General features: G+C 50.4%; 40 protein-coding genes, 3 tRNA genes and 4 pseudogenes (2 of these 47 running past the window's edge). 19 read left to right on the top strand and 28 right to left on the bottom strand.

Features of this window, described 5'->3' with window-relative positions; all coding sequences use genetic code 11:
• The 3 genes and pseudogenes from katG to fdhD form a co-directional block, all read left to right on the top strand.
• Positions 1–1,570 carry the 3' portion of a catalase/peroxidase HPI gene (gene katG, locus P4S53_RS14645; RefSeq protein ID WP_337113217.1) on the top strand. 641 nt of this gene lie to the left of the window's left edge, so the window shows 1,570 of its 2,211 coding nt (coding positions 642–2,211); the start codon falls outside the window, past its left edge; the stop codon is at positions 1,568–1,570.
• A 650-nt stretch (positions 1,571–2,220) separates the two neighbouring features.
• Positions 2,221–2,811, top strand: coding sequence for a molybdenum cofactor guanylyltransferase MobA (mobA, locus tag P4S53_RS14640; RefSeq protein ID WP_120510510.1), 591 nt, complete (start codon positions 2,221–2,223; stop codon positions 2,809–2,811).
• A gap of 172 nt (positions 2,812–2,983) precedes the next feature.
• Positions 2,984–3,831 (top strand): annotated as a pseudogene (gene fdhD, locus P4S53_RS14635) (formate dehydrogenase accessory sulfurtransferase FdhD).
• A 54-nt stretch (positions 3,832–3,885) separates the two neighbouring features.
• Here the strand turns inward: fdhD and P4S53_RS14630 are convergent.
• Positions 3,886–4,395: a hypothetical protein gene (locus P4S53_RS14630; RefSeq protein ID WP_337113216.1), complete on the bottom strand. Its 510-nt coding sequence runs from the start codon at positions 4,393–4,395 to the stop codon at positions 3,886–3,888.
• A 496-nt stretch (positions 4,396–4,891) separates the two neighbouring features.
• On the opposite strand from P4S53_RS14630, the gene P4S53_RS14625 reads away from it, so the two are divergent.
• From P4S53_RS14625 to P4S53_RS14605, 5 genes are all read left to right on the top strand, one after another.
• Entirely contained in the window at positions 4,892–5,254 is a 363-nt protein-coding gene (locus P4S53_RS14625) for an adenosine deaminase (protein ID WP_120510507.1), read from the top strand.
• 105 nt (positions 5,255–5,359) lie between these two features.
• Positions 5,360–5,629, top strand: a complete 270-nt coding sequence (locus P4S53_RS14620) for a DUF7843 domain-containing protein (RefSeq protein WP_337113215.1) — start codon at positions 5,360–5,362, stop codon at positions 5,627–5,629.
• Complete coding sequence (locus P4S53_RS14615) at positions 5,529–7,100, top strand: Lnb N-terminal periplasmic domain-containing protein (RefSeq protein ID WP_337114496.1); 1,572 nt, start codon at positions 5,529–5,531, stop codon at positions 7,098–7,100. Before P4S53_RS14620 ends, P4S53_RS14615 begins: the two co-directional genes overlap by 101 nt.
• A 645-nt stretch (positions 7,101–7,745) precedes the next feature.
• Entirely contained in the window at positions 7,746–8,735 is a 990-nt protein-coding gene (locus P4S53_RS14610) for a DUF1852 domain-containing protein (protein WP_337113214.1), read from the top strand.
• A gap of 26 nt (positions 8,736–8,761) precedes the next feature.
• A complete protein-coding gene (locus P4S53_RS14605) occupies positions 8,762–9,790 on the top strand; it encodes a methionine synthase (RefSeq protein ID WP_337113213.1) in 1,029 nt (342 codons plus the stop codon).
• 452 nt (positions 9,791–10,242) lie between these two features.
• Here the strand turns inward: P4S53_RS14605 and P4S53_RS14600 are convergent, their stop codons facing one another.
• Positions 10,243–11,925, bottom strand: a complete 1,683-nt coding sequence (locus tag P4S53_RS14600; protein WP_337113212.1) for a DUF262 domain-containing protein — start codon at positions 11,923–11,925, stop codon at positions 10,243–10,245.
• A 100-nt stretch (positions 11,926–12,025) separates the two neighbouring features.
• Positions 12,026–12,436 (bottom strand): hypothetical protein, encoded by a 411-nt coding sequence (locus P4S53_RS14595; protein WP_337113211.1) that lies wholly within the window; start codon positions 12,434–12,436, stop codon positions 12,026–12,028.
• A 1,205-nt stretch (positions 12,437–13,641) separates the two neighbouring features.
• Between P4S53_RS14595 and P4S53_RS14590 the strand changes: the two genes are divergently transcribed.
• Together P4S53_RS14590 and P4S53_RS14585 are read left to right on the top strand one after the other, a co-directional pair.
• The gene (locus P4S53_RS14590) at positions 13,642–15,552 is read left to right on the top strand and encodes a monovalent cation:proton antiporter-2 (CPA2) family protein (RefSeq protein WP_337113210.1); all 1,911 of its coding nucleotides are present in this window, start codon (positions 13,642–13,644) and stop codon (positions 15,550–15,552) included.
• A gap of 94 nt (positions 15,553–15,646) precedes the next feature.
• Positions 15,647–16,630 carry an LLM class flavin-dependent oxidoreductase gene (locus P4S53_RS14585; protein WP_337113209.1) on the top strand — a complete coding sequence of 328 codons (984 nt, stop codon included), beginning with the start codon at positions 15,647–15,649 and terminating at the stop codon, positions 16,628–16,630.
• Between the two features lie 35 nt (positions 16,631–16,665).
• Here P4S53_RS14585 and P4S53_RS14580 read toward each other — a convergent pair whose 3' ends face one another.
• Complete coding sequence (locus P4S53_RS14580) at positions 16,666–17,586, bottom strand: DMT family transporter (RefSeq protein ID WP_337113208.1); 921 nt, start codon at positions 17,584–17,586, stop codon at positions 16,666–16,668.
• A gap of 93 nt (positions 17,587–17,679) precedes the next feature.
• Between P4S53_RS14580 and P4S53_RS14575 the strand changes: the two genes are divergently transcribed.
• Positions 17,680–18,576: a LysR family transcriptional regulator gene (locus tag P4S53_RS14575; RefSeq protein WP_337113207.1), complete on the top strand. Its 897-nt coding sequence runs from the start codon at positions 17,680–17,682 to the stop codon at positions 18,574–18,576.
• Positions 18,577–18,623: 47 nt separating this feature from the next.
• On the opposite strand, the gene P4S53_RS14570 is transcribed toward P4S53_RS14575, so the two are convergent.
• Positions 18,624–19,778, bottom strand: coding sequence for a multidrug effflux MFS transporter (locus P4S53_RS14570; protein ID WP_337113206.1), 1,155 nt, complete (start codon positions 19,776–19,778; stop codon positions 18,624–18,626).
• Positions 19,779–19,877: 99 nt separating this feature from the next.
• On the opposite strand from P4S53_RS14570, the gene P4S53_RS14565 reads away from it, so the two are divergent.
• Positions 19,878–20,654 (top strand): AraC family transcriptional regulator, encoded by a 777-nt coding sequence (locus P4S53_RS14565; RefSeq protein WP_337113205.1) that lies wholly within the window; start codon positions 19,878–19,880, stop codon positions 20,652–20,654.
• Between the two features lie 16 nt (positions 20,655–20,670).
• Here P4S53_RS14565 and P4S53_RS14560 read toward each other — a convergent pair whose 3' ends face one another.
• The 3 genes from P4S53_RS14560 to P4S53_RS14550 are packed head-to-tail and all read right to left on the bottom strand — an operon-like array spanning position 20,671 to position 25,394.
• A complete protein-coding gene (locus P4S53_RS14560; RefSeq protein WP_337113204.1) occupies positions 20,671–20,949 on the bottom strand; it encodes a hypothetical protein in 279 nt (92 codons plus the stop codon).
• A complete protein-coding gene (locus P4S53_RS14555; protein WP_337113203.1) occupies positions 20,946–24,125 on the bottom strand; it encodes an efflux RND transporter permease subunit in 3,180 nt (1,059 codons plus the stop codon). Before P4S53_RS14555 ends, P4S53_RS14560 begins: the two co-directional genes overlap by 4 nt.
• A 12-nt stretch (positions 24,126–24,137) precedes the next feature.
• Positions 24,138–25,394 carry an efflux RND transporter periplasmic adaptor subunit gene (locus P4S53_RS14550; protein WP_337113202.1) on the bottom strand — a complete coding sequence of 419 codons (1,257 nt, stop codon included), beginning with the start codon at positions 25,392–25,394 and terminating at the stop codon, positions 24,138–24,140.
• A 352-nt stretch (positions 25,395–25,746) separates the two neighbouring features.
• On the opposite strand from P4S53_RS14550, the gene P4S53_RS14545 reads away from it, so the two are divergent.
• Positions 25,747–26,673 (top strand): AraC family transcriptional regulator, encoded by a 927-nt coding sequence (locus P4S53_RS14545; protein WP_337113201.1) that lies wholly within the window; start codon positions 25,747–25,749, stop codon positions 26,671–26,673.
• A 123-nt stretch (positions 26,674–26,796) separates the two neighbouring features.
• Here P4S53_RS14545 and yghU read toward each other — a convergent pair.
• Positions 26,797–27,653 (bottom strand): annotated as a pseudogene (gene yghU / locus P4S53_RS14540) (glutathione-dependent disulfide-bond oxidoreductase).
• 941 nt (positions 27,654–28,594) lie between these two features.
• Here yghU and P4S53_RS14535 point away from each other — a divergent pair.
• The 5 genes and pseudogenes from P4S53_RS14535 to P4S53_RS14515 all read left to right on the top strand — a co-directional run bounded on the left by P4S53_RS14535 (position 28,595) and on the right by P4S53_RS14515 (position 34,389).
• On the top strand, positions 28,595–29,617 hold the full coding sequence (locus P4S53_RS14535; RefSeq protein WP_337113200.1) for a TRAP transporter substrate-binding protein: 1,023 nt from the start codon (positions 28,595–28,597) through the stop codon (positions 29,615–29,617).
• Positions 29,618–29,674: 57 nt separating this feature from the next.
• Entirely contained in the window at positions 29,675–30,256 is a 582-nt protein-coding gene (locus tag P4S53_RS14530) for a TRAP transporter small permease (RefSeq protein ID WP_337113199.1), read from the top strand.
• A gap of 25 nt (positions 30,257–30,281) precedes the next feature.
• A complete protein-coding gene (locus tag P4S53_RS14525; protein ID WP_337113198.1) occupies positions 30,282–31,568 on the top strand; it encodes a TRAP transporter large permease in 1,287 nt (428 codons plus the stop codon).
• A 266-nt stretch (positions 31,569–31,834) separates the two neighbouring features.
• A pseudogene (locus P4S53_RS14520) lies at positions 31,835–33,270 on the top strand (6-phospho-beta-glucosidase).
• Between the two features lie 96 nt (positions 33,271–33,366).
• Positions 33,367–34,389, top strand: a complete 1,023-nt coding sequence (locus tag P4S53_RS14515; protein WP_337113197.1) for a LacI family DNA-binding transcriptional regulator — start codon at positions 33,367–33,369, stop codon at positions 34,387–34,389.
• Positions 34,390–34,527: 138 nt separating this feature from the next.
• Here the strand turns inward: P4S53_RS14515 and P4S53_RS14510 are convergent, their stop codons facing one another.
• The 13 genes from P4S53_RS14510 to P4S53_RS14450 all read right to left on the bottom strand — a co-directional run bounded on the left by P4S53_RS14510 (position 34,528) and on the right by P4S53_RS14450 (position 50,595).
• Positions 34,528–35,241 (bottom strand): hypothetical protein, encoded by a 714-nt coding sequence (locus P4S53_RS14510; protein WP_337113196.1) that lies wholly within the window; start codon positions 35,239–35,241, stop codon positions 34,528–34,530.
• A 444-nt stretch (positions 35,242–35,685) separates the two neighbouring features.
• The gene (locus tag P4S53_RS14505; RefSeq protein WP_442958689.1) at positions 35,686–36,960 is read right to left on the bottom strand and encodes an SGNH/GDSL hydrolase family protein; all 1,275 of its coding nucleotides are present in this window, start codon (positions 36,958–36,960) and stop codon (positions 35,686–35,688) included.
• A 271-nt stretch (positions 36,961–37,231) separates the two neighbouring features.
• The gene (locus P4S53_RS14500) at positions 37,232–38,731 is read right to left on the bottom strand and encodes an arylsulfatase (RefSeq protein WP_337114495.1); all 1,500 of its coding nucleotides are present in this window, start codon (positions 38,729–38,731) and stop codon (positions 37,232–37,234) included.
• 324 nt (positions 38,732–39,055) lie between these two features.
• On the bottom strand, positions 39,056–40,144 hold the full coding sequence (locus tag P4S53_RS14495) for a toxic anion resistance protein (RefSeq protein WP_337113194.1): 1,089 nt from the start codon (positions 40,142–40,144) through the stop codon (positions 39,056–39,058).
• Between the two features lie 11 nt (positions 40,145–40,155).
• Positions 40,156–40,860 (bottom strand): phospholipase D-like domain-containing protein, encoded by a 705-nt coding sequence (locus tag P4S53_RS14490; RefSeq protein ID WP_337113193.1) that lies wholly within the window; start codon positions 40,858–40,860, stop codon positions 40,156–40,158.
• A complete protein-coding gene (locus P4S53_RS14485; RefSeq protein WP_337113192.1) occupies positions 40,857–45,728 on the bottom strand; it encodes a DNA repair ATPase in 4,872 nt (1,623 codons plus the stop codon). Before P4S53_RS14485 ends, P4S53_RS14490 begins: the two co-directional genes overlap by 4 nt.
• 60 nt (positions 45,729–45,788) lie before the next feature.
• Positions 45,789–47,876 (bottom strand): peptidase, encoded by a 2,088-nt coding sequence (locus P4S53_RS14480; protein WP_337113191.1) that lies wholly within the window; start codon positions 47,874–47,876, stop codon positions 45,789–45,791.
• Positions 47,877–47,892: 16 nt separating this feature from the next.
• Complete coding sequence (locus P4S53_RS14475; protein WP_337113190.1) at positions 47,893–48,513, bottom strand: DUF1449 domain-containing protein; 621 nt, start codon at positions 48,511–48,513, stop codon at positions 47,893–47,895.
• Positions 48,514–49,154: 641 nt separating this feature from the next.
• Positions 49,155–49,520 (bottom strand): hypothetical protein, encoded by a 366-nt coding sequence (locus tag P4S53_RS14470; protein WP_337113189.1) that lies wholly within the window; start codon positions 49,518–49,520, stop codon positions 49,155–49,157.
• Between the two features lie 10 nt (positions 49,521–49,530).
• On the bottom strand, positions 49,531–49,926 hold the full coding sequence (locus P4S53_RS14465; RefSeq protein WP_337113188.1) for a DUF6973 domain-containing protein: 396 nt from the start codon (positions 49,924–49,926) through the stop codon (positions 49,531–49,533).
• Positions 49,927–50,285: 359 nt separating this feature from the next.
• Positions 50,286–50,372: transfer RNA gene (locus tag P4S53_RS14460), tRNA-Leu, on the bottom strand.
• A gap of 70 nt (positions 50,373–50,442) precedes the next feature.
• Positions 50,443–50,518 (bottom strand) — tRNA-Gly (locus P4S53_RS14455).
• 3 nt (positions 50,519–50,521) lie between these two features.
• Positions 50,522–50,595: transfer RNA gene (locus P4S53_RS14450), tRNA-Cys, on the bottom strand.
• Between the two features lie 377 nt (positions 50,596–50,972).
• On the opposite strand from P4S53_RS14450, the gene P4S53_RS14445 reads away from it, so the two are divergent.
• Positions 50,973–51,725: a hypothetical protein gene (locus P4S53_RS14445; RefSeq protein WP_337113187.1), complete on the top strand. Its 753-nt coding sequence runs from the start codon at positions 50,973–50,975 to the stop codon at positions 51,723–51,725.
• A gap of 60 nt (positions 51,726–51,785) precedes the next feature.
• On the opposite strand, the gene P4S53_RS14440 is transcribed toward P4S53_RS14445, so the two are convergent.
• The 6 genes and pseudogenes from P4S53_RS14440 to P4S53_RS14415 form a co-directional block, all read right to left on the bottom strand.
• Complete coding sequence (locus tag P4S53_RS14440) at positions 51,786–52,418, bottom strand: bifunctional 4-hydroxy-2-oxoglutarate aldolase/2-dehydro-3-deoxy-phosphogluconate aldolase (RefSeq protein WP_337113186.1); 633 nt, start codon at positions 52,416–52,418, stop codon at positions 51,786–51,788.
• A gap of 14 nt (positions 52,419–52,432) precedes the next feature.
• Complete coding sequence (locus P4S53_RS14435; RefSeq protein WP_337113185.1) at positions 52,433–53,353, bottom strand: sugar kinase; 921 nt, start codon at positions 53,351–53,353, stop codon at positions 52,433–52,435.
• Positions 53,354–53,519: 166 nt separating this feature from the next.
• The gene (locus P4S53_RS14430; protein WP_337113184.1) at positions 53,520–55,010 is read right to left on the bottom strand and encodes a sodium:solute symporter family protein; all 1,491 of its coding nucleotides are present in this window, start codon (positions 55,008–55,010) and stop codon (positions 53,520–53,522) included.
• A 222-nt stretch (positions 55,011–55,232) separates the two neighbouring features.
• Complete coding sequence (locus tag P4S53_RS14425) at positions 55,233–55,625, bottom strand: RidA family protein (RefSeq protein ID WP_027252576.1); 393 nt, start codon at positions 55,623–55,625, stop codon at positions 55,233–55,235.
• Positions 55,626–55,667: 42 nt separating this feature from the next.
• Entirely contained in the window at positions 55,668–57,107 is a 1,440-nt protein-coding gene (locus tag P4S53_RS14420) for an N-acyl-D-amino-acid deacylase family protein (protein WP_337113183.1), read from the bottom strand.
• A gap of 61 nt (positions 57,108–57,168) precedes the next feature.
• Positions 57,169–57,671, bottom strand: a pseudogene (locus tag P4S53_RS14415) (MurR/RpiR family transcriptional regulator) (it continues 359 nt past the right edge of the window).

Below are 57,671 nucleotides of genomic sequence, written 5' to 3'. Positions count from 1 at the left end.
GCTGGCCGCCGTGCAGATGGGCCTGATTTATGTGAACCCGGAAGGCCCGGACGGCAATCCTGATCCCCTGGGCTCAGGCCGCGATGTCCGCGAAACCTTCGCCCGTATGGCGATGAACGATTATGAAACCGTCGCGCTGACCGCCGGTGGACACACCTTTGGTAAATGCCATGGTGCCGGTGATGCGGCGCTGGTTGGCCCGGATCCGGAAGCGGCGCCCATCGAGCAAATGGGCCTTGGCTGGAAAAACGCCCACGGCAGCGGGAAAGGGCGCGACTCAATCACCAGTGGCCTGGAAGGTGCCTGGACACCGACCCCGACCCAATGGGACAACACCTATTTCGAGATGCTGCTGGGGAATGAGTGGGAACTGACCAAAAGCCCGGCGGGTGCCAACCAATGGAAAGTGAAAAACGTCACGGATAAAAACCAGGCACCGGATCCGGAAGATAGTACTAAACGTGTCAATATCATGATGACCACGGCGGATATGTCGATGCGCGAAGATCCTGAATACCGCAAGATTTCAGAACACTTCCGCGCTAATCCGGAGGAATTTGCCGATGCCTTTGCCCGGGCCTGGTTCAAACTGACGCACCGCGATATGGGCCCTAAGTCGCGCTATTTGGGCCCTGAAGTGCCTGCCGAAGATCTGATCTGGCAAGATCCGGTGCCAGCCGCCGATCACGATCTGATCAACGACAGTGATATTGCGGCGCTGAAGCAAACCATACTCAACTCTGGCTTAAGCGTGACAGAACTGGTGTACACCGCCTGGTCATCAGCCGCGACATTCCGCGGTTCTGACTGCCGTGGCGGGGCAAATGGTGCCCGTATTCGTCTGTCACCGCAAAACGGCTGGGAAGTAAACCAACCCGGACAATTGAAGAAAGTGCTGAGCACCTTTGAAGGCATTCAGAAAGACTTCAACTCCGCACAATCCGGTAACAAAGCCGTGTCACTGGCCGATTTGATTGTGCTGGGTGGTGTGGCAGCGGTTGAGAAAGCCGCCAAAGACGCAGGCATCAGCGTCAATGTGCCTTTCTCACCGGGTCGGACCGACGCCACCGATGATCAGACGGATGCAGAATCGTTCGACGTGCTTGAGCCTGTTGCCGATGGTTTCCGTAACTATATGAAAACCAAATACACAGTGTCTGCCGAAGAAATGCTGCTCGACCGTGCCCAGCTGCTCACCCTGACGGCACCGGAAATGACAGTGCTGCTCGGTGGAATGCGCGCCCTGAATGCCAATTTCGGCGGCTCGAAACACGGTGTTTTCACCGACAAACCGGGCGTACTGACCAACGACTTCTTTGTCAATCTGCTGGATATGAACACCGAGTGGCAACCAACCTCAGATGCCGCCGATGAGTTCGAAGGCCGAGACCGGAAAACAGGTCAGGTGAAATGGACCGCAACCCGTGTCGATCTGGTGTTCGGTGCCAACTCACAACTGCGCGCCATCTCGGAAGTGTATGGCGGCAGCGATGGCCAGGAGAAGTTCGTGAACGACTTTGTCAGCGCCTGGACCAAAGTCATGAACGCCGATCGTTTTGATCTGAAATAAACCTGAACCTCCCCTTCCCGAATCTGGGAGGGGGAGCTTATCGCTTCAAAGACTTAGCATCATCCTCAGGTAAACGACTTCTCATTTTCCATACATTGCCTCAGTCACTCGCCGGTAAGTGAGCACCAACAAGCAATCCCTCCCCGGCTTTCTCTGTTGAGCAGAAAGTCAGAATTCCAACCAAACCTGTCATATACTTCAGAGACTAAAACTAAAAAACCTCAAGCTGACTATAGGGTTAATGCTTTGAAGCATGCGTTTTCTGTGATTTAAACGATAGAAGAGGCTGATGATGATTGTCGGATATGCGAAATTTTCTAAACGACACCCTTACTTTCATATATTTCTCATTTCATCACTCACGCTGATCTTTTTAATCTCCGCTTTTATACTGATTGAATATGAAACGGTTGAACTGGTTGCAGTGATTCTATTCATTGGCAGCACCTTGCCCTTTTTTGCCAAAGCCTCTAAATACAAACAGCAATATTTGTCTGATTAACCCAAATGGCTTCAGCAATCATGTACCGAACTCAGGTGCTGAGCGCCAGACGAATCAACTGTCAGGCGATGCATCGGTCTCCTTTATTGGACTGACACGCAAAAACGTTATATTTTTTAGGGGTATTTTTTACCAGGCCGCTCTCACCATGACACTCACTCCCCCATCCTTTTCCGTACTCCTTCTTGCCGGCGGACAGGGTTCCCGAATGGGAGGCAAAGACAAGGGGTTGGTTTCCTTTCGCGGCAGGCCGTTAATTGCCAGCCTGTTTGACGTTGTCAGGCCGCTGACAGATGACCTGCTCATCTCCTGCAACCGCAACACCGATCAGTACGCCCGTTACTGCGACCATATACTGACAGACGATATCTCCGGCTTTCCCGGCCCGTTAACCGGCATTCTGAAAGGACTGGCTGCGGCAAAACACGACTGGCTGCTGCTGTTTCCCTGCGATGCGCCCATGATAGACCAGTCCCTTGTGCGTCAGCTTCTGGATGCCGCCTCTGCCGACATGCCGCGGCCCGCCATGATTCGACAGGGCAGCCAGTGGCAACCTATGTTCAGCCTGATCCCCAAACGTCTGCTTCCTGCATTGCAACAGGCCTGGCATTCAGGTGAGCGCAGCCTGATGGCGATTCTCACCCGCCATCAGGTGGTGGCCGTCGACTGCGCGCTGAACGATCCCCGGCTGCAAAACATCAATACTGCGCAGCAGTTACTTGATTTACATCATGATTAAGCATGGCCGCTTTTCTCTGAGATTCGAAGACTTATAGCACCACCAGAAACAGAACAGCAGCAAAGCGCAAAAGTCGCGCTTATCAGTCCATCAAAACAAGCCATTGGACTTCCGGCGGGCTGTTGAGTAGCCTGTTTAATATCAGCATTGAACACCGACTTCAGGCAGCAAGATGAACGATACTGACAACCAACAATCTGAAATCCCAGATGTGAATGCCGCACCGCCTTCGCCTGATGCATTCCGCTATGTTGAACTGCACGATGACATTACACCTGACACCCCCATTTCAGACTGTGCGGTGTTAGCCAGCGAAACCGCGCTGTCAATCAGCTATAACGGTATCAGCCAGGCGGTGATGATGGTGACGCCGGGCAATCTTGAAGATTTCGTCAAAGGCTTCAGTCTGAGCAATGACATTGTCCGTTCCGTGAGTGAAATTTACGACATCACGCTGACTGCCGGGTGTGATTCACATCATGCCGAGGTGCAGATATCTAACCGTGCTTTCTGGTCGCTGAAAAAACATCGCCGCCAATTGACAGGCACCAGCGGATGCGGCATTTGTGGTGTAGAAGCCATTGAACAGGCACTGCCGCCCTTAACGCCGCTCACGCCGGTTCCGCCCCCCAAGCCAGCCTGCTGCGCAATTTACGTGCGCGCATCAGTGATGCACAGACAGTGGCCCGCAGCAGCGGTGCGCTGCACGCCGCGCTGTATGTCGATGCCGGGGGGAATATTCAGCTGTGCCGGGAAGATATCGGCCGCCACAACGCGCTGGACAAACTGATCGGTGCCATGACGACCGCCCGCATCGATCCGCAATCCGGATTTACCGTAATGACCAGCCGCTGCAGCCTGGAGCTGATTCAGAAAGCCGTCCGCGCCAAAATCAGCACGCTGGTCACCTTATCGGCTCCCACCGCCATGACAGTGCGCTGGGCGCGGCACAATCACCTGAATTTAATCCATGTGCCGCACCGCAGTGCGCCGAGGTTGTATAGTGGTAAAGGCATTTAAGTCATCAGCGCAATTATGCTCTCTTACAGAGAAACATCAGCCATGCGGGGGAAGCTAGTCCTTTACCTCATAAGTTTTCCGCCATACTCTCACTTGTTTCACATGCGATGCGTCGCCGTAAAAAGTGAAGGCATATTTTTTCGCAGCTTCGTTGGGCACGATGAACTCAATCTGAAGCCCGTTTGACAGGGCATGAGAAAAGCCGTCTTTATCAATAGTCAGTAAAGCGCCTTCTTCACTCAGCCCTGTGATTTTCACCGGCTTGTGATGACGATTTTTGAAGCTGAGTTCAACAACCGTCTGATTCGAATCTTTCTTAGGAGACAAGCTCAACAAATCAATATCGATATACTCAAGTGTCTCTTTTTCATTCGTCACGACAATGGAGCCATCGGAACTTTCTGTCGCGCTTCTTCCCTCTTTGAAACCCTCAGTGACACCACTTGAGATTTCTTTCGTAAATTTCACAAGTCCCTTTGTCATATCACTAATAGTGTCTTTAACTTCGGCATGAGCACTCATTGCGGAAAACCCAAGAATGATCAGTAACGTTAGTTTTTTCATTTTCCTTTAATCCTTTCATGCCAACTGACAAGTATCATTGCTTTAATCCGGCCACAGACCCCAGCCGTTAACTCTCAGTACAAAATAGTACAACATGCGACCAGCAGACATGGAATATGAAGCAACACTCCTCCGATGAAACTAAACATTCCGGCTTTCCGGACAAAATTAAATGTATTTCAAACAGTACCAGCCTAGAAATCCACCTTCAATGAAACCAAAAGCCGCACTCTGACTGAATATCAAAGATATTCTTTATTCGAATAATATAATACCTTAAAGGAAGATACAGACTCTAAAGAGCAATGTGAAACTTAGGATGATATGAAGACACATTTGAATATTGTATCTTTGCAATAAACAGATTTAATTTTAATTAAAAAATCAACACAACTATTTAACAAAATAAAAAACACCCCATGTCAGAGTATTGTCAAATACAAAATTAAATGTATAATCTCCGCGCTTATTATCATTATTATCTATTGGATATCTCATGCAAGTATTGAAAAGCCTAGTTATTGCAGGTGCGGCACTGACTGCTGTTGGTTGTTCAACAATTTTAACTGACGAAAATCAGCGCATTAATGTTGTGTCTTCTTCTGGTAAGAAATTCACCGTGGAAGTTGATGGCATCGAGCAAACTGCGCCGGGCATTATCACAGTGAAGAAAGAAAATAAAAACAAAACGCTGAAAGTAACTTCAGAACAATGTGAGCAGCAAATCGCACTGAACAAAGAAGTTGAGCCTACTTTCTTTGTGAACATCCTGTCTGGTGGTGCATTCGGTTCAACAACCGACTTCGCTTCTGAAAAGATGTGGCGTTACCAGGATACCCTGCAAATTAACTGTAACTAAGTTTCAGCTAACCATGCAGTTTGATGAACAACTGATGTTGAGAAGCCTCTTCGGGGCTTCTTTTTTTGTGTCTCGGCCTTCCAGCCTGCAGTCGCGTTAAGCATTGTGCCCTCTGCCGCTGTGAGCGATGACGCCTTTGCCTTAGCCCAGTTCGCCACATTGCTTCACGTGAGTGATCAGTCACTCAATATAGACGACGCCAGTTTTTATTTCTCGTCCCAGCCAACCAATATTCAGGTAGAAATTGAAGCCAATTTAGCGCAACTGACAAACCCTGCAAAGGCTCAGGATTACACCTGTCGTTTTCCGGCCAGAGCACAGTGGTTGTCTGAATACCGTCCCCAGATCGCCCCCGGATTTTTCCCGCTGCCCTGAATTACAGGAGTTTTTAGATGCGGTGTCTGCAAAGACAATCAGTCTTGCCTATGCATCAGAAAACCTGATGAGCCCCAGCAGCTTCATGGGCCATACTTTTATCAAGCTCAGTGAGAATGAAACAGATCCAGGTCATGCTGTCTCATTTTTTACGGAAGTCGATGGATTCAATTTACCCAAAATCATGTTCGATTCTCTGGTCGTAGGGAAAGAAGGTTATTTTATTGTTTCGCCCTACCAGGAAAGTCTGAATTTTTATAAAGACATCGAAGGCAGAAATGTATTTGAATACCAGCTGGATATTTCAGAAAAAACTAAACAACTTATTCAATTACATTTGTGGGAATTAAAAGAAACCCGGATTGATTATTTTTTCCACAACCAAAATTGTGCATCCATTTCGCTGAATTTACTCGCAATTGCCAACCCGGAACTAATGAAACACCGCCGTGACTGGCTTAGCCCACTGGATGTGATACAACTGGCAAGCCAGCATCACATGATTCAGCAAACCAGTATTACGCCTTCAACCGGTTGGAAGTTGCGTGCATATGGTGCCAATCAGCAAGATTCGACCAAGCAATCGCTACTGGATCAACTCAGTAAAGGCGATTTACAAACCCGCTTCAACGGCACAGACGTTCCCGCCGAAGAGCAATTCCTGACCTGGGAATTCACCCAGGCAATGAATCAATATTTGCTGGACAATGGGAGCATCACGCCTGAGTCTTATAGTGAAAACAACAGACGACTGGCTGGCTATGAGACGTATTTTTCGTCCTACGCAGTCGATTTGAGTGAATTCAAAAATCCGATCAAACGGAATAAAGATGCCCAATGGCAGATCGGTACGCGATGGTCGACAGAAGGCGATCAAGCGCTCACAACAACCTGGTTACCGGCCTCGCATACACTGGCTGATGACAACCGCAACGCATTCAGCGAATCATCGCTGGCGTTGATGAAAATATCAGTCAGTGTCAGTGAACATACTTTCAAACTCGACAACTTTACGCTGTACGGCATACAAAGCTATCTGCCTTGTGATCCCTTTTTTGGGGGACTGTCTGGTCATTTTTCCGTTCAATGGGATCGGGGAACTGATTTTACCGAAAGGGATAATCAGCGCTTTTTTATCGCTGGCGGATTAGGGCTGAGTCATCAGGTAAACAATGCAGTTAATATCTTTGCAACTTTCGGTACTGAGTTATCAATGAATACCGAAAAGGCCTGGGGAGCATTCGCCATTGATATGGGTCTGTTCAGCTACCTCCGCCACGATATAAAAATGGCCTTTTTGGCGAACACAGTCTGGAATCAATATGCGAGCAGTGATTTCAAACATAAAGCCTCTGTCTCGATGACTTATCTTGGCCTTGAAAACAGTGCAGTTGATCTTGGCGTTCAATATGCTGACATGACGGGTCTGAGCGAAGGCCAGTTCAATGTGGTCTATCGCCACTTTTACTAGCAGTGATGCAGTCCATTACCCGCCCAACTGCCATGACAGTGCGCCAGTTACGCTTTGCTGGCACAAACAGTAACCAGAAATGCCTTTGGGTTCGCTTGTGTTGTCCGGGACGGTTGTAGGCGCTCCCTGCGCCGACAACCTAAAAATTCGTCCTGAATTTTTCCCTGTGGACGTGGGTTTCTTGGATTCGAAAATTGTTGCTGAGCATAAGCGCTGTCAGGCATATATCTATCACTCCCCTCCGTCATTACCGCGCAGGCGGTAATCCATACAGCGAGTACGGTAACGAGGTTCTTTATCTGAGTTTTTTGTATGTCGCGCGAAAGTCCTGTGTCTCTTTCCGCTTTAGGTGCAGCGCGCCAGGCTCGCTTTGCTGGCTGAAATCGCTCGACCAACACCACTCATGAACGTGACTCATGGATTGATGAAATAAAATCAATTTTATTCATGTAACGGCCCAAGTATAAAACATACTCAGTGGTTAACTTTGTGCAATGTGACAGTTGATTCTTAGTTAGGCGATAAGACGAAACTCGAAAAAGGCTGTAAAGGCTTCTGACTGAAAACATAGAAATCAAATTGTAACGTCCAGAAGCGCAAGAAATACATGCAGGCTTTCTCTCAGGAAATTGGATACCGAACACAATGAATAATAATTTTACATTTACGCTCAAGAAGATTGCTTTCGATGAGAATTATCATCCTTTAGACAATACTCGTATCACAACTAACTTTGCGAACCTGGCCAGAGGGAATAACCGCCAGGAGAACCTGCGTAACACGCTAAAGATGATTGACAATCGTTTTAATGCCCTGGCCACTTGGGATAATCCCAAAGGCGATCGTTACTCTGTCGAACTTGAAATCATTTCTGTCGACATGAATATCGATGCTGATGTCAAAGGTGATGGCCAGGCATTTCCTATGATTGAAATTTTGAAAACCAATATTGTGGATCATAAAACCAACCAACGCATTGAAGGTATTGTTGGCAATAACTTTTCTTCCTATGTCCGGGATTATGATTTCAGCGTATTACTGCTGGAACATAATAAAGACAAAGCCGGATTCAGTATTCCGGAAAACTTTGGACAGCTGCACGGCAACCTGTTTCAATGTTTCTTAAATTCAGATGCCTATAAAGCACACTTTCAAAAGCTACCGGTCATCTGCCTGAGCGTTTCGGATAACAAAACCTATCACCGGACTGAAAATCAACATCCTGTATTAGGTATTGAATACCAACCGAACGAGTCATCTCTGACTGAGCAATACTTCAAAAAAATGGGTTTGCAGGTTCGCTATTTTATGCCGCCCAATAGTGTTTCGCCTTTGGCCTTTTTCTTTTATGGTGATTTACTGAGTGATTATACGAATCTTGAACTGATCAGCACCATCAGCACGATGGAAAGCTTTCAAAAGATTTACCGGCCCGAGATTTATAATGCCAATTCTGCTGCCGGACAATGCTATCGACCAAATTTGAAGAACCAGGACCATTCATTAACGCAAATTGTTTATGACCGGGAAGAACGCAGCCGGTTGGCGATTGAGCAGGGAAAATTTGCTGAAGAGCAATTTATCAAACCCTATCAAGCAATTCTTGAACAATGGTCTGCCAGTTACGTTCTTTAATTAACCCAAATATAAGATGATTGATGATGAAAAAATTATTACCGACTTCAACGTCAGGCAGTTTACCGAAACCTTCCTGGCTCGCGCAGCCTGAGACGCTTTGGTCTCCCTGGAAACTGCAAGATCAGGCCCTCATTGAAGGCAAACAGGATGCGTTACGTTTGTCATTACATGAACAGCAACATGCCGGGATTGATATTGTCAGTGATGGCGAACAGTCGCGCCAACACTTTGTCACTACTTTTATTGAGCACCTGAGCGGTGTTGATTTTGAAAATCGGAAGACAGTCAAAATTCGTGACCGCTATGAAGCGAGTGTCCCGACAGTTGTTGGGCCGGTCAGCCGCCAAAAGCCGGTGTTTGTTGAAGATGCTAAATTTTTACGTCAGCAAACCAAGCAGCCGATCAAATGGGCTCTGCCTGGCCCCATGACAATGATCGATACCCTTTATGATGCCCATTATCAAAGTCGTGAAAAACTCGCCTGGGAGTTTGCCAAAATTCTTAATCAGGAAGCCAAAGAATTAGAAGCTGCAGGTGTTGATATTATTCAATTTGATGAACCCGCTTTTAATGTATTCTTTGATGAGGTCAACGATTGGGGGATTGCAACCTTAGAAAGAGCCATTGAAGGCCTGAAATGCGAAACCGCTGTCCATATTTGCTATGGCTATGGCATTAAAGCCAACACGGACTGGAAAAAGACCCTGGGCTCTGAATGGCGCCAATACGAAGAAATATTCCCCAAACTGCAACAATCGAATATCGATATTATTTCTCTGGAATGTCACAACTCTCGTGTGCCAATCGAGCTGCTTGAACTGATCCGGGGGAAGAAAGTGATGGTCGGCGCCATTGATGTGGCAACCCATACCATTGAGACGCCAGAGGAAGTCGCTGAGACGCTGCGAAAAGCACTCCAGTTTGTTGATGCCGACAAACTCTATCCATGTACCAACTGCGGCATGGCCCCCCTGCCTCGTGAAATCGCACAAGGCAAGCTCAATGCTTTAAGTGCAGGCGCTGAAATTGTTCGGAAAGAGCTTTCGGCGTAGTTGCAGATGTAACCGTGAGTTTGATGGTCCTGCGCTCCCAGCACCGGCCATCTGATCATTTGTTCTGAGTTTTTCTCTGGGGTGGTTTTGTTTTATCTGAGTTTGCTGGTATGTCGCGCTTCAGTGCTGTGGTTCACTTGGCATGAACTAATGCGCGCCAGACACTCTTTGCTGGCTCAAAGCGTGCCCAGAAAAGCCTTTTTTGTTCTTTGGTGTTGTCCGGGCCGGTTGTAGGCGCTCCCGGCGCCGACAACCTAAAATTCGTCCTGAATTTTTCCCTGGATAGGTGGGACATTCTATTTTCAAACTCGTTTTTGGACATAAACGTGTTAGGCTGTATCAGATGTGTTTCGGATAAAAATCTCTATGGCGTAACGCCGAAAATTACCAGCAGCAAAAAGCAGAATGGAAACGAGCGGCGCTTTTTTGCTGCTAGTGATTGTTATGCCCTTTTAGCAGTTGCTCATAATTACATTAATGATCTTATCTTTTCGCTTTTGAATTATTTCTCTGCTCCAAATTTCGTTATTAGAAACAAGTCCCTTTACTTCACGCTGCTGTTCATTGTGAGTATATGTTTCCAGTTTTTTGGTGAGGGGAATATTACCAACAGCGCAATTATGCGACTTTGACAACAACAAATAATTTCCTAGGCAGTTCAAAAATTGATTCCTGAACTCTTCGTCATAATTGTCATAGCCATGAGGCTTGCTTTCGGGCTCAGTTGTAGGTGCAATATGTTCTAGTTCTGGACTGATGATTCTATCGAACCGAGTCTGTGAATAACCGGCTTTACCTTGTTTCTCCAAATGAATTTCATATTTCCAGAGCAGGTATTTTCCAACCGAATGGTTGATACCTCCCTGCAGGGACTCGTTCAATCTTTCATCGTTCCAATAGGCCCACCACCAGTCCGTTGTGGCCTTCATCCATTTAATGCGTTCAATTATTGGCGAAATATCTTTTTTGTTTTCGGTGAATTTCTCAAACACATCATTAATTCTTGAAGTAATATCAGCCCGCGTCCCTATCAAACGATGCCTAAGTACCAAAGACTCTAAAGACGAGCAAAGTTTTCCAATTTCATCAAGAGGCAAGCCATATCTGTACGCCTTGATTACAAATGGAAGCGCAACAGCTATTCCGCCTAGTGATATGAGAGAATGAATCCCAAAACTTTCTCTCTCATGTTTTCCAAAAAACTGTGATAGATGCTCAAAGCTCGTTGAGAACGACTTGATGAAATCAAGTGGATTTTCAATAGCCAACATCTTGTTGATTTTGTCTAAAGAGTTTGTTTCCCAGAGCGAGTTAAAGTAAACCCGCAAGGTATAGAGTAAGACATCATCTTCATTAATTCTGTATTCGATCGAGGAGATTGATTTGTAGATTTTTTCAAAACGCCTTTTGATTTCCTCAATTAACGACTCCACTTCGTCTTTACAGTTCCCATGCAGATGAACTTGATGCATGAACTGAGCTTTGACTATTTCAAGATTTGACGGTCGTTTTCCACGACTGTTTTGAAAGATAAACATCTGTATCGCCTCCGATTCATTTTGAACCGGGTGCGTGGTACAGGTTGCACCACCGACAATCGACAACATTTTTGTCAAATACCCTTCTGACTTGTCAGAAAGATGTTTCATGAAAAATTCGAATGCTCTGACAATTCGGTGTGACGACTCCGTTTCAAGGCCATTATAGTCAGACTTGTTTTGATCTATTACATAGTCAATGAATACTTGATTATCGTAGTCAACAGTCGAAAAGCGTATTGTGCTTCGCCTCTTAACCATATCTTCATAACAATCTTCTTCTTCCTCAGATAAAGCCCTTATGGATTTAAGCTTCGCAAATAGAGCAGATAAGAAAATGACAATGGTTGTTAAGCGTTGCTGGCCGTCTATTAAATTGAAATATTTTGTTTTTTCCTCAAAAAGGAAGTGACCAAAGTAATAAGGACTAATTGCATTACTTCTGCTGTATTCTTCTAAATCTGACACGAATACGTCTGTTTGCGTGTTTCTGTCTGATTTCTCTATCGGAGTATCCCACGAATATGCACGCTGATATGCAGGCACGACAATTTTGTTGCCAGCCATCATCTTTCTAATTGTTGTTGAAGCTTCCATTTTTTCTCCTATGCATAACGCTTGCAACACCAGCTAACTAAGAGCCAGAACGATTAGTTAGTCTGATGCTTGCTCTTGTTATATTCATTGTGAGTTACTATCAGCTTTTTTCCACTTCATAGTAATACCGAATTGCCATACAAAATTTTCGTACGTCTAATCTAATGCTCCAGCTATGCTGATTAAACGTACCTTTTAAAACACAAAACCCATTCCAGTGTTTTTTGGTGCTTTCATTACTTACTAGTTCCAACTCAAAAGCTTCAGCATGAATAATTTTATTACAACACTCTCTTAGTGAATATCTAAATTTCCCAGAAATCGCTTCAACTATATTTGGAAAATGTTCATAAGCTTCAATGTCTGATGAGTAAAACCCTTCCCCTTCTTCAGGTTTTTCATCAGGAGAGTATGTGTCCTTATATATTCTAGTTTGAGTTGCACATTGAATTAGCAATGAGCTAACATTTTCGTGCAACCAACCTAAATATTCGTCATAGGCAAAATCCAACTCAGTAATCTCATAATCATATTTTTTATCATTAGAATATGAGCCATGTAATGCCTCGATATAACTAAAGCTTCCCGATACAATTTATTCTAATAACATTGCATCACTGAAAATTTTATAAAAAAGTATCGTATGTCCCATAATGCTCGTTAAGAATATAACAGTGTCTTTTCAACAGACATTTTAGTTATAACATTTTAAGAAAATACAAACACCATCACAGTAAAAATGCTGTTTTATTGGCTTGTTCCCCTTAGCACTCACAAACTACAAATCATGTCTGTATAGTCGTAAATGCTCAATTAGGCTTATAATCTGCTATTAGAAAAAGTAGGTCAATAGCTGACATGAGTAAGTAGTCAGGGATCTATGGCTAGCTCGTTTAGGGGCAAAAACGAGTTTCGAGCCAAACTATTTCCTCATCCCCAGGGGAAAAATTCAGGACGAATTTTTAGGTTGTCGGCGCCGGGAGCGCCTACAACCGACCCGGACCACACCAAAGAACAAAAAGGGCTTTCTGGGCACTCTTTGGCCCAGCAAAGAGTGTCTGGCGCGCTGCATACCATGCCAAAAGAAACACTAAACTCAAGCGCGACATACCTTCATATCTCACTTGAAGCACTTCCCCTCAACATCCCAAAAACGCCAAAGAAACCCACTCCCAGAGGGAAAAATTCAGGACGAATTTTTAGGTTGTCGGCGCCGGGAGCGCCTACAACCGGCCCGGACCACACCAAAGAACAAAAAGGGCTTTCTAGGCACTCTTTGGCCCGACAAAGAGTGTCTGGCGCGCTGCATACCATGCCAAAAGAAACACTAAACTCAAGCGCGACATACCTTCATATCTCACTTGAAGCACTTCCCCTCAACATCCCAAAAACGCCAAAGAAACCCACTCCCAGAGGGAAAAATACATGGATGTATTTTCAGGTTGTCGGCGCCGGGAGCGCCTACAACCGGCCCGGACCACACCAAAGAACAAAAAGGGCTTTCTGGGCACTCTTTGGCCCAACAAAGAGTGTCTGGCGCGCTGCATACCATGCCGAGAAAACCACCGAACTCAAGCGCGACATACCTTCAACTCTACTGATATCCCGGTCCCCCACCTCCAACACGAAAAGACACCTTTGAAAATACCTCTCCCTGTCATATAACTATCAGTCTGTACACAAGATTCCCCCGCTACGTCAGTCAAAGGAAGCAACATGACGGAATATCTCATCTACGCCTTTATCTATCTGATCGCAGCCGTGATTGCCGTGCCGCTGGCGCAGCGCTTTGGCCTCGGCTCTGTGCTGGGCTACCTGATTGCCGGGGTGGTCATCGGGCCGGTGATTGGGTTAGTGGGTGAAGAAACCACCTCGATTCAACATTTTGCCGAGTTTGGTGTCGTGATTATGCTGTTTCTGGTCGGCCTGGAGCTGGAGCCAAAATCACTGTGGGCCATGCGGCACCGGCTCATCGGGCTGGGCGGGTTGCAGATTGGCCTGACGGCGCTGGCTTTTACCGGCGCGGGACTGCTTTTCGAACTCCCCTGGACGCTGGCGCTGGCCATTGGTTTGATCCTGGCGATGTCCTCCACCGCCATTGTGTTACAAACCTTCAACGAAAAAAGGCTGGGCCGGACTGAAGGCGGGAAAAATGCTTTTTCAGTACTCCTGTTTCAGGACATCGCCGTGATCCCCATGCTGGCGCTGTTACCGTTGCTGGCTTTGCCCGAGTTGATTGCGCAGGCACAATCCGCAACCGCGGTGGCGGCCGAACACCATGAAGAACTGAGCCTGGTCGCCGGATTGCCCGGCTGGTCTTATGGTCTGGTGATTACCGCCTCCATCGCCTTTGTGGTGGTTGGCGGCCATTACCTCAGCCGCCCTTTATTTCGCTTTGTTGCCAGCTCCGGTCTGCGGGAAATATTTACCGCCACCGCCCTGATGCTGGTACTGGGTGTATCCATTCTGATGAGTCTGGTGGGTTTATCGCCGGCACTGGGGACTTTTCTTGCTGGCGTAGTGCTGGCCAACAGTGAATTTCGCCATGAACTGGAATCCAACATTGATCCTTTCAAAGGGCTGCTGCTGGGCCTGTTCTTTATCACCGTTGGCGCCGGGATCAATTTCAGTATTCTGTTCAGCGAGTTTTTTACTGTGATTGGTCTGACACTGGGCATCATGCTGATCAAAGCGCTGGTGCTCTTCGTGCTGGCGTTGATTTTCCGGATTCGCAACAGTAACCGCTGGCTGTTTGCCCTGAGTCTGGCGCAAGCCGGTGAGTTCGGGTTCGTTCTGATCAGTTTCACCGTCCAGAATCATGTGCTGCCCCCGGCGCTGGCGCAAACCTTGTCTCTGGTGGTTGCGCTGTCGATGATGTTCACCCCCGGCCTGTTTATTTTCTACGACAAAATCATCTTGCCGCGCTTTGAGCATTCTTCCAACGAACGCGAAGCCGATACCATTGATGAGCAAGGCACAGTGATCATTGCCGGGATCGGCCGCTTCGGGCAAATCGTCAACCGCCTGCTGATCGCCAACGGCGTGAAAACTGTGGTGCTGGATCACCAGTCGACCATCATAGATACCATGCGAAGAATCAACACCAAGGCCTATTTTGGCGATGCCACCCGCCCCGACCTGCTGCACACGGCAGGCATTGAACAGGCCGCCATGGTGGTGGTTGCCATGGACAATCAGGAAAGCAGCATCATGCTGGTCAAACATATCAAGCACAGCTATCCGCAGGTCAAAATACTGGCCCGCGCCTATGACCGGGGCCACAGTTACCGCCTCCGTCAGGCGGGCGCCGATGTGATTGAATCTGAAACCTACCATTCCGCGCTGGAAATCGGCGCCGCCGCCCTGCGGGAACTGGGGCATCCGCCTCGTCTGGCCCAGCAACAGAAATCCGCGTACAAACGGGTCGATGATGAGCTCTCTGCCGGTCTCTATCAGGCCTGGCTGGGCGAGTCCAAAGAAGGGGAGCGGTTTGATAATAACTACCTCAAACTCTTCATGCAGTTTGAAGACAGGATCCACGAAGAAATGGCGTTTGAGCGTTCGAATCATGTTCCGGATCAGGTTCCGGATCAGGTTCGGGCTGGCACCGACCCGTCAGCAAAATAATCAGCAGAAGCAAGCAGATTTCTGTCTGTTTACCAACCTGAAATAAACAGGCATAGTCAGGCAATCGTTCATTGTTGATATGAAAGAAGGGTCCATGACGCTACCGCCTCGCTCAATTCTAGATTTAGCCCCTGTCGCTGAAGGGGCTGATTTCTCATCCACTTATGCGCGCTCTGTCTCTTTAGCACAACACGCTGAAAAGTGGGGTTACAAGCGCTTCTGGCTGGCTGAACACCACAATATGCCGGATATTGCCAGTGCCGCCACTGCTGTGCTGCTCAGCCATATCGGTGCGCAGACCAGTTCCATCCGCCTGGGTTCGGGCGGGGTGATGCTGCCCAATCATGCGCCACTGGTGATTGCCGAGCAGTTCGGCACCCTGGAGGCGCTGTATCCCAACCGTATCGATCTCGGGCTGGGCCGCGCGCCGGGCACCGACTACCCGACCATGCATGCACTACGCCGCGATCCGGATCGCATGGAGCCCAACTTTGATGAACTGCTGGAAGAGTTGCAGTTTTTCATGGGCCCGGTGTCACCCAATCAGCCGGTCAGAGCCTATCCTGGCTCCAACTCTTCAGTGCCGATCTGGCTGCTGGGCTCCAGCACTTACAGTGCCCGACTGGCCGGTATCAAAGGCCTGCCGTTCGCTTTTGCCTCTCACTTCGCGCCGGATGCCATGATGAACGCGATACAGATCTACCGTGAGCATTTTCAGCCCTCAGAGCAGCTGGATAAGCCGTATGTGATGATAGGCGTGAACATTATTGTGGCTGAAACCAATGAAGAGGCGCAGTATCTGGGCACCACGGAAAAGCAGAAGTTTCTCAATATGATCCGCGGCGTTCAGGGCAAAATTCCGCCTCCGGTCTGGAGCATGGAATCGGTATGGCTGCCCCATGAAAAGTACCAGATCGAGAAACAGCTGCGGGAATCCATTCACGGTGATCAGGACACTGTCCGGTCCCGATTGGCTGAGCTGACAGAAAGGACCCAGGCCGATGAGATCATGGCGAACGCCCTGATCTTCGATCAGGAGAAAAAGCTGCGTTCCTATGAGCTGCTGGCAGAGCTGTAATCATGGCCGGGCGTGGCGACACGCCCGGCTTCTTCTTATACTACCGGCGACGATTTTCTGAATACCGGCACCCTGGGCAACAGCAGCCCCAGAATCACGATTGCAATGCCGGCCAGCTGAAGCAGGGTGACCGCTTGTCCCATCATATAGGCGGTGAGCACCGCAAACACAGGCACAAAATTAAAGAACAGCGCCGCCGTTGGCGAGCCCAGCTCCCGGACACCATTCAGCCACAACAAATAACCGGCCACCGTGCCAAAGACACCAATATAAACCACTTCCGTCATACCGATGGCAGAACTGCTGAACAGCTCTGCAAACGGGTGGACTTCCGGCGTGGCCAGACACATCAGTCCAATCACAGTCGCGCCGCTGAGCATCCCGACAAATGTGTATGGGATAACCGGCATCCAGCGGCTGATGCCCTGACTACAGTAAGTGTAAAAACTCCAGGCCAACATGCCGCAGAAAATCATTTTATCGCCCTGATTGAATTGCATGTTGAGCAACGCGTCCAAGTGCCCGTTGGTGATCACCACCAGCACGCCCGATAAACTGACCACCAAACTGAGACATTGCAGCCGGGTCGGCAAAGTGCGCATCGCAACACAGGCCATGAGTGCCGTTGTCAGCGGACTGAGCGCCATAATCAGCGAACCATTGGTTGCCGCCGTATGTTCCAGCCCGGTAAAGAGTCCGAGGTTCAGGCCACCGACCCCTACGGCGCTGACAGCGACAACCCAGATCCATTGCCGGACGGTTAACGCAAAGCGCTCCGCCCCTATCACCAGAATGTACAGCGCCAGACAGACCGCCGCGATGGTAAAACGCCAGAATACCAGCGTGAGCGCATGCACTTCATTGAGTGCATGTTTACCGATAGGAAAGCAGCTGCCCCAGAAAAAGGTACAGATAATGAGCAGAACAACGGCTTTCATTGTTGATGAAGGATTCATAGTCACTCCGGATGACTTGTCACAAGATAATCGCTAGTCTATTGGTTTCATGTTCTGAATAAACAGGCATTATCAGCATGGTAAATACCAAATATGAAATCTAACTACTCTCTCGACGATCTGCGCTGTTTTTGTACTGTCGCCCTGCTGGGCAGCTTTAAAACTGCCGCCGCCCATTTAAGTATGCCACTGTCGACCCTCAGCCGGCGGATTCGTCAGTTAGAAACAGACCTGCAATTGCGATTACTGAACCGGGATGCCCACAGAGTGTCGCTGACCCATACTGGTCAGCAATATTTTGAACGCTCCAGCACTTTGTTTGATGAGCTGAGTGACATCGGGGAAGATCTGCACCGAGAAAAGCATGAGCCGAAGGGAAAAATCCGTATCAGTGCGCCGATCAATGCGGGCTCTCAGTTTCTGCGTGATATCTTTTTCGACTTCCTGCTGCAGTACCCTGATATTCAGTTAGATTTGCAGTTTTCCAACAGCCTGATTGATATTGAAGCCCAGGCGATGGACGTGGTCTTTCGTGTCGGCAACCCTGTCGTGGACAACTGGATAGCCCGCCCGCTCAAAGATATTCACTTCATTATCTGTGCCCATCCCGACTATCCGGTGCAAGAGATCACACACCCGGAAAGGCTGAGCGATCACCCGTCGATTCTCTGTCATCCCATGTCGCCCTGGCAGCTGGTGCATAAAGAGACAGGGGTGGAATATGATCACCAGCCCGTCAAAGGCCTGCGTCTGGAGGTTGACGAAATCCGCATGCTGACTCATGCCATCCAGTCAGGCCTGGGCATCGGTTATATGCCTGATTACTTTGCCCTTCCCATGATCGCTGACGGCGAACTCAGCCGAGTCCTGCCGGACTGGTGCAGCAAGCCCCGTACCCTGTTTATGCTCTACCGCGACCGCGATCATCTGCCGATGCGGGTGCGCTTGTTTGTTGAGTTTGTCATGGCGCGGTTTGAGGCAATGGCATGAGCCGTTCCCTGCTCTCGCACCACCTTACCAGCTTACGCAATCAATCATCAGCGCCTGAGAATCTGTTCAGCCACAGACGCGGCTTTTCCTGACAGGCTCAGCAAGACCATAAGCGCGGCAATGATGATCTGAAAACCGCTGAACTCTGCTGTCATGCCTGCGACCGACAAGCCCACGCCGATTAGCAGGTAGTACTGAAGCCCGAATAAGGCGCCCGCTGACCCGGCCTGCGCCTGATAGGCATGCAAAGACTGGCTGAGAATCGTTGGGATCCCCATGCCGTACCCCACCACAATCAGCAGCATAGGCAGCAAAAACCATATGCTGTCTTGTAAGATCACGACACCGGCAGCGCCTGCCAGCACCACACCCGAGGCCAGCTGAATCAGCACACGCTGCGCGCGCCCTTGGTGCAACCATTGCCGGTTGAGAAAACTGCCGGTGATGGTTCCGGCTGCCAGAACAAGGCCGCTGTAACCAAACACCTGCGGACTGTACCCCAGTCGCGCAAACACAAAAGGGCCCTGCAGATAATAAGAAAACAGCAACACATTGAATCCCGCCACCAGCATTGCATGCCGCCAGAGATGCGTATCAACAGCCATGCGTTTGCCCAGCGTCAGCACCGATGGCCGGGTAATAACATCCGGCCTGGTCTCAGGCAATCCCAGCAGACAAAGCAGCCATAAGCTGCCCGCCAGCAGGCTCAGCGCGGCAAAAACAGCCGGGTATCCGCCATACTCAGTCAGCACGCCCCCTGTCAGCAGGCCAATCACAGGGCTGACAGAAACACCAATCCCCACATAAGAGAACGCTTTGGCAAGCGCGGTGCGGTCATAGCTGTCCCTGAGCATGGTTTGTGTGACCACCGAGCCCACGGCAGCCCCAAAAGCGGCCAGTCCCCGGCACAGCAACAACAACTCAAACTGCTGCGTCTTCATCGCAGCCAGTGTCGCCACGCCGTAGACCGTCAGCCCCGCCAGCATGGCTTGACGACGGCCAATCCAATCCGACATCAGGCCCCAGAACACAACCCCTGCCGCAAACGCGGTGAAGTAAACAGACAGTGTCTGACTGGCAACAGATACCGACACACCAAAACCAGACGCAAGATCCGGGAGGGCCGGGCTGTAGATGGTCTCAACTATCTGGGGGAACATGATCAAAACCACCATCAGCCACAACGCAGGAGGTGTATTCATTATTTTTCGCTCATCTGAAGAAAAGATGCGCCAAGTCTACTCAATCCTGATAATGTCCCAATAACATCACTCAGACAAAAAACATCAAGATAAAGACACATGGCCTTGATCGATCAATCGACCAGTTTCGATGCAGATGATTTTGAAAACGAGGTGATCGGCATTGCCGCCCGGCTGGGCAAGCATGACTCAGGGATGCACAGGCACCGGAAAGCACAGCTGCTCTATGCCCCGCAAGGATGTATGAACATTACCCTGAACGGGATGCGCTGTGTGTTACCGCCGACCCGGGCGGCATGGATTCCGGCCGGTACGCTACACTGTGCGGAAATGTATCAGGTGGTGGAATATCGTTCGCTCTATTTTGATCCCCGACTCACCACCCACCTTGAGGACAGAGTAAAAATTATTGAGGTGAATCCACTGCTGCAGGCCCTGATTGAACGCATGGCTTTCTGGCCGTGGAACACCCCCGGTGACAGCATGCAACGGACACACGCCTTATTTTTTGAGGAGCTGCATCATGCCCGTGAAGCTTATTTATCCCTGCCTTTGCCATCAGACAGACGACTGACGGCATGGCTCAGTGCCCTGCACCGGGATCAGCAAAATGCCCCGTCACTGAAGATGTTAAGTGAGCAGATTGGCGCCAGCAGTAAAACCATCAGCCGGCTGTTTATCCGGGAAACCGGGATGCCTTATCAGGACTGGCGCCAGCAATGGCGGTTACTGAAAGCCATTGAACTGTTATCTGCCGGGCTTCAGGTGAATGACGTGGCGTACCGGCTTGAATTTTCCAGCGACAGCGCCTTTATCGCGTTTTTTAAACAGCAAACCGGGCAGACCCCGCTGCAATATCTTCGTACCGGACACTGAATCGGCGGTGAAACATTCAGATTTCAAACGCTTCAAACTGCCAGATAATCCCGCAGTTCTGCTCGCCCGGGCAGACGTTCATCAGGGTCTCTGCCGACCCTGATTTCTGCTCGGACAGATTATTCAGAACGACCGGATTGAGCAGGTACTGCCAGGCTTCTCCATTGTAGTGTGAAGCCTCCCGAGGGGCCTGAAACAGCCTCTCGGGTGACAATGGGCAGTCAAGCACAGGAAACAGGCTGACTGCACTGCACAGCAGTATACCAACGCATGTATCCTGCCAGATCTCACTCATGATGCCTCTTGAACGCTTTCCGGTGCAGGAGACTGTGTTGCCGCCGGGGCTTTTTGCTCTGCGCGTTTTGCCAGCAGGTAATAAAACAGCGGTGTCAGCAACAGACCAAACACAGTGACCCCAATCATGCCGGAGAAAACCGCCACCCCCATGGCCTGACGCATCTCGGCGCCTGCACCGGTGGAGTACACCAGCGGTGCCACCCCCATGATAAAGGCGATGGACGTCATCAGAATCGGACGCAGCCGCAGCCGGCTGGCTTCCAGAATCGCGTCTTTCACCGAATAGCCCCGATCCTGCAGCTCCTTGGCGAACTCCACGATCAGAATGGCATTCTTGGTGGCCAGCCCGACCAGCACGATAAAACCGATCTGGGTCAGAATGTTGTTATCGCCGCCGTAGAGCACCACCCCGCTTAAGGCCGACAGCAAGGTCAGCGGAATAATCAGAATGATCGCCAGTGGCAAACGGACACTTTCATACTGCGCCGCCAGGACCATGAACACCAGCAGGATCACCAACGGATAGACATACAGGTTAGAATCACCGGTGATCATCTGCTGATAAGTCAGTTCGGTCCACTCGTAATCCATGCCCCGCGGCAGGGTGTCCGCCAGAATTTTTTCAATCGCCGCCTGCGCTTCCCCGGAGCTGTAACCCGGTGCCGGTCCGCCATTGATTTCAGCCGTCATAAAGCCGTTGTAGTGCATCACGCGATCCGGCCCGGCGGTATCTTTCACATGGATGAAAGAGTCAATCGGCACCATATCCCCCTGCGCATTGCGGACTTTGATCTGGCCCACCTGCGCGGCATCCTGACGATACGCCTGATCGGCCTGCATGTTGACCTGATACGTGCGGCCATACAGGTTCAGATCATTGACGTAGGTTGAGCTGAGATACCCTTGCAGGGTCTGGAAAAGCATGTCCAGATTCACGCCCTGCTGCATGGCCTTGGTTCGGTCAACCTCAATATCCAGCTGCGGCACATTGACCTGATAGCCGGAAAAAACACCGGCCAGCTCAGGGGTCGCTGCCGCTTTTTGCATCACCGCCATGGTCGCCTGATGCAAGGCTTCAAAGCCCAGTCCGTTTCTGTCTTCAATCTGCAGCCGGAATCCGCCTATGGTGCCAAGGCCCATGACAGGTGGCGGCGGAAAGACCGCAACGAACGCCTCTTCAATCCCGGCATACTGCTGATTGAGCCGGGCAGCAATCGCGCTGGCACTGGCCGCCGGGTCCTGACGCTGATCAAAATCATCCAGCGTCACAAACACGATGCCGCTGTTGGACGCATTGGTGAAACCATTGATGCTCAGCCCGGGGAAACCCAGGGTGTTCGTGACACCGTCCTGTGCCTGAGCCAGCTCAGACATCTTTTCCAGCACCGCTGCGGTGCGATCCAGCGAGGCAGCATTGGGCAATTGCGCAAAGGCAATCAGATACTGCTTGTCCTGCGCCGGGATATAACCGGTTGGCGTGGTGGCAAACTGATACCCGGTGAATCCTACTAACGCGACATACGCCACCGAAGCAATAGCACCGGCCCGGATCACTTTGCGGACCACCACACCATAGCCACCTGACAAGGCACTGAAAAAGCGATTAAAGGGATTGAACAGCCAGCGGCCGAACAACCGGTCCATACCACGGGTCAGCCAGTCTTTCGGCGCATCATGACCTTTGAGCAACAGCGCCGATAACGCCGGGCTCAGGGTCAGTGAGTTGATCGCAGAAATAAAGGTCGAAATGGTAATGGTCAGCGCAAACTGCTTGTAGAACTGGCCGGTCAGACCGGTCATAAAGGCCGTCGGAATAAACACCGCCGCCAGCACCAGCGTGGTAGCCACGATCGGCCCGGTGACTTCGCGCATCGCTTTAACTGTGGCATCAACCGGAGACAGGCCTTCACTGATGTTCCGCTCAACATTTTCGACCACCACAATGGCATCATCGACCACAATCCCGATCGCCAGTACCAGGCCAAAAAGCGACAGCGCATTGAGGGAGAAGCCCATCAGCAGCATAAAAGCGAAAGTACCGATCAGCGACACAGGTACCGCCACCAGCGGAATGATCGACGCCCGCCAGGTTTGCAGAAACAGCACCACCACAGCGACCACCAGCAAGACGGCTTCCAGCAGGGTCTGAATCACAGCTTCAATGGAGCCGCGCACAAAAACCGTCGGATCATAGGCAATTTCGTAAGAAACCCCTTCCGGGAAATCTTGCGACAAACGCGCCATCGTCTCGCGCACATCATTAGAAATCTGAATCGCATTCGAGCCTGCGGCCTGGAAAATACCGATGGCGGCAGCATCCTGATTATCCAGCGTGGAGCGCAGCGCATAGGAATCCGCGCCCAGCTCAACCCGCGCCACATCTTTCAGGCGGCTGATCTCCCCCTGCTCGCCGACGCGGATGATGATGTTTTCAAATTCCTCAACTGTCGAGAGGCGCCCTTTGACATTAATCAGTAACTGGTAATCCGAATGGCTTGCTGGTTGAGTCCCCAGACTGCCGGCCACCGCCTGCTGGTTCTGCTGGCGGATCGCTTCGGCAATGTCTGCCGGGGTCAGGTGCAGCGCAGCGACCTGATTGGGATCCAGCCAGACCCGCATGCTGAAGTTGCCGGCACCAAAGGAACGCACCGAGCCGACACCACTGACTTTCGCCAGTTCATCTTTGACCTTGAGATTGGCAAAGTTGGACAGATACAGCATGTCATAGCGATCATCCGGCGAGAACAGGTGCACCACCATGGTCAGATTCGGTGATGATTTTTCCGTGACCACGCCCAGCCGCTGCACCTGCTGTGGCAGACGCGGCAGCGCCCGGTCGACCCGGCTTTGCACCTGAGACACCGCCAAGTCCACATCGGTGCCGATAGCAAAAGTAATGGTCAGCGTCATCATGCCGTCTGCGGTGGACTGCGACGACATGTACAGCATGTTTTCCACCCCATTGATTTCCTGCTCCAGCGGCGAGGCAACGGTTTGAGCAATCACCCCCGGATTCGCGCCGGGATAATTGGCCGTGACCACCACAGTCGGCGGTACCACTTCCGGGTATTCAGTCACCGGCAACTGCCAGACCGCGATGCTGCCGACGATGACAAACAGCAGCGACAACACAGAAGCAAATACCGGTCTGCGGATAAAAAATTGAGAAAACATAGTCTGTCCTGATTACTGGGCGTCGGTCGGTTGGCGGGCGGTCAGCACATGGCTTCCTTCCGCATTGCTGTCTTCCGGGTGCCACTGCTGGTCGCGGTGAATATCAGCCAGCTGATCCGGGGTGGCCATCTCCACCACTTTCGGTGCAACCTGCATCCCCGGCCGGATCTTCTGCAGTCCGCTGACCACAATTCTGTCCTCTGCCGTCAGACCGGACTGCACCACACGCAAACCAGCGACTTTCTCACCCAGGGTCACTGGCTGATAGGTCACCACATTGGCGTCATCCAGCTTGAGGACATACTTCCGGTTGAGATCGGTGCCGACGGCTTTTTCATCAATCAGAATGGCGTCATAAGGTTTGCTGGCAATCAGACGCAAACGGGCAAACAGGCCGGGCATCAGCGTCTGCGCTTCGTTCTCAAAGGTGGCCCGCATCCGAATCGAGCCGGTCTGCTGATTAACACTGTTGTTGATAAAATCAATATGGCCCTGAAATGCATAACCGCCGTCGCCGGACAAGGCCATGCTCACCGGGCTGGCATCACGGGTTTCCGTCACGCGTACCAGATGATTGCGGACATAATTGAGGTACGTTTGCTCATCCACATCAAACCAGGCGTACATCTGATCGGTCGATACGATGGTCGTCAGCTCGCTCTGGCCACTGGTGACATAATTGCCCTGGGTGATCTGGGCATGTGAGACTCTGCCGTCAATCGGCGACACGACCTGGGTGAAAGACAACTGCAAACGCGCATGCTTCAGCGACGCTTTCAGTGCATCCAGCTCGGCCCTGGCCTGCTGTAACGCAGCCTGGCGGTTGTCATAGACATCAGCAGAAATCGCTTTGGTGGCATTGAGCCGTTTAGCGCGGACAAACTCACTCTCAGCCAGTGTTAACTGGCTCTGCAAACTGGCCTGCTGCGCTTCAAGCCGTTCGACTTCAGCGCGAAACAGACGATCGTCAATGCTGAACAGCACATCGCCCTCGTGAACCAGATCCCCTTCGCGGTAAGCCACTTCGGTCACATAACCGGAAACTCGGGGTTTGAGCACCACAGTCTCAGGGGCCTGCAGGCGACCTGTGTATTCATCCCACTCGGTGATACGTTCACTGAGCACAGTCGCCACACTGATGGCCGGTAGCGGCGGTGATGCCGGAGAGTCATTGCCAAACGCTGTCCCGGAGGCAGACAGCAGAAAAACAGACGTGCCAGCAAGAAGCTGTTTCCTGAACACGTTTCTGAATGGGGTGAATAAGGTCATCAGGCAATCCTCTCTGACTTTGATACGCGAAAATCGAAAAATGCAATGTCTTACCCGACCCTCCACAGAAGGATCGGATGTCACCTTGTCATTCTATGTTCCATTCAGCGTATTGATATTGTCGAAAGCTCGGAGAAGATTGCCTATTTCTACAAACAGCCAGATTCAATAAGCAACCATGCCAGTACCGCTACAAATAACAGATGTTTGAGTCCAGCAAAGATCATTAAGCGCCACGCCTGCCATCTTGCCTTTTTCTACACAATCCTTGCCTAATCCTCTAATTGTCATTCTGAGGTAAAACAGTGGCAGTGCGCTTGCCTTATACTCTATAGTCGCATGTGGATGAGAAATGGTGAGTGACACAATGACGGGTATCCAACAAGAATTAATCAACCTGGTGAATCAGCATATTGACGGGCCGGGACTGACCGAAACGGCGCTGCCGGACATTAAACTGATGCACAGCACGGAAAACTCCTCCTGCTCGCCAAGCATCTACAGCCCGATGTTGTGTTTACTGTTGCAGGGTGAAAAGCGCATTACGGCCGGGGCGCGTGAATTGTTACTGACAGAAGGCGATTTATTACTGGTGCCTGTCATGATGCCGGTTGTCGGCGAGATCCTGCGTGCTTCAGAACAGCAGCCCTACATCGGCATCAGCATTGCACTGGATCTCAAGGAGCTGACAGATTTACTGATCATCATGAACGAACCGCCCGAAGCCATCACCAAGTGCCCTTACTGCATCAGAACCGTGGCTTCTGATGAGGAAATGCTGTCGGTGTTCAAACGTTACCTGGCCTTGCTCGACCATCCGGAAGATGTTCCCGTCATGTTGCCTTTATTAAAGCGGGAACTCATGTTCAGGCTGCTGAAAAGCCCGGTCGGGGTTCAGCTTCGCCAGTTCTTGCTGCGGGACACCCAGGCCAACCGCATCAGCAAAGTTGTGGAGCTGATTCAGCAACGATTTAAAGAACCGATCCGGGTGCAGGAGCTGGCCGATATGGTTCATATGAGCCAGTCTTCGCTGTTCAACGCCTTCAAAGCGGTAACATCCATGACGCCGTTGCAGTTTCAGAAACAGCTCAGGCTCAATGAAGCGCGCCGGATCATGCTGCAAGACGGCATAGATGCCTCTGCAGCCAGCTACCGGGTCGGCTATGAGAGCCCGTCCCACTTCAACCGTGAATACAGCCGCTTGTTTGGCATCCCGCCGATGACGGACATCAGCCGCCTGCGAGGTCACAAGCCGCTGATGGAAGACAGAGTACAGTGATCCCTTGATCCACTGAATTGGTCGGTCAGGACACCGAAAAACCATACAAAAAGTGGCAGACGACGCTGCCACTTCAAAGCCTGTTGTTTCTGTGTGACTTCTGAAAAACGCAGACTGAATCTATCAGGGCTTCAATTGAAGCACAGCATCAATATCCGCGGCGCTGTGTCGCTCGGGCAACACTTCCCAGACTTCACCGGACGTTCTGTTCACAATCCGGCCGCGCTGTACTGCCGGGCGTTGTAAAATGGCTTTCGCCCATCGCTGGACATGCGGGTAACTGTCGGCATCGAGAAACTCCGCGGCATCATAGGCATAGCCCAGCACCAGATTACCGTACCAGGGCCAGATCGCCATATCAGCAATGCTGTATTCTTCTCCGGCGATAAAAGTGTTGTTTGCCAGTTGCTTATCCAGCACATCCAGTTGGCGTTTGGTTTCCATGGTGAAGCGATTGATCGGGTATTCGAACTTCTCCGGTGCATAGGCATAAAAGTGCCCGAAGCCACCCCCAGATAAGGCGCAGAGCCTTGCAGCCAGAACAACCAGTTCAGCACTCGGGTACGCTCGGCAATATCGACCGGTAAGAAGTAGCCGAACTTTTCCGCCAGGTAGACCAAAATAGAACCGGACTCAAACACATTGACTGGGCTTGGCCCGGACTGATCCACCAGGGCCGGGATTTTTGAGTTTGGGTTGACCGCCACAAAGCCTGAGGAGAACTGATCACCATCGCCGATGTTAATCAGGTGGGCATCATACTCGGCATCGTTCACCCCCAGTGCCAGCAGCTCTTCTAGCATGATGGTAATTTTCTGGCCATTGGGTGTGGCCAGGGAATAAAGCTGGAGAGGATGGGCCCCCACAGGCAATGCCTGCTGATGCCTGGCACCGGAATCAGGGCGGTTGATACTCGCCCACTCACCGCCGTTTTCCGCATCCATCGTCCAGACTTTCGGTGGTACATATTCATTTGCCATTCTTGATAACCTCATTCAATAACGTCGACCCTGACTGATAGATATAGGGTCATTTCTCACCAAATCACAGCCTTATCGGCCATTGGGTTAGAACTTTTTGACGCTTAACGCGTTCCACAAAGTATATAGGCCAATGACAAGGTTATCAGAATGCGCCTTTGTCTATCCTGTCGCAGGATAAGCACCCAAGCGTACAGTCCATTTCACCCGGCCACTGCTACTCGCGATTTCATTCGCTCTTTGACTGACAGACTCAGACCGGCTCACCGGCCGAAAATTACCTGCCTTATCCAACGCTGTCCCACCGATATAACACTCAGGCTGCATTCCTCTTCATTTGTTCATTTCGGATTCATGACGGAATCAAGCTGAAAAAATACAAAGGATTTCACTCATCACCAGCCATTATACTTCAACGAACCTGTTATTAATGATCAACAACCTTCCCTGTCATCGCTGCTTCCGGCTGCAGATGATTCACTGAGAAGAATAAATCGGAGTTATAAAATATCAGTGGGTTAAAATAGACAGAGAAGATTGAAATCAGCTGCAAAAACCAGTCAAAAACATGGAGAAAGTGACGAGCTATCATCTCAATACTTTACGAATTATTTATTTTTAATTAACCATTCAATTAAAAATAAATATCTTTTCTAAAGCATGAACAATTCCCTTTAAAATAATGTCAACCCATTTATAGTGATTATCTGAGACATCATAAAACCTGCCGAATAATCGTGACTCAAGTCACACCAAAAGACATTGCACCGACGAATTACTTTAATAAAAACAATAATATTGTCAGGGTATTAAAGGACTGAAACTGAAAATTGCCACTGTGCAACCGGATAAAAATCATAATGAACCGTGTACTAAAAATATCACGGGGTGATTCATTTTTGTCTGAAATGGCTTTAACGCATTCCAAAAGGAGGGACGTGATGTTGATTCACCGTCATATCAAGAAAATTGCTGCAATGTCTTGTGTTGCTGCAACTTTAGGGTTTTCCACTCTGGCTCATGCAGATACCTGGCGTTACGCTCATGAAGAATATGAAGGCGATGTACAAGACGTTTATGCGCATAAATTTAAAGATTATATTGAAGAGCACTCTGACCATAATCTGAAAATATACCGCTTTGGTGAACTGGGTGAATCAGACGATATTATGGAGCAAACCCAGGCGGGTATTTTGCAGTTTGTGAACCAGTCTCCCGGCTTTACCGGCTCGCTCATTCCTGAGGCACAAATCTTTTTTATTCCTTATCTGATGCCAACCGATATGAAGGCCGTAATCAATTTCTTCAAAACCAGTAAGGCAGTGAATCACAACTTCCCTGCGCTGTATGAAGAACAAGGCTTAGAGTTGCTGAAGATGTACCCTGAAGGCGAAATGGTGATGACGGTGGATGAACCCATTACCTCTCCGGCAGAGTTAAAAGGCAAAAAAATCCGTGTCATGACCAACCCGCTGCTGTCCTCCACCTATGAGGCCTTTGGCGCCACTCCGACCCCACTGCCTTGGGGTGAAGTGTACGGTGCGCTGCAAACCAACATGATTCAGGGCCAGGAAAACCCGATCTTCTGGATTGAATCCGGTGGTTTGTACGAAGTCTCACCCAACCTGATCTTCACGCACCATGGCTGGTTCACCACAGCTTCCATGGCAAACAAGAAATTCTTTGAGGGCCTGTCGGACGAAGACCAGAAAATGGTCCGGCAAGCGGCGGAATATGCGTTCAGCGAGACCATGAAACACATTACGGGTCTGGCGGAGAAATCCCTCGCTAAAATCGAGCAATCCAGTGACGATGTCACGGTAACACGCTTGTCTGCCGAGCAAATTGCCAAATTCAAAGCACGTGCACCTCAGGTAGAAAAAACCTTTATTGAAATGACAGGGTCGGACGGTCAGGAACTGCTGGACCAGTTCAAAGCTGACTTAAAAGCTGCTCAACAATAATAAAGTCGTACGAGGTACCGCCTGACCGGCGGTACCTTACTGTTTGAGGAAGTCGTTATGTCCGATTCCGAATCTCTGGAATACCACTCGGAATTGCCCGGTGTGATCGGTAAAGTCGATACACTGATCAGTAAAATTGAATCCTTCATGCTTGCCGCAGGCGTGCTGCTCATGGCCCTGAACACCTGCGTGAATGTGGTGGCACGGTTCGGCTTTGGCCAGGGCCTGTTCTTCTCCGGCGAAATCAATCGCATACTCATCATTCTGATCACGTTTGCCGGTATTGGCTATGCCGCCCGCCATGGCCGCCACATCCGTATGTCGGCAATGTATGACATGCTGCCTTATAAGGGCCGGAAAACTGTGATGATCCTGATTGCAGTGATCACGGCCGCGATCATGTTCCTGCTGGCTTATTTTTCCTACCTGTATGTGATGTCTGTTTATGAGCGGGGCCGTATTTTACCGGCATTAAGTTTTGAAATCTGGTGGATCTATATCTGGGTTCCGCTGGGATTTGCTGTCACTGGAGTGCAATACCTGCTGACCGCCTATAAAAATGCAACCAGCCCGGAAATCTACCTGTCCACCGGTGTGCTTGATCAGTACAAAGATAATGAAAATGACATACAGAATTAAAAATGAAGTATAAAAGGTATTCACCATGGCAATGACCTTAATGCTGATCATGATCGTGATGCTGTTGACCGGCTTCCCTATGATGATCCCTCTGATTACCGCCGCCCTGACCGGTTTCTACATGATGTTTGGCGGGATGGATCAAATGGATACTTTTATCCAGCAAGTGCTGGGCGGGATCCGGCCGGCCTCACTGATTGCCGTCCCTATGTTTATTCTGGCTGCTGATATCATGACCCGCGGCCACTCCGCCAACCGCCTGATCGATTTAGTGATGACCTTTATCGGCCATATCCGGGGTGGTTTGGCCATCAGTACCGCAGCTTCCTGCACCTTGTTCGGCGCAGTTTCAGGCTCCACCCAGGCCACTGTGGTCGCCGTGGGGTCCACCCTGCGTCCCAAACTGCTCAAAGCCGGCTACAGCGATTCTTTCTCACTGGCCCTGATCATCAACGCCAGTGATATTGCCTTCCTGATCCCGCCCAGTATCGGGATGATCATTTATGGTGTGATTTCGGAAACCTCGATTGCTGAGCTTTTCATCGCCGGCGTCGGCCCCGGCCTGATGATTCTGGTGTTCTTTTCTCTGTATTGTCTGGCTTACGCCACCATCAACAATGTACCAACAGAAGCACGGGCGAGCTGGCCTGAGCGCATTAAGGCCGCGAAAAAAGCCATCTGGCCGCTGATGTTCCCGGTGATCATCGTCGGCGGGATCTACGGCGGCATTTTCAGCCCGACTGAAGCCGCAGCCGTGTGTGTGCTTTACGCCGTGTTTCTGGAGTTCATTGTTTTCCGCTCACTGGACAGTAAAGACATATACGCGATTGCCAAATCCACCGGCTTGATTACGGCCGTTGTTTTCATTCTGGTCGGCGTGGGCAATGGCTTTTCCTGGATTATTTCTTTCGCACAGATTCCGCAAATGATCCTCGAAGCAGTCGGCATTGATGAAATGGGTCCGCTCGGCGTGCTGGCATCTATCTCGGTGGCTTTCTTCATCGCCTGCATGTTCGTCGACCCGATTGTGGTGATTCTGGTGCTGACGCCAATTTTTGCGCCGGCCATCGAAGCCACCAATCTCGATCCGGTGCATGTCGGGATCATTATTACTCTGCAGGTGGCCATTGGCTCTGCCACGCCACCGTTTGGTTGTGACATCTTTACCGCCATTGCAATCTTTAAAAAACCGTATTGGGAAGTGGTACGAGGGACCGGCCCCTTTATTGCCATCCTGCTACTGTCTGCCGCCCTGCTTGTGGTTTTCCCTGAAATTGCTCTGTTCCTGAGGGATATTGCATTCGCAGAGTAACCAGCAACAGCTTAACGTCTGTGCTCTGCTCAGGCAGTCTGTCAGCCAATCAATTGACCCTTTCTGACAGACTGTCTGCCCGGTAAACCTTCCCTCCAGCGCTTCCCCCAATGCCATTCGCTCACCCGAAAGCGCACAGTTTTCTCTATCCCGGAAAAAGAAACCGGTTACAGAAACCGGTTACATTTATGCACTGGATGATCTACACTGCCCTCAGGTTCCAATATTGATCCTGAGATCATTTTGCCAGCACAAGGGGGTTACAGATGTCACAACAAGGCTTTCCAACGGATTTTCTCTGGGGCGGCGCCGTGGCTGCTCATCAGGTCGAAGGGGGCTGGGATCAGGGCGGCAAAGGCGTCAGCGTCGTCGATGTGCTGACCAAAGGCGCCCATGAAGTGCCGCGAGTGATCACCGAAACGGTAGAAGCGGATCGTTTCTATCCCAACCATGAAGCGGTTGATTTCTATCACAGGTACAAAGAAGACATTGCGCTGTTTGCTGAAATGGGCTTCAAATGCTTCCGGACTTCCATTGCCTGGACACGCATTTTTCCCAATGGCGATGAAAAAGAACCCAATGAAGCCGGGTTGCAGTTCTATGACGACCTGTTTGATGAATTGCTCAAACACGGGATAGAACCTGTGATCACCCTGTCTCACTTTGAGATGCCGAACCACCTGGTAAAACACTACGGCAGCTGGCTGAACCGCGAGGTTGTCGATTTCTTCGTGACCTTCAGCCGGGTCGTGATGGCGCGTTATCAGCACAAGGTGAAATACTGGATCACCTTCAACGAAATCAATAACCAGCGCAACTGGAAATTGCCTATCTGGGGTTACTGTAACTCAGGCATGATCTACAGCGATCATGACAATCCGGAACAGGTGATGTATCAGGTGTTACACCATCAGTTTCTCGCCAGCGCAAAAGTGGTGAAACTGGGCCATGCCATCAACCCGGATTTCAAAATCGGCAGCATGATTCACATGATGCCGCTCTACCCGGCCACTTGCCACCCGGATGACGTATTGCTGGCGCAAGATCTGATGCGGCAGAAATACCTGTTCAGTGACGTTCAGGTAAGGGGCTATTATCCCAGCTACCTGCGCAAAGAGTGGGAACGCAAAGGCATCGCGGTTGAGATGCAGGCAGGCGATGAGGCCATTTTGCGCGAAGGCTGCGCCGATTATCTGGCCATCAGCTATTACATGACCAACATCGTCTCGGCGAAAAAAACCAGGACGGCGAAACCACTTCCCTGTTTGAGGACAGTCAGCTAAACCCTTACCTGCCGGCTTCTGACTGGGGCTGGCAAATCGACCCCGACGGCCTGCGTGTTGCGCTGTCTGATCTGTACGAACGCTACCAGAAACCTATCTTCATTGTCGAAAACGGATTTGGTGCCATTGATCAGGTTGAAGAGGATGGCACCATCAATGACGACTACCGGATTGATTATCTGAGTGCGCATATCCGGGCCGTGAAAGAAGCCATTTCGATGGAAGGGGTCGATGTGATGGGTTACACCCCTTGGGGCTGTATCGACTGTGTGTCATTTACAACCGGCGAATACCGGAAACGCTACGGCTTCATTTATGTCGATAAGCATGATGACGGCAGTGGCACCCTGGCACGGTCGAAGAAAAAGAGTTTCTTCTGGTACCAGAACGTCATCGCCACCAACGGTGAAAGCCTGTAACGACGGATAAAGCATTCTAACAACAGCGAAAGTTCGCTACACTCGCCATCCGGCCGCGGCTGACTGCCCGTGGCCGGATGATAAAGAGGACAGGCAATGGCAACCATAAACGATGTGTGTAAAGCAACGGGCTATTCCAAAGCCACAGTGTCACGTGTTCTCAATGGCACCGGGCAGGTCAAAGCGGCGACCCGCGACGCTGTGCTGGCGGCGATGCAAACCCTCGGCTATCAGCCCAATACGCTGGCACAGGCGCTGGCAACCAATACCTCAAATACCATCGGCCTGATTCTGCCTCACTTTCAGAGCAGCTATTTTGGCAGCATTCTGCACCATGCCGAGCAAAGCACTCAGCAGGCCGGTAAAAAGCTGTTGGTGGTCAACAGCCGCAACACCGCCGACGGTGAACGGGAAGCCGTTGCCACGCTAGCCAATCAGCGCTGTGATGCAATATTGCTCTACAGCCGCCATTTAACCATGGGCGATCTGGCTGCTCTGCAGCAGCGCGTACTGCCACCGTTGATCATCCTGAACCGTCAGTCTGAAGAAAATACTCTGCACAGTTTCGGCTTGGATCAGCGCCAGCTGGCAGCCATTGCCATGCAGCACCTGCTTGATCTCGGCCACCGCAACATTGCCTGTATTACTTCCCCGCTGGCAAGCGAAACCGGTCAGATCCGCTATGCGGTGTATCAGCAAATGCTGGAGCAGCACCAGATCACCCTGCAGCCCGGCTGGGTTTGTGAAGGCACCAACACCCTGGCGAGCGGTTATCAGGCGGTGGAACAACTCCTCAGCCGCCGGCAGAACGTCAGCGCTATTTTTGCCTGTAACGATGACATGGCAATCGGCGCGATCCGGGCATTGTACGATCACGGCCTGCGTGTGCCGCAGGATGTCTCAGTGATGGGGATTGATAATGAACCTGCTGCCGCTTATGCCATTCCCAGCCTGACCACCGTCTCCTTACCGATTGTCCGGCTCACGCAGGACGCCATGACACTGGCGATAGCCTTAGCCAATAAAGCGCCCGCCCACACGCACCACCAGACCTATACCGGGGCGCTGGTGTTGCGTGAATCGACCCAAGCCCTGACCTCGGCTCACTCATCGTACTGACTGCGACATATAGAATGGCCTGCCCTGCTTTAGCCTGACAGATTTCTAACGACGCAGATTCTGTAGCAAGCAGGGCTGATGCCAGACCTTTAAATTTCAAATCACACCATCGTCTGTCATCCATCAACATCACCGGCGCTATTCTGCCGATGCCGTTTCATCACTTATTTGACTGGACGTCAGTGTGTATCGCTTTATTTCATAATAATCGGGGCGCTTATCTGTTGCAGGCAATGCACCTTCAAAAGAGGCACGTGACGGATCAATGCCAAGCGCTGTTTTGATAGCCCGATATCTTTCATCATCCAGATCTTCCAATCCGAAAACGATTCGGACATCCAGATTGCTGGCACGGTAGACCTCAATAATTTGTGTCATCATCTCCGTTAATTCAGGCGCTTTGGCATCTTGATCGAATTTCTTTAATCGATATTGAGGTCCGGATTGATATTCAGCCTGATTATCCGGATCAAACCGACTGGCTTCCGATTCGAACTCCAGCTCAAACCTGCCGTATTGAGTCATGATCGTGCCATCTCTTTCTTCCTCAACAGGCTTTTCGTAATACAGAATCAATGCATCACGGTCTGTCATCGGATGGCTGGTTTGGCGCCACAGAAAAAATCGCCGAACTCGAAAAGACCACTGACGCTCCCTTTTTCGCCACACCATTTCTTTTTTGCGTAATACGGACCATAGGCTCAGTAAAGCCGTCAGGTACTGCACCGGAAAATAAGGAAACAGCACAATCAATACAACAGACGCCAGGAAAAAGACCAAACCAACAGGCCTGTGCCAGACACTCAAGTTACAGGTGACGATATCGTCGTATTTATTTTTTTGCTTTGCCATGCCAACTCCACGATTTAAAAGACAGCGTCACCTTAAAAGCGCTACCGATGCGCCGCCGATGCGATTCAACTTTCCCAGCGCTGCAACGTCACACATGATGCGTTGAAAAATGATTGATAACCCTCAAGAAAACTGATTTCAAAAAGCTCAATCAAAATGAAGGCGACTGGATGAGGCCATTCATTGATTCATATTCCCTCAATACAAACCATGTTCAGATGCGACATCTTCTTTTTAACTGCCTCAGATGCGTCCGATTGACAAATATTCTCGTGAGAACCGACTGGGCTTGACTTGTTTCCACAGGCGATTGGAAACCCTTCTATCGCTTCCATTGAATCGGAAAGCATAGAACGCACTCAGGTCCAGCAATTCTGCTGTCCCGCTTTCGTTTTCACTGACAAAGCAGGGCAAATGCCCTGCTTGCCAAGTTCCAGTATGTCCTTAAGGCTGGATGTTAAAGGTGGAAATCACCGGCAGGTACATGGCATTGGCAATGTATTGATGGGTGGCCGTGGTGGGGTGCGTGACGCCCCAGAACACATACTTATCCGACCCGTGATCCGCACATTCATCGGTAAAGCTGTGGCTGTACAGATAGTCCGCCGCGGAGTTGCGATTGATATCCAGACAGGCATCTTTGGCATTGGCAAAACCGTGTGACGCAGGATTTGAAGTGATCTGGTCAAACAGTTGGTGCGCATCAAACAACACCACCTGTACGCCTTGATCCTGATAACGTTTTGCCTCGGCCTGAATGAAAGCGTTGAAGGCAAGAATTTTCGCCTGCACCTTGTCGATCTCAGCCTGCGTTGCGTACTTAAACTGCGGCGCACGGGTGGCATCCGGCAAGGTCATCAGCAAAATGTTTTTGGCGCCCGATGCGGTTAAGCGTTTCATGGCCTTACTGTAATCCGCTTTAGCTTCTTCCACCGTGCGATCGTAATTCATGAAATCATTCAGTCCGAACTCCAGCGTAAACAAGGTATTGGCCGGATGGTAATTTTTCGCCAGCTGCATGTACTCAAGATACGACGTGACCTGCTCTGTCACCCCCGTCAGAGCAACATACTGATTGGAACCGGCCGCACCGCCAACCGCCCAGTTATACAGCGGCAGATTCAGGCTCTCCGCCAGATACTCAGTCCAGACAAAGCCGTTTGAGAAATGGCCAAGGAACCAGGAATTGCGGTTCGGGAACACCCATTGTGACGCGTTGAACAGATTCCCGGTGTCTGACAGGCTGTCACCAAAGGCGACCACTTTATTGATGCCCATCGAGACACCTGCATCGTTGGTCCAGATGGCATGGTTGTATGACAGGCTGTTATCCGCTGCAAAATAGGTCATGTCAGCCGTTTCATGACTGACCCCCAGCGTTTCCGCACAGCGCGCTTTGATCTCTGACTGCGATGTATAGGTATAGAACATGTTCTTGAACGACCAGGATGACCACCAGTATCCATTCAGCTGGTAATAGTCGCCGTTTTCATCCAGCGCCCACTCCCAGGTAGTGGCAGGATCATCGTGCGTCTGCGCCGGACGATACCAGCACCGGACATAAGTGTAAGTGCTGCTGCCCTGCACCTGCTCAATCTGCGCCGCCGACAATGGCTGCGGCATGGGCTGAAACTGGGATTGAGACATAGCTTGGGCAAAAGGAGGATATGAAGCAGGCGCTTCTCCACTTTGCGCAGCAGCAGTAAAAGGTAACAGCATGAAGAGTAATAATTTTTTCATAATGAGCCATACGTTATAGGTAAGAGGTATGACCTATAGATGATGGCAACGGAAGGTGTCAAAGTTGTAGTGAAACGACGAGCATTAAAATGGAACCCACATCAAACAGCGGACGATTTATACGCGATTGAAACGGTGCGAATCTGGCTGTCATCACACTGCCTATCCTGCCGTCATTGCTTCGCAGCTCCAAATCGCGGAAAAAAAATGCCCCAACACATGGGGCATTCTTTTTTGAGCATGACACTGACTATTTACTGCCCGTCGATTCACTCATTTTTTTCATCACATCTTCGAGATTAAACGATGCCGGAGGTTGTCTTGGCGGAAACTCCTTAAAGGTTTCCAGGAATTTACCGGCATATTCCTGCGCAGGCACAATCAAGTATGCATGATTCAGTAACCAGTCATAGTAGGTGTTTGACGTGATATCCGCTTGCTCATATGGGTCTGCTCGCAAATCAAACATCTTGGGTAAGCGCAGCTCTGTAAACGGCTCCGCCCAGATCTGTAGCAAACCTTGCGCACGCTGCTCCATAAAGACAAGTTTCCAGTTCTCAAACCGAATACCGACCAGTTGAGTATCATCGTTGAAATAGAAGAACTCTTTGCGAGGAGACTTCTCTTCTTTCCCTGTCAGATAGGGAAGCATATTGTAGCCATCCAGATGTACTTTGAAGCTTTTATCACCGGCTTTGTAGCCATCGAGTAAATCTTCTTTAATATCATCCTTACCCGCTGCCGCTAAGAAAGTCGGTAACCAGTCCAGCCCGCTGACGATTTCATTCGAAACCTGACCTGGTTTGATTTTACCCGGCCAGCGAATCATCGCAGGCACACGGAATGCCCCTTCCCAGTTGGTATTTTTCTCGCTGCGGAACGGACTGATCCCGGCATCCGGCCATGTATTTTTGTGTGGTCCATTATCTGTGGTATAGAGCACAATCGTGTTGTCAGCCACGCCCAGCTCATCCAGCTTATCCAGCAACTGACCCACCTGCATATCATGCTCTATCATGCCATCAGCATATTCGGTGCGCGCAGTTAAGCCCGGTTTGTCACGGTGCTCATCCCGCACATGTGTTCTGAAATGCATGCGCGTCGTGTTATACCAGATAAAAAACGGCTTCTTCGCTTTCACTTGTTTTTCCATGAAAGTCTCAGCAGCTTGCAGGGTTTCATCATCAACAGTTTCCATCCGTTTGATGGTCAATGGCCCGGTATCTTCAATCTTGCCATCCGAATAACTGTGCAGTACGCCCCTTGGTCCAAATTTCTTACGAAATTCAGGATCCGTGGGATAGTTCCGGTTTTCAGGTTCTTCCTCGGCATTCAAATGGTAAAGATTGCCAAAAAATTCATCGAAGCCATGATTCGTAGGGAGGAATTTATCAAGATCACCCAGATGGTTTTTCCCGAATTGGCCGGTGGCATAGCCTTGCGGTTTGAGCAACTCTGCAATGGTTGGATCTTCAGCCTGGAGGCCCACATCTGATCCCGGTAACCCCACCTTTGACATGCCGGTCCGATAGGTTGTCTGGCCGGTAATAAAGGTAGAACGACCTGCAGTACAACTCTGCTCAGCATAATAGTCGGTAAACAGCATGCCTTCTTTGGCCAGTCGATCAATATTTGGCGTTTGATAACCCACCACACCTTGCCCATACGCAGACACATTGGTCTGCCCTATGTCATCACCAAAAATCACTAGAATATTGGGTTTGTCCTCAGCAAGCACAGGCATGGACATCAGAACCCATGACAGTATCCCAGCCAAACCATACAGTATTCGCATACACCATTCCCTCCATTAGGCAGAGCATTTATCTCTCACTACTGTGAAAGAATATCTGTAAGAATAGTTCAACGACTTTATTGCGCAGAAATTTTATCAACTGACTACAGCGCTCTGTTGCGTGTCCGAAATCATTCATCGCGGACCGATACAGATACTGTAAAAAATCTCGTTCGCGCAGTGTTTCTGCTCAAACATCAGGAAACGCGCAACCATAAAAAAACGGCAGTTTTCACTGCCGTTCTGATTCAGGTGCTCCGCTTGTGCCGTCCAGCATCATCATTCAAGCGTTTGCTGCAAGGCCACTTTCAGTTCTTGCTCGGCTTTCGCAATGACTTTTTCGGCCTGTTCGCGTTGCTGACGACCTTCTTTGACGCGGGATAACGTATTGTTCAGCGTTTCTATCGTCAATTGGTTGACCGCCTGCAGGGAGTCGAGATCCAGAATGCCGCGCTGGTAGTTTTCAGCAATCTGTTCTTCCAGCACTTTCAGGTGTTCCGCGTTTTTCACGTACTGTTTATTGGTGTAATCCTTCACAGTACGGGTGACTCTCAACGCCTTCTCTTTCTCGTAGTTGGAAATCGCAATCAGGAACTGGCGCTTCCACAAAGGAAAAGTGTTATGAACGATATCCTGGATATCTTCCATCAACATCTTATTGCCTTCCTGCGACAAACGGATCTGCGGCGCGGTTTGCACCGCGGCAAGCCGGGTAAGTTCCAGGTTGTGAACCCGTTTTTCCAGCCGCGCGACCGCCTGACTGGCGTCACGGTATTTCTGCGCTGCCAGCGCATCGCCGGATTCAACCGACGCCGCGTGCAAAGCAGGGAGTACATCCATGTTCAGCTGATTCAGTTTGTACTTCCCCGCGGCAATGAAGTGCTCCAGGCCTTTAAGCAGTTCAAGGTTGTTCTCGTACAGGCCATCCAATTGCGTAATGTCGTGCGCCAGTTTCACTTCCTGCGCTTCCAGCTGCTGCGACAGTTGCTCAAGCTGCTGCTTGACCGAGTCGAAGCTGCGGGAAAACTTTTTGAAGGAATCAAACAGTTCACCAATCAGCGGCAGGTTCGCCAGAAAGCTGTTGCCTTTGAGCCGGTCAAACGCGGCGCTGTCCATCGATGCCACCATAGATTGCAGGATTTCCCCGGCATCCCCGGTATCACGGACCCGAACCTGCTCCAGCACGTTATCGGAAAACGCGGTGATTTTCTCCAGCGCTTCTCTACCAAAGGTGATGGTTGCCACAGCGTCAAACGGATCAAAGCTGTCAGACAAGGCAACGATTTCGGGTGTCACCTCCAACGCCAGCACGTCGGCTGGATTAACGGGGCGGGCAGATTTCGGCTCAGGGTTCACAATGTCATTCATCTGGGCTCTCCTTAACTCGGCTGATGGCAAGGAAAACGCTGCCACAGCGCTTCGAACTGCTGCTCGAACGCCGTCAGAAAACGGCGGTCATCCGTCAGCGTAATGTCTTCCTGATTGTATCTGGATGCACTGCGTGTCCAGTTGAAACTGCCGTTGATGAGCCGGGTGCCATCAAAAACGGCAAACTTATGATGCATATGATATGGCGTGGTATCAATTTTCACGGCGACGCCTTTGCGTGCCAGATAATCAATGTCGCTGCCAATGTCATTGAGTTTGTCGTTATCGGTGATCACTCGCACCTGCACGCCGCGTTCATGGGCTGCCAGAATGTGTTTAGTCAGTTCATCATCTGCAATCGTAAAGACACAAATGTCCACTTTACTGCGTACCTGCCGCAGTTGCTCAATGATGCCGCCCGCGCAATCCCGTCCCGGTGAAAACCAACTGGTCGCGACTTCTGCAATGGCTGAACTGCGGGTGTTATCAAGCACTTTCACAACACGTTCCAGCCAGCGAAGTACAGCAAGGGACTCAGTCCCTTCCTGTATGGCTTGTTGCGCCAGTTTGAAGCTCTGGTTGCGCAAAAAAGCACGCTCATCATCCGATAGACCGACCGCCACCAGCGAAGCCTGCAATTCCCGCCGCTCGCTGTCATCCAGCCGGCCATCGTCAAGCGATGCTTTCAGCCAGTCGAGCCACTGTTGCTGATTCATTCCATATCCTCCAGTTTGACTGGCTGAGCAAACCGTGCGATATGCTGATTCAGCATCGCCAGTTGCTGAACCACTTGTCCTGCCCGGTCACTTTCATCACCCATCATCTGCTTACGCTGATAGGCCTGTTTGATGTCTTCCCAGCGGACTTTCTGCTCAGCGCTCATATTGCCGCGCAGCTCTGCCAGCTTGAGCAGGTTTTCTTCTGTGCCATTGGCCAGCGTCTGTGCTTCGCCCTGATAATGATCCTGAAGCAGCGTATTAAGCTCATCATCCGTCATCACCGAAGCAATTTTCTCCGCCAGTTTGTTCATGTTCCGGTAAGAACCCTGAAGCTTAAACGGCGGTTCAACACGGTAATCGTCTGCCGTCGCTGCCGACAGAATGTACTGCTGATTGACCTTCAGAACCGTTTGCTGAACCCGCATCAGTTTCTGAAGCGTCGCCACAATTTCGTTGGCTTCCGTAGATGAATACGAGTGCGACATATCGCTCAGCGCAACGCCGTCCCCCTGTGCCATTTTCACAAAACGATACAGGTCGTTCAGATCCCGTGTTGCCAGTGGCGCCAGCACCGGATTGGAGGTGAGTGAGTTCTCAATGAAGCTCAGCTCAAACGCATGTTGCTGATCTGAAAGCATATCGCCCAGGTTATAGATATCAGCCCGGTTGGCCAGCATGTCCGGAATCCGGAACGCTTCACCGGTTTCTGTGTACGGGTTTCCGGCCATGACCACAGCGAACTTCTTACCGCGCATATCATAGGTTTTGGTTTTGCCCTGCCAGGTTCCTTCAATCCGTCGCGTCCCGTCACAGAGCGAGATGAATTTCTGCAGCAGTTCCGGGCTGGTGTGCTGAATATCATCCAGATACAGCAACACGTTGTTGCCCATTTCAAAGGCCAGATTGATCTTCTCAATTTCACGCGCTGAGTTTTGATCCGGCGCATCGGCGGGATCCAGCGAGGTGACCTGATGACCAATCGACGGACCGTTGATCTTCATGAAGACCAGGCCCAGCTTATGCGCTACGTATTCAATCAGGGTGGTTTTACCGTAGCCCGGCGGAGAAATCAGCAGCAGTAAACCCATCAGATCCGTTCGTTTCTTGTCGCCGACTGTCCCCATCTGCTTGGCAAAGTTGTCGCCAATCAGGTGCAGGTAGCTGTCGCTGATCAGCTTGTTGCGGACAAAAGAGGTCAGCGGACGCGGTTTAAACTCACTCAGCCTGAATTGATCTTTGGCCTGATTCAGCAATGCCGTCCGCTGATTCAGATAAGCGTCAAACTGAGGCACCACCACGCTGCGGTGATGTTCACCGCGCTGGATGAAATCATCCAGTACCAGGGTCAATGTGCCGCTTTCAACCCGGTCGTGCTCGCCCAGCAATCCCTGCACAGAACAAGCCAGAGAGAAGTCCACAGGACTCAGCAAGCGGTCTGAATGGGTTTTGCATACCGCAATCGCAGCCGCTTCAACCACAAATGCCTGCCCGTATTGCTTCTGGACGGTGTAAGCACTCAGCCATTGCTGATGATCGGCAAAGGCAACATCCAGCGCCAACTGCTCACCGTTCCAGCCCAGGCTGCGACGAAACTGCAGGTAATCTTCACTCAGTTCAAAGCCATCCTGACTGACTTCAATCCGGATATCCGTTCCCGCCAGTAACCGGATCAGATAATCGCTGCTCTCCATGGCAGCCAGCCCCGGAACCGACTCGGCCAGTGTTTGCTGCAGCGACTGGAATGCATCTGCTGAATTGAGATGCTCTTTCAGCAACTGTGCATTTTTCGCTTTTTCCTGCCAGCCATGCAGTTCAGCGTCCGTCTGCATCATCAGCCAGAGTACTGCATTGGCCCGCGCCCGCTGACTGAATCGCAACAATCCGGCCTGTTCAAAGGTCGGCAGCACACCCTGCAGTATCAGAGCGGCATCGTGATCGTGGATCCCTTTGACATACCCTTCTTTGTAGCGCGGTGCAGCAAAGCGCTGAACCAGCGGCAACAAGGATTTGTCACGTCCGGCCTGATAAAGCTGGGCAAGCGACAGATCACCGGCGTTATTCATCGCACTGTGCAGCATCAGGTAGGCCAGGTATTCACCGCGATAGACCGCGTCACTTTCAGACGACACATCAAGGCGGGCGATTTGCTGCAGCGACAGGAAGGTTTCATCTTCAATGGGCTGATAAAAATCGGTACCGGAAATATGGGTGCAAAGCTGTTTGTCGTGCTCCACCAGACTCAGATCAAGCGCCTGCTGATTGACGCTGAACTTGTGACGGCCCAACCGCAGCACTTTGCCGCCATCTTCGAAGATATCCTGATTATCGCGAAGCGAGCGCAGCGACTGGTCTTGCAGCGACTTGAGCTTAGCATCCAGACTGTCTGCTTTGACGCTGTCGCCCAGATCCCGAATCGACTGCGACAGCTGATGCAGCTTCAGCACCATGGCGTCGGTCGCAAAATAACTGTTCAGCGCTTTCACATCATCAAAGCGGGATACCCGCTTTTCGACGCTGCCCATGGTGACATTGGCAGCCTGCATCAGGTTCTGTACCCGGCGCTGCTGTGCTGCAATCAGCTGTTGCTTGTGGTTATCCAGCGTTGACTGAATTTCATCACGCTTGGCGTAAATTTCCACCAGAAACTGATCGAAATCCGCAAAACGGGACTCCAGTTTGTCCAGCTGACCCACCAGCTTCGCCAATTGCGTATCACACTCATCCGGTGAGCTCGCCTGCTCCATCGCACTGCTGACCGACTGGCCCAGCAGTTTGAACTGAGCACTGAACTCGGCCTGAGCCTCGTGACTTTGCAGACTCTGCGATTTGTTTCTCAGCTTGGCCGACACCGCATTGAGTAACGATGAGACTTCGGTGGTCAGGTCCAGAATCCGGGTCGACTGGGTCGGATCATCGGTTTCAATGTCTGTGACTTCTTCAGACACCAGCTGCAAGTCTGCACGCAGCGTGTCAACCTGCTGCTGAAGCGCCTGGATTTCTGCGGTCTTGCTGACATCCGACAGCGATGATTCTATTTGGTGAATCTGTTGCTTAAACGGCTGGTACGCCTTTTCTTCCTGTAACAACGCCAGTAACTGCTGGTTCAGCTGCTCGCGATGCTGCTGCAGGTTCTCCAGTAAGCCATCAACACTGTCGCTGTCCATATAGTGCTGCTGACGCAGCGCCATGGTCGCACCCACCTGCGCTTTCAACTCTGACAGCAGGGACAACAGGACATTTGCCTGCTCCTTGGGAGCCAGTTTGATTTTCGCAATCAGATCCGTCACGACCTGCTGATGCTCAGCCAGGCTCTCTTCAGCGTGACGCTGCATCTGAAGAACTTTGGCAAACTCATCAATGATCTTGTTTGCCGTGTCCATCAGACTGTTAATCACCTCACCCATGCCCAGTGCATAATGATGATTCAGCCAGTGATAGTGATCCAGCGTGGTCTGACACTCTTTCAGCAACACTTCAAAAGCCGCCTGAGTGACGTCTTCTGTCTGGGCAAGCTGGCAGATTGACAAGACGGAAGACAACGCGCGAACCAGTTCGGCATTGCCCAGATTAAACAGCGGGCTGGTGCTGTCCGCACCGGCATTTTGCGCAGCATAGTGTTCCGGCGTAGAAAACGGCGTATCCCAGATGCGCAGCGGGTGGATGGTTGATGCTTCCGCATTTTCAGACAGCTGGAAGACCAGCATCCGGCCATCGGGATAGAGGCTGAATCCGTGGCTTTCCATCGGTGCCGCAAACTTCTTCTCTATCATGTTATAGGTAAAGCCAACGTAATGGCCTTCCAGCATGTTGAAGAAGAAATACAGGATATCCTCACCGTTTGGCGAGGCAATTTTCTGGAAGAACTTCAGGTGCTGCCACGGCATGTCAAACTGCTTACTCTCGCCGTTTGCCAGCACAAACCCGTGGGAATACAGCACACCATGATCTTCCGGCAGCGCTTTGGCACTCAGTCCTAACGCATCAGCCCGGACAACCGACTGATTGATCGGGTTATAAATAAAATAGCGCGAATGCTTTTCACGGTGCGGTTTGATTTTTAACGCGATCAGCTCACCAATAAAGGCATATTCAATGAAAGCATCGGCAACACTCTGGTGCGGATCGTCGACCGATTCACTGTAGATCCCTTTGCCATCATCGGTGTTGTCTTCCACCTTGATGGTCAGATCGCCGCCAATACATTCGACAAACAGTTTGTCGCGGATTGACACATGCGGATGAACACCCGCAACCTGATCGTCACGGGTTGTGGCAATCCATTCAAAATCATGCTGCTGAACATTTTCCAGCTGTTTGTTACCCAGCGAGTCAATATATTCAATCGAATTGGCATTGAGCTGGAAACGGAAGACTTTGCGGTCTTGCGGGCGCATCCCAATCTGGAATGCGATGTACAGAATGCTTTCCTGACGGGAGATCTGTGTCAGGCGGGCATCACTGTAGTAGGTAAAAAGTTCGGTGAATTCGTGCAGAAAACGGGCATCCGTCAGGAAACTGTTTTCCAGCGCTAATGGTTCAATTCGGAACGTGCCGTCCTGCTCGTGTAATTGATATAAACCAAAAACATCCGCCAGGGACGGAGAGGATTTCAGGCCGACATGCACCTGATAACCGAAGAGAAGTTGTTGATTGACCTGCGCCATATCAATGGGTATGGAGCGGGCTTGCGTCTGGACATTGGCTTTACCGACCAGTTGGCTTTCGCTACCGCCAAAGATTGTCTGACGATTCTGATTAAAGCTTTGAGACAGGGATTTGAGCTGTTTACCTTGCTGAAATAGACGGGATTTCAGTATTTCGTACGCCCCACCCTCGCTCACCGCTTGTTGAGTTGTTTCGGACATGCAATTACCTAATAAATCCCGCCTCGGAAGAGGCGGGAAGCGTGGGATGATTGACGTAAATTACAGTTTGTCTTCTGAGTGAGTGCTCAGGGTACTTTGAATTTTCTTCAGAAGTTCTGACGCACCGCCCTGTGAATTCAGCAGACCGGCCAGCGCGACATTACTCAGGTCGCTGCTTTTCAGATCCGTGTTTTCCAGAATGTCTTTGATGTCCTGAGGCATGCTGCGCAGGCCTTCAACATATTCAGAAACCAGCGGATTCAGGACTTTAGATTCGGCAAACTTCGCATCCATTGAAGCGGCATCCATAATGGTACGACGGATTTGCTCCATACCTTCGCCACCGAACAGTTTGATATCAGCCTGAGACAGGGCCTGAGCCAGCGCTTTCGCGTTCTCGCCAACCACAGATTTCTGCGCGTCGATACGTGCGATTTCAAGCTCTTTATCCTGTTGCAGTTTCATCACCCACTTATCATGCTCACGAGTGTGCTCATCGTACTGCTGAGCCGCTTCGAAACGCGCTGTCTGAGCTTCTGCTTCCGCCAGACCTTTCGCACGCAGTGCCTGCGCTTCCGCTTCACCCGCACTCTGCAGTGCGTAAGCTTCTGCTTCACCCACTTCACGGATCGCCAGCGCACGCTCACGTTCCACTTCAATTTCAGCCAGGCCGCTTGAGCTGATCACTTCTTTCTCAGCTTTCGCCATGCGCTCTTTCGCTGCAGCTTCACGCTCTTTGGCGATAAACTCAGCTTCAGCACGCTTGGTCGCAACGATCTGTTCCGCTTCCGCTTCACGGGTCTTCACAGCCAGAGCATTTTCAGCATCACGGGTCTTAATCTTCAGCGCGGCGTCATTTTCAATCAGCAGGCGTTCCGCTTTTTCACGGGCAGCGTCTTTCTCTGCACGGGCAGCAACCAGCAGTTCCAGCTGTTTCGCTTCAGCCATGGCTTCGGCTTCTGTCAGAGTGACACGTTTCTGACGGTTCACTTGTTCGTGCACTCGCAGGTTCTCTGTTTCTTCCTCTTCGCGAGCAATCTTACGTTCAATTTCAACACGTTGAGAACGCATTTCCGCCACAGCTTTCAGAGACTCTTCCACTGTGGTCTCTTTATGCATTTCTTTCTCTGCCACTTCCGTTGCGGTACGGACTTTCTCCGTTTCAACAGAGCGGTTCAGCTCTTCTTGCTGGATGGCCACCTGACGCTGATTGGTGATGCGCGTCATTTCAACTTCCATCTGAACGCTTTCGCGTTTCTTGGCAACTTCTTCTTCGGTTTCCAGCTTCGCCAGCTGCGTCACGCGTTCGTATTCTTCACGCTTCTCGGAAGACAGGGCTTCTTCCTGCGCTTTGATAATATCGATTTCCCGTTTCGCGCGCGCAATGCTCTCCTGCTCCTGCTTATCCAGTTGCAAACGGTTTGCTTCGGCTTCAACATTTTTCTTCTTGATGGTTGTGCGCTCGTCCTGACGAATCGCATTGGTTTCCGTATTCTTTTGCGCGGTGATCATGGAGATCTTACGGATACCTTCAACGTCCAGAATATTGTCTGAGCTGTGTGCATCCAGAGAAGTCTGGTCAATTTTATCAATGACAACGTCATAGATTTTGAAGCCATCCATTTCGCTGCCGATCACTTCAACCACAGCATCGCGGAACGTACGGCGATTGGTCAGCAGTTCCTCAAATTCAAACTGCTTAACGGCTGTTTTCAATGCTTCAGAAAATTTCGGCTGGAAATGTTCTTTCAGGCGTTCAATATTCGATGCTTCATGCGCGGTAAACAGTTTAGCCACACGAATGATATCTTCTTCTTCGTGATTGACACCGATATAGAAATCCACTTTCAGGTCGGCACGAATATTATCGCGGCAGTGCAGACCTTCGTATTCTTCGCCTTCCTGATCTTTACGACCGCTGCGAATCACAGAAATCTTCTTACGTGTGATATCCATATATTCGTGCTGGTTAATGACCGGCCAGACGAAAGTACCGGTCAGAGAAGCACGGGTGGCATGCAGCCCATTGACGATCAGTGCATCACCTTCCCCTCGAACCTTTTTATATCTGGATGTGAGAAAAATTAAAATCAGTAAAAATATACCGACTCCAGCACTAATAAAGATAACGCTTGGAGAGATTTGCATAGCCAACTCCTTATACTTAGCTATTTTTCGCTACTATATAATGTTTTGTTGTTTTATTTTGAGAAACGATGATCACTTCATCGCCATATTCCATTGACATCTCAGGCTCAATCACCCGGACATCAAGTAAGAATTCGCTGCCGTTATGCTGCACGACAACTTCACCCCGGTTCTGGTTCACCAAGCTGCTGTGAACCCGGCCTTTAAGACCAATAAAATCAACCTTGGCAAAGCTTTTCTTTTTATCAAACAATGGTGCCAAAGGTTTGAGCATCCAGGCAGCAATGAACAGTGCCAGATAAGCCGTCAATGGGATCGACACCACTTCCAAAACCATCACCCAGCTGGCTTCAGAGAAGGCATTCAGTGCTTGTGCCAGATAAAAAGAGACAATGGTTCCGACAAAGAAACTGACACATAAGGCCACCATGAGTGGCACTTTCGACAGAATCGGCGGCAGAATCAAACCCGCCCCCGGAATGTTCTCCGCATCAAACAGATCAACATCCGGTGCGACACTTTCAACAATGTTGAATACCAGATCTACCAGCATGACGACCAAAAAGATGACAAAAGGAACGAAAAAAACATTCGTTGGAAAAGAGAGCAATATCGAGATCATTTCTTGGATGGTCATGCGCACCAACTAATTTATAGAATTATCAATTTCAGTTTATTTCAGGAAGCCAGTCACATCTTGCGACCGTATATAAGGAAACGTTAAACAAGGTATTGGGGAATTTATCACTCCCGTTCATTTCCGACAATTCATTTCCCCAAAAAGGAGAAACTGAAACACGATACCGTGAATCTGACTCATTCAAAAACCAATAGAAGATTGCCTGAAATCAGGCTTATTTTTCACTTTTGTTGCTGTGTATTTCACGATTCAGACTGTGATTCTGACAGGCTGGTTACTCTCTCAAATCCGTATCAAACTCTGCCTGTTTGAAACCGAATCTGAATTTCACTTTTCCGTCAGAAAAAATTTCCCTCAAATCCCGTTGCTGAAAAACTGCGCAACAACTGAAAATGAAAAATACATGGCAGGAAACTACACTATCCTTTTGAATGTCTTGTTACTCTTTTTTTGACAGCGATGCGTCAACTTCAGCAGCCTGATAGGTATGTGACATTTAAAATTGAGGTGTATAAATAAAAATCATGAAATTGATGGATTTGTTATTTCTTGATGTTCCGGTCCTGATTATACCGGACCGGACTTAAGGCAACAGGATGGAAAGGCGGTCATTTCAGCAAAAAGCCGAAGTCGGCAAACTAATCAATCGCCGGAAAAGTTCGATACTCATCGACGATGCCATCTTTGATGAAGAAAACGAGTAAGTATCCTTTACCATACTGGCTTTGAACATTTCCGCCAATGAAATAAGACAGATCATGATCGTACTCATAATAGCCGGTTGGCTCACCAAGCAAATCAATCAAGGTTTCGCTTTTCATTCCGGTAACGCTATATTCTTTGAGAAAAGAATATACCATCGTCCCTCTGGTCGATTCATCTGCTTCGCTCCAGGCACTCTGGCTGAACGCTTGATCACCCAAGGTTAAAAATGCGTCATTACTTTGCTGCTCAGAGCATGCTGAAAGAATCAGTGCTGCCGTTAGAAGGTAAATTTTTTTCACACTTAACGACCTATTGAATCATCATCAGTTCGCCACCTTGAAGAGCAGCCATACATGCATTGGAAAGAGAGCTATCACTTCCGCCTCTTGCTCCGATACGCAGCCCGACATCGTTGTTATGAAGATCCATTTTCTTCTCCATAAAGAGGTTATCCGGGCTGGATTCATGAGCATTTGTGAATCGCTGCGCATTCATATATCCCAGATCGCGAGCCATAAGGGCAGACCAGAAGCAATGCCTGAATGCATCCGACGCATCGTTTCTGCCATTCTTACCAAATTCTTGGCTGGTTTCTTCAAAAGCTTTTTCTTTAGCACTTTTAATTGAAAACACATGGAAAGGATTACTTTTTACGTAATCTTTTTCAGCGTTAGTCAATCGATCAGATTGGTTTAAAGCTGACATAGCCAAACCTAATCTTTACAAATACATACGTATTGAACGTTTTCTATAGCTCTGAATATTGTCATTTCAATTTCAATATTCACCGGCTAAGACTTCTTAACTCTGACAAGCCCGATGCCTAGCTCTAATTATGCTTACGTCCTTAATACAAAGTATAAGAAACTTATCTTATATCATTAGCTTGGCGTTTACGTACTGACAAAACAACTATATTGGCAGTGAAAGTGTTGGTTAGCATGAATATGGGCGGGAAATCACAGTAGGAGACGAATAAACCGTTAAGTGCTGAGTTATGAATAGCGATTCAAAAGCAAAGAAAAACGGCTTACAAGTGTTAGCCTGTAAGCCGTTGATTTTGATGGTGCCCCGGGCCGGACTTGAACCGGCACAACGCGAACGTCGAGGGATTTTAAATCCCTTGTGTCTACCAATTTCACCACCAGGGCACGCAATTCTGGATTGCGATGGGTCAGACACCATCTATCACACCGAAAGTTATCGTTGTGATTTAAAATTTGGAGCGACACACGAGGTTCGAACTCGTGACCTCAACCTTGGCAAGGTTGCGCTCTACCAACTGAGCTAGTGTCGCAAATGGAGGCGCGTCCCGGAGTCGAACCGAGGTACACGGATTTGCAATCCGCTGCATAGCCACTCTGCCAACGCGCCTTAAACTGATGAACCAAATTGGTTATCGTTTACTACCATGACCGCTTCGTCGTTAACCTCCGTTGCGGTACGGGATGCATTCTACGCAATGGAGAGATCGAGTCAACTGCAAAATTCATCATTTTGAACTGAGTGATTATTTTGCGTTCAAAACGGGTTTTTCTTCTCGTTTTTTGCCCGATGGCGTATGGTCTCAGACTGAGTTTTCAGCGCTACAAGAGGGAGTTAGCCTCTTTTACAGGTAAAAGCAGTCGTCTGTTTTTTTTGCGTATTTACCGATTTTTCTGCCACTGGTTCATACACCATGTTATCTGGCCCCTTGTCATTTCTCTGCAAAAAGCAGAAAATAGCGACCCAGATCACATTCCGATATTGTTATGCACCGTTACATCTTTTGCCTGTTCTCTCTGATGTGTGCCTTACTGGCAGGCTGCACGCCTGATCTGCAGGATAGCGCTCATCTGCAGATTCGCTTTCTGACCCAGTTGCCACCTTCGCCGAGCCAGGCTGATCTTGATCACGTGACCCTGCCGAGCAGCGAAGGTATCACCTTTTATTCTGCGCAAAACCCGAATGTGGAACGTCAGCCGTTTTCCTATATCACAGCCATTACCGCTGAGGTGCGAGAATACAAAGATTCAGTCAACCTACTGCCACAGGCAAATTATCCGGTATTGGCGAGCAACATCGATTTTGGTCTGAAGCAGAGCGAGACAGGTGTGTATGCCTATAACCGCTATAAAGGCCGGGCAGATGCGCTGATTCGCTGGTATGGCAATACGCAGGTCGCTTATCTGGCGTTAATTAATCCGTATCATGATCAAATGAATGGCTTACAGGAACAGGATCTTGAGTTACTGCGCAACAGTGTCGACCGCCTTCAGATCAAAGGTATCAAAAATATTATTTTATTAAGCCAGTATCCGGCCAGTGTTTCACCGGCCTTGCTGCAAGCCATTCAGGGCGTGGATGTGGTGATCAGTACCGGCGAGCACAGCCAGACACAACTGGCAAAAAACGTCTGCATGGCACAGTTCTCCCAGAACGGAACCGATAATTTAGCCCTGGTATTTGATACCAGAGGACACCTGACCCAGTGCCGTTTTCAGGTATCAGAATCGGCAACATAGCAACAAAAAAGCCACCCTATTCAGGGTGGCAAACAACTCAAACAAGATAGGAATGTTGTCTTAGTCGCGAACCAGCGCGACGGCTTCACGCACCAGACGACCGATTTCATCCCAGTCGCCGTTGTCGATCAGTGCCGGAGACACCATCCAGGTACCACCACAGCACAGTACGCGGTCAACGGCCAGATAATCGCGAACATTCGCTTTGCTGATCCCGCCGGTTGGCATCAGGCTGACATCAACGTAAGGCGCCAGCAGAGATTTCACCATATTGATGCCACCAGACGCTTCTGCCGGGAAGAATTTCAGAAAATTCAGCCCCAGCTCCAGCGCCTGTTCAATCTGACTCGGATTATTCACGCCCGGAACCACAGCAATGCCTTTTTCCTGACAATAGCGAACCGTATTCGGGTTGAGACCCGGTGCCACAATAAACTCAGCGCCGGCAGCCTGCGCGCGATCAACCTGCTCAGCATTCAACACAGTGCCCGCACCAATACACAGCGACGGATACGCTTCGTGCATCAGACGGATCGCTTCCGCTGCAGCGTCGGTACGGAAAGTCACTTCGGCGACAGGCAGACCATTTTCAACCAGGGTTTTCGCCAGAGGGACGGCCTGTTCAACACGGTTGATCTGGATAACAGGAATGACTTTAAATTGTTTCAGTTTTTCAATCAGGGATTGAGACATTAACTTCTAGCTCCTTACATAATGTCTGTCATAGCGTCAGGCGGAATAATCGCGCCTGGGTGTTGAATAACAATGGCGGCCAGCTGATGACCCAGTTCGGCAGCGACACTGCCGGTTTGACCGCTGAAGCGTCCCGCGAGGTATCCGGCCGCAAAGGAATCACCGGCAGCACAGGTGTCGACGACATTGTCGACCGGGTTGGCTGCCACTTCGCACATATCGGGGTGGCGGTTTTGCAAATCGGTTACCACCACACAAGGTGCCGCGCCGCGTTTGATGACCACCTCGTGGCAGCCCAGATCGCGACACCGTTCGATCACATCACTCTGGCCCCACACTTTGTGGTCATCATCTTCGGTGATCAGGGCTATATCGACAAAAGGCAGCACCTGTTTGTACCAGTATTGTGCCTGTTTCGCCGTCCACAATTGCGGACGGAAGTTATTATCGAAGACGACTTTACCGCCGTTGGCTTTGTGCTTTTCCAGTAAGGTGATCAGAATGGCTTTGGCTTCTTCCGCCAGAATGGCCAGACTGATGCCGCTGATATAGAGCACATCAAACTCTTTGCTTACAATCGACTTTTCCAGTGGCGTGACGTCTGATGCGAAATAAAACTTCGCCGCACTGTCGTTGCGCCAGTAATGAAAATGACGCTCACCATTCGGTTCGGTTTCAACCAGATACAATCCGGGCAATTTGTCATCCAGACGCCGCACCAGCCGCGTATCGATATATTCTTCCTGCCAGGCAGACAACATATCCTGACTGATATTGTCTTTTCCGAGCGCCGTCGCATAGCTGACATCCAGTCGGCGGGAACGCCCTAAACGCGACAAATACAGCGCCGTATTCAAGGTGTCTCCCCCAAACGTACGACGCAGTGGCTGGCCGCTGAGCTCGACCATACATTCACCAAAAAATGCGATTTTCACACGGGTACCCTTCAATGAGATTAAACACTAGATCCGGCAACCCCTTTGCGTTGAGTACTGCTTACCGACACCAATCACAAAGGTTAACCGCTTCTAATTAAAGCCTAATTCATGATGCAGGCCTTGGTTCATCACAAAGACCTGCATTTTTACAAGTTTCAGCGAATTATTTCGCACAAGCAGCTTGCGTACCGATGTCCTTCTGAACAGTGTTTTCCATCGCCTCACGCTCAGCATCCAGAATGGCTTTGGCCTGGGCCGGCGTGACCTGATTGGCCGGTGTGACCAGGCTGACGGCGACACCGGCTGTCAGCGCTGTGATCACAGACGGAATACACGGGTTCCCCCAGTAAGCGCCCCACTCTGCATTGAGGATGATGGCAAAAGAAGCCGCTGATGCACCAGCCAGGGTCGCCAATGCGCCCTGCCAGGTGTAACGTTGCCAGAAGCGTCCCAGCATGCCGCAGACAAACATGCCTGACATCACGGTCGAAATCATTTTGGTGATATAGCCGATAATGTCATTGGATGTCAGGGCAAACAGCAACGCCATGCCAATCACAACCACCAGCGACAGACGCGAGTAGAGCACCATTTTGTCTTTGGACGGCACTTTGCCGGTAAACAGGATGAAGACATCGCGCAGCAAGATAGACACCCCGGCGATAGCATCTGAGCTGGCGCTGGACATAGTGGCAGACAGGCCTGCAATCAGCACGACCATCCCAATACCGACTGGCAATACCGTTGCCGCAATGTACGGGAAGGCATAGTTAGCATTGTTCAGCTCAGGGTTGATCGCATGAGCTGACATCCCAATGATGGCCGGAATGATAGAGAAGAACAGGTAGAGCACACCAGACATCACGAAAGAGCGCCGGATGGTCGACACATTTTTGCCTGAGTAAATGCGCTGGCGGAAGGACGGTGTGGCTAAGATACCCACCCCCACCACAGTGGCCAGAGACAGTGCAGGCAGACCGCCCAGTTTCTCGATACCTAACAGACTCACCGCGGCAGGGTCCATGGCAGCATACAGATTTTCCAGCCCACCGATTTGGTTCACCGACATCACAGCCATCAGGATAAAACCGGCAAACAGAATCACGGCCTGGATAGTATCCGTCCACACCACGGCTGTGTAACCGCCGATCACCACATAAATCGTAAAGGCGGCTGCGATGATGATTTTGGCGGTATTCAGATCAATATCGGCAATCCAGGCCAGATAGAGGCCGCCACCCAGAATATGGGCGCCGAGCCAGCCGATACAAGCGATGAAGATCAGCAATCCGACCACGTTTTTAACCGCTTTGTTAGCGCCCACATAGTAAGCCAGTTCTTCGCTCATGGTCATGAAGTTCAGCTTGCGCACCGGCGCAAACCACCAGGCGAGCAGCAGGATACCCAACGCACCGCCAATTCCGTAAAGCGCACCGGCCCAGCCATTGTTATAGCCGAAACCCACGGCCCCCATACTGGAGCCGGTACCGACCATAGTCGCGACTGTTGTCCCTAACATCAGGAATAAAGGGAGACCGCGTCCGCCCAGCAGGAAATCTTCACCCGATTTCTGCGAGCGGGACACAAACCATCCCAGCCAGATCATAAACACCACATATGCACCGAATCCGGTGAGAAAGAGTGTACTGTTCATTCCATACCTCTTATAATCCGTCATTGCTTTTATTTGCTTGGGGATAAACCTGTTTGGTTATCCCATGTATTACTGCTCATGCGTTTTGTATCGCAGTAATTTGCTTTTTACGGGCTGGTACTTTGCCAGCCCTTTTTCTTTGTCTCCGTCTGATATATTCCAGATCAGAGTGATTGTCTTACTGATTGTCAGGCTTCGGATCTTGCAATGAAGTTCAGCCAATCAGCGGCGATCTTCACGGTAACAGGTCACATCCACTTCGACTTTTACATCGACCACCAGGTCGCACACCATGCAGATACGTGCTGGCGGATGCTCGCCAAAAAACTCTTTGAAGACTTTATTGAAAGACTGGAAATAGCGTGAATCGGTCAGCACCACTTTCACATGCACCACATCTTCTAAGCCGTAACCGGCTTCTGTCATGATGTCGACACAGTTCTGAATCGCCAGACGGGACTGATCAACAATACCGCCTTCCACCACTTCACCGTCTGTCATCGGGGTTTGCCCGGACACATACAGGAATCCGCCTGCCTGCGTCGCACGTGCAAATGGCAGATGCTGACCGCCAGTGCCTGTGCCGCCTTCTACGCCATAACGAATGATCGTCATAATTGTTCTCCAATAGGTTTACTGCTAAAAATTCGGTGTGAGTCAGGATTGTTGTCTGGTCAGAAAGCGACCATGACGTTGCGGGCTGACCCGGCCCTGCCGGTAACTGATCTGTCCGTTCACCATCACCAGCTCAATGCCTTCTGCGGCGGCAATCGGGTTTTCGAAACTGGCCGCATCCCTGATGGTATTGGGATTAAACAGCACCAGATCGGCATGCGCGCCTTGTGCAATCACACCCCGGTCTTTCAGGCCGAAACGCGTCGCCGACAGACCCGTCATTTTGTGGACCGCCTGCTCTAAAGAGAACAGCTTGCGCTCCCGGCTGTAATAGCCCAGCACGCGGGGAAAGGCACCCCATAAGCGTGGATGCGGGTGCGGATCATTGGGCAGACCGTCTGAACCCACCATCGTCAGGCGATATTTCAGGACACGTTCAACATCGGCTTCATCCATACAGTGATAGACAGCTCCGGCCGGCTGCAGGGCTTTGGCAGTCTCCATCAGCGACATCCCCAGGGTTGCTGCAATCTCTTTCAGCATTTTGCCCGCATGCTCTGGATGGGATTCTGACCAGGTGATAAAGATGTCGAACTCATCTGTGACCTGATTCAGATCCAGGGTTGAGGAACTGGCAGAATACGGATAGCAATCGCAGGCAACCTCCTGACGCTGAGCAGCCGACTCCATTCGATCCAGAACTTCGACTGTCCGGCCCCAGTTACCGGCACCGGCACATTTCAGATGCGAAATCACCACCGGCACTTTGGCGTGCTTACCGGTCCGAAAAGCTTCATCCATGGCATCAAGGATCTGTTCAAACTCGGTGCGCATGTGAGTGGTATAGATGCCGCCGTATGCCGCCAGCTCTTCTGCCAGCGCCATCACTTCCTCTGTCGGTGCCTGTTTTGCGGATGCGTAAGCCAGACCGGAGCTTAATCCTAACGCCCCGGCTTCCATCGCCTGTTTTAACTGTGCTTGCATTGCCGAAATTTCCTGCGCGCTGGCAGCGCGGTACAAATCATCCATCACGTTATTGCGCAACGTGGTATGACCGACCAGCGCTGCCACATTTACGGCGGGCTGCGCCTGACGAACAGCGTCTGCGTAAGCGGCAAATGTCGGGTATTGAAAATCCTGCTGTTTGCCCAGCAGATTCATGGGATCCGGCGGATCCCCGGCCAGAATCGCAGGCGAAGCACTGATACCACAGTTACCGACAATCACAGTGGTCACCCCCTGGCTGATCTTCGGCTGACAGTCGGGAAAACGAATGACATTGGTGTCGTCATGGGTATGAACATCAATGAAACCCGGAGACAGTGCCAGATGCTGACCATCAATGATCTGCGCCGCTTCACTGCCCGCTAAATCTCCAATGGCCGCAATGCGGCCATCCTTGACGGCCAGATCAGCCAGATATGCCTCGGCACCTGTGCCATCAACAATGGTGACATGGCGGAATACGGTCTCAAAATGCATGCGTTTTCCTTCTCTTTGTATGCTTGGATACCACCATGCCGTGATCACTCAGGCAGGCGGGTTAATCTCCCAACGGCTGGCGATCATCGCCGCCTCTGTGACTGTCTAAGGCCAGTTTCAACCGGCGAAGCCTGTCACGGGAGCGTCGCTTCTGGCTCAGTGCCAGTTCAGTCGACAGCACATCAATCAGTGCCATCATGGCGTAACGCGATGCCGAGGGCTTATAAATAAAATCGGTTTCATCCGTGACCAGCGGCAGCACCACATCACTGACCTTTGCCAGCGGTGAATCCGGTGCGGTGATCGCAATCACCTTCAGGCCGTACTGCTTGGCAATCGACGCCGGTTCAACCACTTCAGCCGTGTAACCTGTCACTGACAGGGCAACCATGACATCTTTGCTGTCGGCCGTTGAAGCCACCATCCGGGCCAGCAGCCCATCGTTGTACGCACTGACAGCAAAACCGATGCGGAACAAGCGAAACTGCAGCTCCTGCGACATGATGGTCGAGCCGCCCCCCATCCCGATGGACAAAACCTGGCGCGCATTCAACAGCATCTCAA

The organism is Photobacterium sp. Hal280 (assembly GCF_037162255.1).
In the GTDB taxonomy this organism is placed as follows: Bacteria; Pseudomonadota; Gammaproteobacteria; order Enterobacterales; family Vibrionaceae; genus Photobacterium.
Note: the sequence above shows the minus strand (reverse complement) of the source record. Positions and strands in the feature narration are given on the sequence as shown.

Coding starts and splice junctions, on each gene's coding strand:
- mobA (WP_120510510.1), top strand. CDS start 2,221: ATGACACTCACTCCCCCATCCTTTTCCGTACTCCTTCTTGCCGGCGGA.
- P4S53_RS14630 (WP_337113216.1), bottom strand. CDS start 4,395: ATGAAAAAACTAACGTTACTGATCATTCTTGGGTTTTCCGCAATGAGT.
- P4S53_RS14625 (WP_120510507.1), top strand. CDS start 4,892: ATGCAAGTATTGAAAAGCCTAGTTATTGCAGGTGCGGCACTGACTGCT.
- P4S53_RS14610 (WP_337113214.1), top strand. CDS start 7,746: ATGAATAATAATTTTACATTTACGCTCAAGAAGATTGCTTTCGATGAG.
- P4S53_RS14605 (WP_337113213.1), top strand. CDS start 8,762: ATGAAAAAATTATTACCGACTTCAACGTCAGGCAGTTTACCGAAACCT.
- P4S53_RS14600 (WP_337113212.1), bottom strand. CDS start 11,925: ATGGAAGCTTCAACAACAATTAGAAAGATGATGGCTGGCAACAAAATT.
- P4S53_RS14590 (WP_337113210.1), top strand. CDS start 13,642: ATGACGGAATATCTCATCTACGCCTTTATCTATCTGATCGCAGCCGTG.
- P4S53_RS14585 (WP_337113209.1), top strand. CDS start 15,647: ATGACGCTACCGCCTCGCTCAATTCTAGATTTAGCCCCTGTCGCTGAA.
- P4S53_RS14580 (WP_337113208.1), bottom strand. CDS start 17,586: ATGAATCCTTCATCAACAATGAAAGCCGTTGTTCTGCTCATTATCTGT.
- P4S53_RS14575 (WP_337113207.1), top strand. CDS start 17,680: ATGAAATCTAACTACTCTCTCGACGATCTGCGCTGTTTTTGTACTGTC.
- P4S53_RS14570 (WP_337113206.1), bottom strand. CDS start 19,778: ATGAATACACCTCCTGCGTTGTGGCTGATGGTGGTTTTGATCATGTTC.
- P4S53_RS14565 (WP_337113205.1), top strand. CDS start 19,878: ATGGCCTTGATCGATCAATCGACCAGTTTCGATGCAGATGATTTTGAA.
- P4S53_RS14560 (WP_337113204.1), bottom strand. CDS start 20,949: ATGAGTGAGATCTGGCAGGATACATGCGTTGGTATACTGCTGTGCAGT.
- P4S53_RS14555 (WP_337113203.1), bottom strand. CDS start 24,125: ATGTTTTCTCAATTTTTTATCCGCAGACCGGTATTTGCTTCTGTGTTG.
- P4S53_RS14550 (WP_337113202.1), bottom strand. CDS start 25,394: ATGACCTTATTCACCCCATTCAGAAACGTGTTCAGGAAACAGCTTCTT.
- P4S53_RS14545 (WP_337113201.1), top strand. CDS start 25,747: ATGGTGAGTGACACAATGACGGGTATCCAACAAGAATTAATCAACCTG.
- P4S53_RS14535 (WP_337113200.1), top strand. CDS start 28,595: ATGTTGATTCACCGTCATATCAAGAAAATTGCTGCAATGTCTTGTGTT.
- P4S53_RS14530 (WP_337113199.1), top strand. CDS start 29,675: ATGTCCGATTCCGAATCTCTGGAATACCACTCGGAATTGCCCGGTGTG.
- P4S53_RS14525 (WP_337113198.1), top strand. CDS start 30,282: ATGGCAATGACCTTAATGCTGATCATGATCGTGATGCTGTTGACCGGC.
- P4S53_RS14515 (WP_337113197.1), top strand. CDS start 33,367: ATGGCAACCATAAACGATGTGTGTAAAGCAACGGGCTATTCCAAAGCC.
- P4S53_RS14510 (WP_337113196.1), bottom strand. CDS start 35,241: ATGGCAAAGCAAAAAAATAAATACGACGATATCGTCACCTGTAACTTG.
- P4S53_RS14505 (WP_442958689.1), bottom strand. CDS start 36,960: ATGCTGTTACCTTTTACTGCTGCTGCGCAAAGTGGAGAAGCGCCTGCT.
- P4S53_RS14500 (WP_337114495.1), bottom strand. CDS start 38,731: ATGTCCATGCCTGTGCTTGCTGAGGACAAACCCAATATTCTAGTGATT.
- P4S53_RS14495 (WP_337113194.1), bottom strand. CDS start 40,144: ATGAATGACATTGTGAACCCTGAGCCGAAATCTGCCCGCCCCGTTAAT.
- P4S53_RS14490 (WP_337113193.1), bottom strand. CDS start 40,860: ATGAATCAGCAACAGTGGCTCGACTGGCTGAAAGCATCGCTTGACGAT.
- P4S53_RS14485 (WP_337113192.1), bottom strand. CDS start 45,728: ATGTCCGAAACAACTCAACAAGCGGTGAGCGAGGGTGGGGCGTACGAA.
- P4S53_RS14480 (WP_337113191.1), bottom strand. CDS start 47,876: ATGCAAATCTCTCCAAGCGTTATCTTTATTAGTGCTGGAGTCGGTATA.
- P4S53_RS14475 (WP_337113190.1), bottom strand. CDS start 48,513: ATGACCATCCAAGAAATGATCTCGATATTGCTCTCTTTTCCAACGAAT.
- P4S53_RS14465 (WP_337113188.1), bottom strand. CDS start 49,926: ATGTCAGCTTTAAACCAATCTGATCGATTGACTAACGCTGAAAAAGAT.
- P4S53_RS14445 (WP_337113187.1), top strand. CDS start 50,973: ATGCACCGTTACATCTTTTGCCTGTTCTCTCTGATGTGTGCCTTACTG.
- P4S53_RS14440 (WP_337113186.1), bottom strand. CDS start 52,418: ATGTCTCAATCCCTGATTGAAAAACTGAAACAATTTAAAGTCATTCCT.
- P4S53_RS14430 (WP_337113184.1), bottom strand. CDS start 55,010: ATGAACAGTACACTCTTTCTCACCGGATTCGGTGCATATGTGGTGTTT.
- P4S53_RS14425 (WP_027252576.1), bottom strand. CDS start 55,625: ATGACGATCATTCGTTATGGCGTAGAAGGCGGCACAGGCACTGGCGGT.
- P4S53_RS14420 (WP_337113183.1), bottom strand. CDS start 57,107: ATGCATTTTGAGACCGTATTCCGCCATGTCACCATTGTTGATGGCACA.